Origin of the sequence: Aureimonas sp. D3 (assembly GCF_001463805.1) — a bacterium.
In the GTDB taxonomy this organism is placed as follows: Bacteria; Pseudomonadota; Alphaproteobacteria; order Rhizobiales; family Rhizobiaceae; genus Aureimonas; species Aureimonas ureilytica_A.
The window spans coordinates 1-57,671 of record NZ_BBWM01000063.1; the positions used below are offsets into that span (position 1 = coordinate 1).

At 67.1% G+C, this 57,671-nt stretch carries 47 protein-coding genes (1 of these 47 running past the window's edge); 20 read left to right on the plus strand and 27 right to left on the minus strand.

All coding sequences use genetic code 11. The features are described from left to right. Window positions 1–3,366 (plus strand): methionine synthase (gene metH, locus AUL36_RS19200; protein WP_062223337.1); only part of this gene is annotated, 3,366 nt, incomplete at its 5' end. Window positions 3,367–3,436: 70 nt separating this feature from the next. Here metH and AUL36_RS19205 read toward each other — a convergent pair. Next, window positions 3,437–4,615 carry a helix-turn-helix transcriptional regulator gene (locus tag AUL36_RS19205; RefSeq protein WP_156418484.1) on the minus strand — a complete coding sequence of 393 codons (1,179 nt, stop codon included), beginning with the start codon at window positions 4,613–4,615 and terminating at the stop codon, window positions 3,437–3,439. 382 nt (window positions 4,616–4,997) lie between these two features. Between AUL36_RS19205 and AUL36_RS19210 the strand changes: the two genes are divergently transcribed. From AUL36_RS19210 to AUL36_RS19230, 5 genes are all read left to right on the plus strand, one after another. After that, window positions 4,998–5,405, plus strand: a complete 408-nt coding sequence (locus AUL36_RS19210) for a hypothetical protein (protein WP_156418485.1) — start codon at window positions 4,998–5,000, stop codon at window positions 5,403–5,405. 72 nt (window positions 5,406–5,477) lie between these two features. Continuing rightward, entirely contained in the window at window positions 5,478–5,837 is a 360-nt protein-coding gene (locus AUL36_RS19215; RefSeq protein WP_062223343.1) for a hypothetical protein, read from the plus strand. A gap of 193 nt (window positions 5,838–6,030) precedes the next feature. Next, window positions 6,031–7,299 carry an efflux RND transporter periplasmic adaptor subunit gene (locus AUL36_RS19220; RefSeq protein WP_062223345.1) on the plus strand — a complete coding sequence of 423 codons (1,269 nt, stop codon included), beginning with the start codon at window positions 6,031–6,033 and terminating at the stop codon, window positions 7,297–7,299. After that, window positions 7,296–10,412, plus strand: coding sequence for an efflux RND transporter permease subunit (locus tag AUL36_RS19225; protein WP_062223347.1), 3,117 nt, complete (start codon window positions 7,296–7,298; stop codon window positions 10,410–10,412). The genes AUL36_RS19220 and AUL36_RS19225 overlap by 4 nt, the downstream gene beginning before the upstream one ends. Window positions 10,413–10,501: 89 nt before the next feature. After that, window positions 10,502–12,781, plus strand: a complete 2,280-nt coding sequence (locus AUL36_RS19230; protein WP_062223349.1) for an NADP-dependent malic enzyme — start codon at window positions 10,502–10,504, stop codon at window positions 12,779–12,781. Between the two features lie 211 nt (window positions 12,782–12,992). Here AUL36_RS19230 and yjfF read toward each other — a convergent pair whose 3' ends face one another. From yjfF to AUL36_RS19245, 3 genes are read right to left on the minus strand one after another with little or no spacing between them, the layout of a single operon-like run. After that, complete coding sequence (gene yjfF / locus AUL36_RS19235) at window positions 12,993–13,955, minus strand: galactofuranose ABC transporter, permease protein YjfF (RefSeq protein ID WP_062223351.1); 963 nt, start codon at window positions 13,953–13,955, stop codon at window positions 12,993–12,995. Beyond that, window positions 13,952–14,983 (minus strand): ABC transporter permease, encoded by a 1,032-nt coding sequence (locus AUL36_RS19240; protein WP_062223353.1) that lies wholly within the window; start codon window positions 14,981–14,983, stop codon window positions 13,952–13,954. Before AUL36_RS19240 ends, yjfF begins: the two co-directional genes overlap by 4 nt. Then, window positions 14,980–16,485, minus strand: coding sequence for a sugar ABC transporter ATP-binding protein (locus tag AUL36_RS19245; protein WP_062223481.1), 1,506 nt, complete (start codon window positions 16,483–16,485; stop codon window positions 14,980–14,982). The genes AUL36_RS19240 and AUL36_RS19245 overlap by 4 nt, the downstream gene beginning before the upstream one ends. On the opposite strand from AUL36_RS19245, the gene AUL36_RS23955 reads away from it, so the two are divergent. Next, entirely contained in the window at window positions 16,484–16,741 is a 258-nt protein-coding gene (locus AUL36_RS23955; protein WP_156418486.1) for a hypothetical protein, read from the plus strand. The two genes, AUL36_RS19245 and AUL36_RS23955, sit on opposite strands and share 2 nt — an antisense overlap. Here AUL36_RS23955 and ytfQ read toward each other — a convergent pair. Then, on the minus strand, window positions 16,735–17,700 hold the full coding sequence (ytfQ, locus tag AUL36_RS19250; RefSeq protein WP_058600081.1) for a galactofuranose ABC transporter, galactofuranose-binding protein YtfQ: 966 nt from the start codon (window positions 17,698–17,700) through the stop codon (window positions 16,735–16,737). The genes AUL36_RS23955 and ytfQ overlap by 7 nt on opposite strands. Window positions 17,701–17,960: 260 nt before the next feature. On the opposite strand from ytfQ, the gene AUL36_RS19255 reads away from it, so the two are divergent. Further along, a complete protein-coding gene (locus tag AUL36_RS19255; RefSeq protein ID WP_062223355.1) occupies window positions 17,961–19,604 on the plus strand; it encodes an alpha-amylase family protein in 1,644 nt (547 codons plus the stop codon). A 166-nt stretch (window positions 19,605–19,770) separates the two neighbouring features. Here the strand turns inward: AUL36_RS19255 and uvsE are convergent, their stop codons facing one another. The 10 genes from uvsE to AUL36_RS19300 form a co-directional block, all read right to left on the minus strand. Then, window positions 19,771–20,820, minus strand: a complete 1,050-nt coding sequence (gene uvsE, locus AUL36_RS19260; RefSeq protein WP_062223357.1) for a UV DNA damage repair endonuclease UvsE — start codon at window positions 20,818–20,820, stop codon at window positions 19,771–19,773. Further along, window positions 20,820–21,890, minus strand: a complete 1,071-nt coding sequence (locus AUL36_RS19265; protein ID WP_062223358.1) for a DHH family phosphoesterase — start codon at window positions 21,888–21,890, stop codon at window positions 20,820–20,822. The genes uvsE and AUL36_RS19265 overlap by 1 nt, the downstream gene beginning before the upstream one ends. A 56-nt stretch (window positions 21,891–21,946) precedes the next feature. Then, on the minus strand, window positions 21,947–22,105 hold the full coding sequence (locus tag AUL36_RS23960; protein WP_156418487.1) for a hypothetical protein: 159 nt from the start codon (window positions 22,103–22,105) through the stop codon (window positions 21,947–21,949). A 176-nt stretch (window positions 22,106–22,281) separates the two neighbouring features. Beyond that, the gene (locus AUL36_RS19270) at window positions 22,282–23,250 is read right to left on the minus strand and encodes an ROK family protein (protein ID WP_062223361.1); all 969 of its coding nucleotides are present in this window, start codon (window positions 23,248–23,250) and stop codon (window positions 22,282–22,284) included. Between the two features lie 155 nt (window positions 23,251–23,405). Further along, on the minus strand, window positions 23,406–23,732 hold the full coding sequence (locus tag AUL36_RS19275; RefSeq protein ID WP_062223363.1) for a BLUF domain-containing protein: 327 nt from the start codon (window positions 23,730–23,732) through the stop codon (window positions 23,406–23,408). 196 nt (window positions 23,733–23,928) lie between these two features. Then, window positions 23,929–25,401: a mannitol dehydrogenase family protein gene (locus AUL36_RS19280; RefSeq protein WP_062223365.1), complete on the minus strand. Its 1,473-nt coding sequence runs from the start codon at window positions 25,399–25,401 to the stop codon at window positions 23,929–23,931. Between the two features lie 111 nt (window positions 25,402–25,512). Then, window positions 25,513–25,959: a MarR family winged helix-turn-helix transcriptional regulator gene (locus AUL36_RS19285; protein ID WP_062223367.1), complete on the minus strand. Its 447-nt coding sequence runs from the start codon at window positions 25,957–25,959 to the stop codon at window positions 25,513–25,515. Between the two features lie 170 nt (window positions 25,960–26,129). After that, the gene (locus AUL36_RS19290; RefSeq protein WP_062223369.1) at window positions 26,130–27,194 is read right to left on the minus strand and encodes a response regulator; all 1,065 of its coding nucleotides are present in this window, start codon (window positions 27,192–27,194) and stop codon (window positions 26,130–26,132) included. A gap of 5 nt (window positions 27,195–27,199) precedes the next feature. Then, entirely contained in the window at window positions 27,200–27,625 is a 426-nt protein-coding gene (locus tag AUL36_RS19295; protein WP_058600011.1) for a response regulator, read from the minus strand. 26 nt (window positions 27,626–27,651) lie between these two features. Further along, complete coding sequence (locus AUL36_RS19300; protein ID WP_062223371.1) at window positions 27,652–29,121, minus strand: sensor histidine kinase; 1,470 nt, start codon at window positions 29,119–29,121, stop codon at window positions 27,652–27,654. A gap of 167 nt (window positions 29,122–29,288) precedes the next feature. On the opposite strand from AUL36_RS19300, the gene AUL36_RS19305 reads away from it, so the two are divergent. Both AUL36_RS19305 and AUL36_RS19310 read left to right on the plus strand, forming a co-directional pair. Beyond that, window positions 29,289–30,872 carry an aldehyde dehydrogenase (NADP(+)) gene (locus tag AUL36_RS19305; protein ID WP_062223373.1) on the plus strand — a complete coding sequence of 528 codons (1,584 nt, stop codon included), beginning with the start codon at window positions 29,289–29,291 and terminating at the stop codon, window positions 30,870–30,872. 4 nt (window positions 30,873–30,876) lie between these two features. Next, on the plus strand, window positions 30,877–32,043 hold the full coding sequence (locus AUL36_RS19310) for a glycosyltransferase (RefSeq protein ID WP_062223375.1): 1,167 nt from the start codon (window positions 30,877–30,879) through the stop codon (window positions 32,041–32,043). On the opposite strand, the gene AUL36_RS19315 is transcribed toward AUL36_RS19310, so the two are convergent. Together AUL36_RS19315 and AUL36_RS19320 are read right to left on the minus strand one after the other, a co-directional pair. Then, window positions 31,982–33,307 (minus strand): PIG-L family deacetylase, encoded by a 1,326-nt coding sequence (locus tag AUL36_RS19315; protein WP_062223376.1) that lies wholly within the window; start codon window positions 33,305–33,307, stop codon window positions 31,982–31,984. The two genes, AUL36_RS19310 and AUL36_RS19315, sit on opposite strands and share 62 nt — an antisense overlap. Beyond that, the gene (locus tag AUL36_RS19320; protein ID WP_210168873.1) at window positions 33,304–34,548 is read right to left on the minus strand and encodes an acyl-CoA dehydrogenase family protein; all 1,245 of its coding nucleotides are present in this window, start codon (window positions 34,546–34,548) and stop codon (window positions 33,304–33,306) included. Before AUL36_RS19320 ends, AUL36_RS19315 begins: the two co-directional genes overlap by 4 nt. Window positions 34,549–34,648: 100 nt before the next feature. On the opposite strand from AUL36_RS19320, the gene AUL36_RS19325 reads away from it, so the two are divergent. Then, window positions 34,649–35,632: a hypothetical protein gene (locus AUL36_RS19325; RefSeq protein WP_062223380.1), complete on the plus strand. Its 984-nt coding sequence runs from the start codon at window positions 34,649–34,651 to the stop codon at window positions 35,630–35,632. Here the strand turns inward: AUL36_RS19325 and AUL36_RS19330 are convergent. Further along, window positions 35,620–36,801: a glycosyltransferase family 4 protein gene (locus AUL36_RS19330; protein WP_062223483.1), complete on the minus strand. Its 1,182-nt coding sequence runs from the start codon at window positions 36,799–36,801 to the stop codon at window positions 35,620–35,622. The two genes, AUL36_RS19325 and AUL36_RS19330, sit on opposite strands and share 13 nt — an antisense overlap. Further along, a complete protein-coding gene (locus tag AUL36_RS19335) occupies window positions 36,801–37,841 on the minus strand; it encodes a glycosyltransferase family 4 protein (protein WP_062223382.1) in 1,041 nt (346 codons plus the stop codon). The genes AUL36_RS19330 and AUL36_RS19335 overlap by 1 nt, the downstream gene beginning before the upstream one ends. 69 nt (window positions 37,842–37,910) lie before the next feature. Here AUL36_RS19335 and AUL36_RS19340 point away from each other — a divergent pair, with 69 nt between their 5' ends. After that, window positions 37,911–39,989 carry an HAD-IIB family hydrolase gene (locus AUL36_RS19340; protein WP_062223384.1) on the plus strand — a complete coding sequence of 693 codons (2,079 nt, stop codon included), beginning with the start codon at window positions 37,911–37,913 and terminating at the stop codon, window positions 39,987–39,989. Next, on the plus strand, window positions 39,968–40,834 hold the full coding sequence (locus AUL36_RS19345) for a glycosyltransferase family 2 protein (protein WP_062223386.1): 867 nt from the start codon (window positions 39,968–39,970) through the stop codon (window positions 40,832–40,834). Before AUL36_RS19340 ends, AUL36_RS19345 begins: the two co-directional genes overlap by 22 nt. A gap of 100 nt (window positions 40,835–40,934) precedes the next feature. Here the strand turns inward: AUL36_RS19345 and AUL36_RS19350 are convergent, their stop codons facing one another. Beyond that, a complete protein-coding gene (locus AUL36_RS19350) occupies window positions 40,935–42,089 on the minus strand; it encodes a glycosyltransferase (protein ID WP_062223388.1) in 1,155 nt (384 codons plus the stop codon). Between the two features lie 296 nt (window positions 42,090–42,385). On the opposite strand from AUL36_RS19350, the gene AUL36_RS19355 reads away from it, so the two are divergent. Continuing rightward, window positions 42,386–43,105: a response regulator transcription factor gene (locus AUL36_RS19355; RefSeq protein ID WP_062223389.1), complete on the plus strand. Its 720-nt coding sequence runs from the start codon at window positions 42,386–42,388 to the stop codon at window positions 43,103–43,105. A gap of 3 nt (window positions 43,106–43,108) precedes the next feature. After that, entirely contained in the window at window positions 43,109–44,365 is a 1,257-nt protein-coding gene (locus tag AUL36_RS19360) for an ATP-binding protein (protein ID WP_062223391.1), read from the plus strand. Here the strand turns inward: AUL36_RS19360 and AUL36_RS19365 are convergent. The 3 genes from AUL36_RS19365 to AUL36_RS19375 form a co-directional block, all read right to left on the minus strand. Continuing rightward, window positions 44,355–45,068: a hypothetical protein gene (locus AUL36_RS19365; protein WP_062223393.1), complete on the minus strand. Its 714-nt coding sequence runs from the start codon at window positions 45,066–45,068 to the stop codon at window positions 44,355–44,357. The two genes, AUL36_RS19360 and AUL36_RS19365, sit on opposite strands and share 11 nt — an antisense overlap. A 167-nt stretch (window positions 45,069–45,235) precedes the next feature. Next, window positions 45,236–45,631, minus strand: coding sequence for a diacylglycerol kinase (locus tag AUL36_RS19370; protein ID WP_058600025.1), 396 nt, complete (start codon window positions 45,629–45,631; stop codon window positions 45,236–45,238). Further along, window positions 45,628–47,271, minus strand: coding sequence for a phosphoethanolamine transferase (locus AUL36_RS19375; RefSeq protein ID WP_062223485.1), 1,644 nt, complete (start codon window positions 47,269–47,271; stop codon window positions 45,628–45,630). The genes AUL36_RS19370 and AUL36_RS19375 overlap by 4 nt, the downstream gene beginning before the upstream one ends. Window positions 47,272–47,523: 252 nt before the next feature. Here AUL36_RS19375 and AUL36_RS19380 point away from each other — a divergent pair, with 252 nt between their 5' ends. Both AUL36_RS19380 and AUL36_RS19385 read left to right on the plus strand, forming a co-directional pair. Further along, on the plus strand, window positions 47,524–48,195 hold the full coding sequence (locus AUL36_RS19380; protein ID WP_058600026.1) for a response regulator transcription factor: 672 nt from the start codon (window positions 47,524–47,526) through the stop codon (window positions 48,193–48,195). Continuing rightward, the gene (locus tag AUL36_RS19385) at window positions 48,188–49,636 is read left to right on the plus strand and encodes a sensor histidine kinase (protein ID WP_062223395.1); all 1,449 of its coding nucleotides are present in this window, start codon (window positions 48,188–48,190) and stop codon (window positions 49,634–49,636) included. Before AUL36_RS19380 ends, AUL36_RS19385 begins: the two co-directional genes overlap by 8 nt. 57 nt (window positions 49,637–49,693) lie before the next feature. Here AUL36_RS19385 and AUL36_RS19390 read toward each other — a convergent pair whose 3' ends face one another. Further along, window positions 49,694–50,590, minus strand: a complete 897-nt coding sequence (locus AUL36_RS19390) for a hypothetical protein (RefSeq protein ID WP_062223398.1) — start codon at window positions 50,588–50,590, stop codon at window positions 49,694–49,696. A 142-nt stretch (window positions 50,591–50,732) separates the two neighbouring features. On the opposite strand from AUL36_RS19390, the gene AUL36_RS19395 reads away from it, so the two are divergent. Both AUL36_RS19395 and AUL36_RS19400 read left to right on the plus strand, forming a co-directional pair. Further along, a complete protein-coding gene (locus AUL36_RS19395) occupies window positions 50,733–51,407 on the plus strand; it encodes a response regulator transcription factor (RefSeq protein WP_062223400.1) in 675 nt (224 codons plus the stop codon). Continuing rightward, window positions 51,404–52,894, plus strand: coding sequence for a sensor histidine kinase (locus AUL36_RS19400; protein WP_062223402.1), 1,491 nt, complete (start codon window positions 51,404–51,406; stop codon window positions 52,892–52,894). The genes AUL36_RS19395 and AUL36_RS19400 overlap by 4 nt, the downstream gene beginning before the upstream one ends. 47 nt (window positions 52,895–52,941) lie before the next feature. Here AUL36_RS19400 and AUL36_RS19405 read toward each other — a convergent pair whose 3' ends face one another. Genes AUL36_RS19405 through AUL36_RS19415 form a run of 3 tightly spaced genes read right to left on the minus strand, consistent with a single transcriptional unit; the run spans window position 52,942 to window position 56,589 of the window. After that, window positions 52,942–54,174, minus strand: coding sequence for a GNAT family N-acetyltransferase (locus tag AUL36_RS19405; protein WP_062223404.1), 1,233 nt, complete (start codon window positions 54,172–54,174; stop codon window positions 52,942–52,944). After that, entirely contained in the window at window positions 54,167–55,441 is a 1,275-nt protein-coding gene (locus tag AUL36_RS19410; RefSeq protein ID WP_062223406.1) for a hypothetical protein, read from the minus strand. The genes AUL36_RS19405 and AUL36_RS19410 overlap by 8 nt, the downstream gene beginning before the upstream one ends. Further along, window positions 55,438–56,589: a glycosyltransferase family 4 protein gene (locus AUL36_RS19415; RefSeq protein WP_062223487.1), complete on the minus strand. Its 1,152-nt coding sequence runs from the start codon at window positions 56,587–56,589 to the stop codon at window positions 55,438–55,440. Before AUL36_RS19415 ends, AUL36_RS19410 begins: the two co-directional genes overlap by 4 nt. Window positions 56,590–56,756: 167 nt before the next feature. On the opposite strand from AUL36_RS19415, the gene AUL36_RS19420 reads away from it, so the two are divergent. Then, on the plus strand, window positions 56,757–57,671 hold the beginning of the coding sequence (locus AUL36_RS19420) for a GumC family protein (RefSeq protein ID WP_062223408.1). Its footprint extends 1,185 nt past the window's final position; the window shows 915 of its 2,100 coding nt (coding positions 1–915); it begins with the start codon at window positions 56,757–56,759; its stop codon lies beyond the right edge, outside the window.

Here is a 57,671-nt window from a genome sequence, read left to right on the forward strand (position 1 = left end):
GAAGCCGCCGATGGCCGCCGCCGCTTCGTGGCGGGCGCCATCGGCCCGACCAACCGCACCGCCTCGATCTCCCCGGACGTCAACAATCCCGGCTACCGCGCCGTCACCTTCGATGATCTGCGCGTGGCCTATGCGACCCAGGTGCGCGGCCTCGTGGACGGCGGCTCCGACATTATCCTGATCGAGACGATCTTCGACACGCTGAACGCCAAGGCGGCGATCTTCGCGGCCGAAGAGGTCTTCGCGGAAGCCGGCATCTCGCTGCCGGTCATGATCTCGGGCACGATCACCGATCTCTCCGGGCGCACGCTTTCGGGCCAGACACCGACGGCCTTCTGGCATTCGGTGCGCCACGCCAAGCCCTTCACGATCGGCCTCAACTGCGCGCTCGGCGCCGAGGCCATGCGCCCGCATCTGGCCGAACTCTCCGGCGTCGCGGATACGTTCCTCTGCGCCTATCCCAATGCCGGTCTGCCCAACGAGTTCGGCCAGTACGACGAGACGCCGGACGCGATGGCCGCGCAGGTGCGCGGCTTTGCCGAAGAGGGGCTGATCAACATCGTCGGCGGCTGCTGCGGCTCGACGCCGGAGCACATCCGCGCCATCGCCGAAAGCGTGGCGGGCCTCGCGCCCCGCGCGGTGCCGAAGCTCGCGCCCATGATGCGCCTGTCGGGCCTAGAACCCTTCACGCTCACCAAGGACATTCCCTTCGTCAATGTCGGCGAGCGCACCAATGTCACGGGCTCGGCCAAGTTCCGCAAGCTGATCACCGCCGGCGACTATGCCGCCGCGCTGGACGTGGCGCGCGATCAGGTGGCCAACGGCGCGCAGATCATCGACGTCAATATGGACGAGGGGCTGATCGACTCGAAAGCCGCGATGGTCGAGTTCCTCAACCTCGTCGCCTCCGAGCCCGACATCGCCCGCGTGCCGGTGATGATCGACAGCTCCAAATGGGAGGTGATCGAGGCCGGCCTGCAATGCGTGCAGGGCAAGCCCATCGTCAATTCCATCTCCATGAAGGAAGGCGAGGAAGCCTTCCTCCACCACGCCCGCCTGTGCCGTCTCTATGGCGCGGCGGTGGTGGTCATGGCCTTTGACGAGGAAGGACAGGCCGACAGTTTCGAGCGCAAGGTCGCGATCTGCTCACGCGCCTACAAGCTTCTGACCGAGAACGGCTTTCCGCCGGAGGACATCGTCTTCGACCCCAACGTCTTCGCGGTCGCGACCGGCATCGAGGAGCATGACGGGTACGGGGTCGCCTTTATCGAGGCGACACGCACGATCCGGCAAACGCTGCCCCACGCCCATATTTCGGGCGGCGTGTCGAACCTCTCCTTCTCGTTCCGCGGCAACGAGCCGGTGCGCGAGGCCATGCACGCCGTGTTCCTCTACCACGCCATTCAGGTTGGCATGGACATGGGCATCGTGAATGCCGGCCAGCTCGCCGTCTACGACACGATCGACCCGGACCTGCGCGAGGCCTGCGAAGACGTGGTGCTGAACCGGCCGGGCCGCGAGGGCAAGAGCCCGACCGAGCGCCTTCTGGAGATCGCCGAGCGCTATCGCGGCACGGCCGGCAAGGAGGCCAAGGCCAAGGATCTGACCTGGCGCGAAGGCACGGTCGAGGAGCGGCTGTCCCACGCCCTCGTCAACGGCATCACCGAATATATCGAGGCCGATACGGAAGAAGCGCGCCTCAAGGCCGAGCGCCCGCTTCATGTGATCGAAGGGCCGCTGATGGCCGGCATGAACGTCGTCGGCGATCTCTTCGGCGCGGGCAAGATGTTCCTGCCGCAGGTCGTGAAGTCCGCCCGCGTCATGAAACAGGCCGTCGCCCATCTCCTGCCCTATATGGAGGAGGAGAAGCGCCTCAACGGCGGCTCCGAGCGCTCCAGCGCCGGCAAGATCCTGATGGCGACGGTGAAGGGCGATGTCCACGACATCGGCAAGAACATCGTCGGCGTCGTTCTCGCCTGCAACAATTACGAGGTGATCGACCTCGGCGTCATGGTGCCCGCCGCCAAGATCCTCGAAACCGCCAAGGCCGAGAAGGTCGACGTGATCGGGCTCAGCGGCCTCATCACGCCCTCGCTGGACGAGATGGTGCATGTCGCCTCGGAGATGGAGCGCGAGGGCTTCGACGTGCCGCTGCTGATCGGCGGGGCGACGACGAGCCGCGTCCACACGGCGGTGAAGATCGATCCGCGCTATCGCAAGGGACAGACGGTCTATGTCATCGACGCTAGCCGCGCCGTCGGCGTCGTGTCCAACCTTCTCTCGCCCGATGGGCGGGCGAGCTATGCCGAAGGCATCCGCCGCGAATACGAGACCGTCGCCGAGAAGCACGCGCAGGCCGAGGCGGAGAAGCAGCGCCTGCCCCTGGCGCGCGCGCGGGAGAACCGCCAGCAGATCGACTGGTCGAGCGCCCGCCCGGCCAAGCCCACGTTCCTAGGGATTCGCACCTTCGAGACCTGGGATCTCGCCGATCTCGCCCGCTATATCGACTGGACGCCCTTCTTCCAGACCTGGGAGCTGAAGGGTCGCTATCCCGCGATTCTGGAGGACGAGGCGCAAGGGGCGGCCGCGCGCCAGCTTTGGGACGACGCGCAGGCCATGCTGCGCCAGATCGTGGAGGAAGGCTGGTTCCGCCCGCGCGCCGTGGTCGGCTTCTGGCCGGCCAATGCGGTGGGCGACGATGTCAGGCTCTTCACGGATGAGGCGCGGGTCACGGAACTCGCGACCTTCTTCACCCTGCGCCAGCAGCTCTCCAAGCGCGGCGACCGGCCGAACGTAGCGCTCGCCGATTTCGTCGCGCCGGTGGAAACGGGCCTCGCCGACTATCTCGGCGGCTTCGTGGTGACGGCCGGCATCGAAGAGGAAGAGATCTCGAACCGCTTCGCCAAGGCCAATGACGACTATGCCGCCATCATGGTGAAGGCGCTGGCCGATCGCTTCGCCGAGGCCTTCGCCGAGCGGATGCACGAGCATGTGCGCCGCGATCTCTGGGCCTATGCGCCGGACGAAAGCTTCGCGCCCGAAGAGCTGATCGCCGAGCCCTATGCGGGCATTCGTCCCGCGCCTGGCTATCCCGCCCAGCCCGACCACACGGAAAAGGTCACGCTCTTCAAGCTGCTGGACGCCGAAGCGCAGACCGGCGTCACGCTGACGGAAAGCTACGCCATGTGGCCGGGCTCCTCGGTTTCGGGCCTCTACTTCTCCCATCCCGAAAGCTATTATTTCGGCGTCGCCAAGGTGGAGCGCGATCAGGTCGAAGACTATGCCAACCGCAAGGGCATGGCCGTCGCCGAGGTCGAGCGCTGGCTCGGGCCGGTGCTGAACTACGTGCCGACGGCGCGGGGGTGAGGGCGCAAGCCCATGTGAAGGGGTATGGGATATCGGTGTCGAGAGCGAGGCCACGGGATTGCCGGTCTTGTCAGGTCTCGAAAGGCACGACCTTTCCCACGAGACGGACAAGATCGGCTTGGCGATCGATTCCGAGCCTCGTGTAGGCCGCTTTGAGATGACTGCGAACGGTCTCGTCGCTCACCGCCAGGTATTCCGCCGCCGTCTTCGTCGTATGTCCGGCAGCGATCAGAAGTGCGACCCTAGTCTGGGCTTGCGTTAGACCGAGTCTGACCAGGATGTTGGACAAATCCGGATAGGCTCTATTGTCCGGCTTGAGGATCATCAGCAGCGCACCGTGAACCGGGGTGAAGCTCCCCAGCCGCTCGCATGTTTGCCCCCGCAAAGGCGTTACCCGAACGATCAAAGGCAGGAGGCTGTTCGGGCGGGGAACGAATAGCGCGTCCGGCATCTGCTGAGCGGGGAGGCCGGTCGCGACGCTGCGAACGAGAAGCTCGAATTGTGTCTGAGCGGTCCCGGATGCCAGTTGGACCGAGCCGTTTCGAATGTGGACGCCGTCCTCTGATAGGGTGTCGAAGGCTTTGTTCCATGTCTTCGCTTGGCCCGTTCGATCCAGTATGGCGACGGCGCAATCGAATTCGGCGAGACGTTGGGATAGGGCAAATCCGATCGCCTGCGACGAAGCCAGTTCCAGTCGTATAGCAAGGGCGCGGGACAGATGTCGCGAGACCGTCGCGAAGGACTGCTGCTCCGCCTCGTCCGGAGGGGCGACACCCAAGCGTCGTTGCACGTTGATGGCGAACTTGGTTTTGCCGTTCAAAGCGCCGATGACTGTGGCAATGTCACCTATGTCGTGAGTTCGCAGGAAGTCTTGGAAATAAAAGCTCTTGGCCTTGATGTCGTTCGACAAGAACAGGTGGTCCCAGACGATGCCGGGGCGGACAAGGCCGAGCCTCTGAGCCGTCGATAAGACGATATCTTCCTGCCACCAATACTCATTATAGCTTTTGGCTGCGTGCTCCAGGCCAGAAGATACGTACAGAAGGGGGGAGGCTAGGCCGGGCTGCAGAATCACGGTGCCAACGCCGCTGAAAGCTTCGGCGCAGGATTGAATGGTCTCCAGCCAAAGCGATGCATCCAAAGCCCCGTCGTAGATGTCATGGCTCAGGGCTTCGATATTTTTCGGATGCATGTCGTATCCTTGAAATTCGAAATTTATCTTGTCATGCCTTAGTTCTGCTTTCAGCACTGCACGCAGTTGCCTGAAAATTTCAGAGGGATCTTAGGCAACTCTACGAAACCGCTGCAACAGAAACATCGCGCAAGAGCTTGCGACGGCGACCTATCGGATATTTTCGCCGGCCAGCGGGTGGCTGATGTCTCGCCCGTGTTCCGGCCAGCTCATCCGAGCCCCCCGGCGTTCTGGACTTCATGCCCGATGCGGCCGTGCCGGCGTCCGACATCGTGATCGGCATTCAAGCGCGGCAGCGCCGGGTGCCAAAAAATGTGGATATCGGGCAACAGTGGAATACAACCTCAAAACGATCCGGCCCGTGCTTGATTGACGCGGATGCCTTTCATGGGATCAAGTCCCAAGCGCTGAAACGCCTTCTGCGATGGGGACGGCTTCGGTGTCGGCGCTGTCACCCGCTTGTGGGCCGATACACGCCTTAAGCGAAGGGGATGCTATGGCGATGTTTCATCGGGGAGCGGGGGCGATCGTGCTTGTCGGCCTGCTGATGCTCGGCGGCTGCGTCAGCTCGACACAATATTCGGCCGTGTCGGAAGCGTTGAAGGGCAGCGCCGAGTTGCGGCGCGAGAGTGTCGAAACCTGTGTGAAAAACAATCGCTCGACGCCTGAGCAGAAGGACATGATGCGCAAGCTCATGAACCTTTCGCCGGGAAGCAACGTGGTTCGGGTCGGCTGCGAACGGGCCACGGCGGGTCTGGCGTCCGGCAAACTCAGTTACGACGATTATCGCGCCATTCAGTTCGGCCAGATCACGCCACAGATCGTCCGCGTTTTCCAGAACCGCTGACACCCGCGCGGCCCCCTAGTCTTGGTCTGATGTTCCGCATCGGCGGAGCGAAGGCTGCTCGAAGGAAAAGTGATGATGCGTTTTCGACTGGTTCTCCCGATCATGGCCACTTGCAGCCTTCTGCTTCTGGGCGGCTGCGTGACATCCACAAGCTACGACGCCACCGCGGAAGCGATGGGCCATAGCCCCGAACTGCTGGCCGATCGGATCGCCGATTGCACCAAGAGAACGGCGGCCACGCCCGGCGGGCTCAACGAGCTGCGTCAGGAAGCCAAGCTGCCGGTGGGGACGAGTGATGCGACCGTGGCCGAAACCGTGTGCCGGCGCAGCATGACCGCCATCGCGAAGGGGCGTATGACCTATGACGACCTTTCGTCGGCCTTCAACGGCACACCGAAGCCGATCGTCTACAAGGTCATCCAAGGGCGCTGACGCTCGAGGCGGAGCCGATCGCGGACGGGCCATTCACGTTGGAAGAACGCTGTCGTTCCCGCCAGTGAGGCCCCACCGCGCCCGCATTGCCGATAATTCACTTGCGAAAACCTACGTCTGCCTTCGTATGAAAATCACAGCGATCTCACGCTAGCGTGAGGCCGCGTGGGGCGATCGCGAGGGGTTTGGTCGGATGGTGCGCTGGTTGGTTCTGATCCTGCTAGTGGCGGGAGCCGTGTCCTATGTGGAGCGGGACAGGCTGGCCCCGTATGCGCCGCCGGCCATCGCGTCCCTCCTGAAGGGTTCGGGCGGCGAAGGGGGCAAGACCGAGGGCGGTGGCGGCTCCAAGCGCGGTCGCGGCAATGGCGGCGGGCCGGTGGCCGTCCAGCTGGCCGAGGCGACGGGCGGTTCGCTCCCCGTTCTGCGCGACACGATCGGCACCATCATTCCGGTCGCTTCCACGGTGATGACGAGCCAGACCACCTCCACGGTCGCCTCGATTGCGGTGGCCGATGGGGTCGATGTCAAGCGCGGCGATCTTCTCGTGTCGCTGGACGACAGTCTGGCGCTCGCGCAGATCGGTAAGGACAAGGCCGCCATCGAGCGCGATCAGGTGACGCTCGATCAGGCCAATCGCAACCTCCAGCGCACCACGGCTCTGGTGAAGTCCGGCGCCTATACCACGCAGCAGGGCGAGGACGCGCAGAGCGCCGTCAACGCGGCCGCCGCCGTTCTCAATGTCGATCGCGCCGCGCTCGCCGCCGACACCGTCGCGCTGGACAAGCTCAAGATCACCGCGCCTTTCGGCGGTCGCCTGGGCGCCTTCGCCGTGTCCACCGGCGCGCTGGTGACGCCGGGAACGCCGATCGTCACGCTCACCCAAAGCTCGCCCGTCTACGCCGCCTTCACCCTGCCGCAGGAGAATCTGGACCTTCTGCAAAGGAGCATGGCGGCCGGCACGCTGTCGGTCTCCTCACGCCCGGCCGGCGATGGCGGCACGGCGATGGAGGGCAAGGTCGCCTTTATCGACAACGCGGTGAACACCACGTCGGGCACGATCGCGCTGCGCGCCATTCTCGACAATCCGAACGGCACTCTGATCGCTGGCCAATCCATCTCGGCGACCGTCAAGGCCGGTGAAAAGGACGGGCTGACCATCGTGCCGACCGTCGCCGTGCAGCCGCGCACGGATGGCAGCGTCGTCTATGTTGCCAAGGACGACGATACGGTGACCATCCGCAAGGTGGATGTGGCGCTGCGCGTCGGCGACAAGACCGGCCTTTCCTCCGGCCTTCAGCCCGGCGAGCGGGTGGTGACGGAAGGGCAGGGGAACCTGTCCGAGGGCTCCAAGATCAAGCTCGCGGGTGAGGCGGCGTCGCAGGACGGAAAGTCCAAGACCCGTGGCACGCCCGTCGCGGACGCGGGCACGGGCACAGCCGCAGCGGCGGAGAGCGTGCGGTGAACATCTCCACACTCTTCATCCGGCGCCCGGTCGCGACGCTTCTTCTCTCGCTCGCCGTTCTTCTGGCGGGCATGGCGGCCTTCCGGCTCCTGCCCGTCGCCGCGCTGCCGCAGGCCGACTACCCGACGATCAGCGTCTCGGCTCAACTCGCCGGTGCCTCGCCCGATACGATGGCGAGCGCCGTGGCGACCCCGCTCATCAAGCAGTTCCAGACCATCGACGGCGTCGATACGATCACCGCGCGCTCCTCGCTGGGGAACACGCAGATCACCGTTCAGTTCGTGCTGTCGCGCGACATCGACGCGGCGGCCGCCGACATTCAGGCCGCCATCGCACGCAGCGCGCGGCAATTGCCCGACAACATGGCCGCGCCGCCGAGCTATCGGAAGGCCAATCCCGCCGACGCGCCGATCCTGCTCCTCGACCTCGTGTCGGATGGAACGCCGCTGACGCAAGTGGACGATCTCGCCGAAAACGTCATCTCGCCCGCGCTGTCCACCATTCAGGGCGTCGCCCAGGCGCAGGTCTATGGCGGCAAGACCTATGCCGTGCGCGTTCAGGTGCATCCCGACAAGCTCGCCTCCCGCTCGCTCTCCATGTCGCAGGTCGCCAATGCGCTCGCGGCTTCCAACAGCCAGACCCCGGTCGGCACCGTGCAGACGGCAGGTCAGGCACTGACCGTGGACACGCCGACCCAGCGCACGAATGCCGAGGAGTTCAAGACGCTGGTGATCGCGCGCGCTGGCGGCGTGCCGATCCGCCTCGCTGATGTGGGCGACGTGAAGGACAGCGTCTCCAACGTCAATCAGGGCAGCTGGCTCGACGGCAAGCCCTCGATCGTGCTCGCCGTGCAGCGCCAGCCGGGCGCCAACACGGTCGAGGTCGTGGACGCCATCAAGGCCAAGCTTCCCGAACTCGAGGCCTCGCTGCCAGCCTCCGTCCATATCGCCGTCGTGAACGACGCCTCCACGGCCATCAGCGCCGCGATCGACGACGTTCAGGAAACGCTGGCCCTCACCATCGGCCTCGTCATCCTCGTCATCTACCTGTTCCTCGGCCGCGTCTCGGCCACTATGGTGCCGGCGCTGGCCGTGCCGCTCTCGCTGGTCGCGACCTTCGGTGCCATGTATGTGCTCGGCTTCTCCATCGACAATCTGTCGCTTCTGGCGTTGACGCTCTCGGTCGGCCTCGTGGTGGACGATGCCATCGTCATGCTCGAAAACATCGTGCGCCATGTCGAGGACGGCATGGCTCCGATGGAGGCCGCGTTGAAGGGCAGCGGCGAGGTGGCGGGCACGATCATCTCCATGTCGCTCTCGCTGGTCGCGGTGTTTCTGCCGATCCTCTTGATGGGCGGCGTGGTCGGGCGCGTCCTCAACGAGTTCGGCATGGTGGTGACGCTGTCGATCCTGGCCTCGGCCGTCGTGTCGCTGACGCTGACGCCCATGCTTTCGGCGCGCCTGCCCTCGACCCATGCCCCGACGCGCGGCGTGGCGGCTGCCTTCTCGCGCGGCTTCGACAAGACCACCGTTCTGTACGGGCGGATGGTCGATTGGTGCCTCAAGCGCAACGGCTTCATCATGGCCGTGTTCGTCTTGAGCTTCGCGGCTTCGGTCTACATGTTCGCGACCCTGCCGCGCTCCTTCTTCCCGCAAGAAGACAACGGGCTTCTGACGATCTCGACGCAGGCCCGGCAGGACATTTCCTTCGAGGCCATGAGCGCGCTGCAGGCCAAGGCCGCCGCCGCCGTGAAGGCCGACCCCGCCGTATCCGCTGTCACTTCGACGCTCGGCGGCGGGCCGGGCGGCTCGACCTTCAATTCCGGCTCCATGTTCGTGCAGCTGAAGCCCAAGGATCAGCGCCCGCCCTTGGAACAGACGCTGGCCTCGCTGCGCCGGAGTCTCGGGGGCATTGCCGGCCTCAAGAGCTTCGCGACGCCCGTGCAGAGCCTGCGCTTCGGCGGGCGCTCGACGCAGAGCCAGTATCAGCTCGTGGTTCAGTCGCTCGACGCCAATGCCGCGCGCGAATGGTCGGCCAAGCTTCTCGACGCCATGCGCGCCGACAATACACACTTTGTAGATGTCGCGACCGACCTGCAGGACAATGGCCTGCAGGAGCGTGTGAAGGTGGATCAGGACCGGGCCGACGCGCTCGGCATCTCCTCCAGCAATCTGCGCACGGCGCTGGAAGCGGGCTTCGGCACGCTGACGGCGACGCAGATCCAGGCCACCGGCAACAGCTACGACGTCATTCTCGAATATGATCCGAACCTGTCCTGGACGGATGCCCGCCTCGACGCCATCCGCGTGCCCGCCTCGGACGGAACGCTGGTGCCGCTCTCGGCCTTCGCCAAGCTCAGCCGCGAGGCGGGGCCGGTGACGGTGAACCAGACGGGGCAGCTCACCGCCGTCACGCTCTCCTTCAACCTGCCGGCCGGCATGTCGCTCGGCACCTCCACGGCGGCGGTGGATGCGATCAAGGCTGACATCGGCCTGCCGACCAATGTCACGACCTCCTATGCCGGCACGGCGCAGGTCTTCCAGCAGGCGACCGGCAATCTCGGCCTGCTCATCGGAGCGGCCATTCTCGTCATCTATATCGTGCTCGGCGTTCTCTACGAGAGCTTCATCCACCCGCTGACCATTCTCTCCGGCCTTCCCTCGGCCGCCTTCGGCGCGCTGGCGGCGCTGCAATGGTACGGGCTCGATCTCTCCATCATCGCCGTGATCGGCCTTCTCATGCTGATCGGCATCGTGAAGAAGAACGCGATCATGATGATCGACGTGGCGCTCGAGATGCAGCGCGAGGAAGGGCACACGCCCCTCGTCGCCATTCGCGAGGCCTGCGTGCGCCGTTTCCGCCCGATCATGATGACGACCTTCTGCGCGCTGCTCGGCGCCCTGCCGATCGCGATGGGCACCGGCGCCTCGTCCGAGCTGCGCCAGCCGCTCGGCATCGCGGTGGTCGGCGGCCTCATGGTCAGCCAGGTTCTGACGCTCTTCATCACGCCGGTGATCTTCGTCGAGATCGAGCGGATTCGCCGGTTTGTGGGGCGTCTGTTCTCGCGGCGCACTGTCGCAACGCACCATGAAAGCCCTGCCGCGCAAGGTTGACGCCGCGCCCTTCCGTCGCGCAAGACAACACGAGCATGTGCGGATTTCCGCACAGCCTCGTGATGATCTGGTGGCGAAGGAAAGCGAAGATGGCCGAGACCCCCCGACGCAGCGGTATCCGCACCACGGACGCGGAGGCGCTGGCCTTCCACGCGGACGGGCGGCCGGGCAAGCTGGAGATCACGCCGACCAAGCCGATGGCGACCCAGCGCGATCTCTCGCTCGCCTATTCGCCCGGCGTCGCCGTGCCGGTCAAAGCCATTGCGGAAGACCCGGCCAAGGCCTTCGACTACACGACGCGCGGCAACATGGTCGCGGTCATCTCCAACGGCACGGCCATTCTGGGCCTCGGCAATCTCGGCGCGCTCGCGTCCAAGCCGGTGATGGAAGGCAAGTCCGTCCTCTTCAAGCGCTTCGCCGATGTCGACTCGATCGACCTCGAGCTTGATACGGAAGACCCCGACAAGTTCATCGAGGCCGTGCGCTATCTCGGCCCGTCCTTCGGCGGCATCAATCTGGAGGACATCAAGGCTCCGGAATGTTTCATCATCGAGCAGCGCCTGCGCGAGCTGATGGACATTCCCGTCTTCCACGACGACCAGCACGGCACCGCCATCATCGCCGCCGCCGGCATCATCAACGCGCTGCACCTCACGGGGCGCGAGATGAAGGACATCAAGCTCGTCTGCAACGGCGCGGGCGCGGCGGGCATCGCCTGCGTCGAACTGGTCAAGGCCATGGGCGTCGCCCATGACAATGTCATCCTCTGCGACACCAAGGGCGTCATCTTCCAGGGCCGCACCGAGGGCATGAACCAGTGGAAGTCGGCCCATGCCGCCGCCACGGACGCCCGCACGCTGGAAGACGCCATGCGCGGGGCCGACGTCTTCTTCGGCGTCTCGGCCAAGGGCGCGCTGACGCCCGAGATGGTCAAGTCCATGGCCCCGAACCCGATCATCTTCGCCATGGCGAACCCGGACCCGGAGATCACGCCCGAAGAGGCCCATGCCATCCGCGACGACGCCATCGTTGCCACCGGCCGCTCGGACTACCCGAACCAGGTCAACAACGTTCTGGGCTTCCCCTACATCTTCCGTGGCGCGCTCGACGTGCGCGCCACGCAGATCAACGACGCCATGAAGATCGCCGCTGCCCAGGCGCTCGCCTCGCTCGCCCGCGAGGACGTGCCCGATGCCGTCGCCTCGGCCTACAAGGGCGCGGGGCGGCCGAAATTCGGGCGCGACTACATCATCCCCGCACCCTTCGACCCGCGCCTCATCACCGTGGTGCCGGAAGCCGTCGCGCGCGCGGCGATGGAAACCGGCGTCGCGCGCCGCGACATCGCGGACTGGGAGGCCTATCGCAACCAGCTCGCCTCGCGCCGCGACCCGACCGCCGGCACGTTCCAGAACATCTTCGCTTCGCTTCGCCAGCGCCCCCGCAAGGTCGTCTTCGCGGAAGGCGAGGAAGAGCAGGTCATCCGCGCCGCCGCCTCCTATGTGAACCAGGGCCTTGGCCAGGCCGTGCTCGTCGGCCGCGAGGACCGCATCAAGGAAACCGCGCGCTTTGCCGGCGTCGAGCTGAAGAGCGGGCTGGAGATCCAGAATGCCAAGCTCTCCAACCGCACCAACGCCTATTCCGAGCATCTCTACGCCCGGCTCCAGCGCGAAGGCTATCTCCAGCGCGACTGCCACCGCCTGATCAACACCGACCGCAACCATTTCGCCGCCGCCATGGTCGCGCTGGGCGATGCCGACGCGATGGTGTCCGGTCTCACGCGCAACTATTCGGTCGTGCTCGACGACGTGCGCCACGTCATCGACCCCAAGCCTGGCCGCGCGGTGATCGGCATTTCCATCGTCATCGCCAAGGGCCGCACGACCTTCGTCGCCGACACCGCCGTTCACGACATGCCCGGCGCGGCGCAGCTCGCCCGCATCGCCACGGAAGCCGCGCGCTTTGCCCGCAAGCTCGGCCACACGCCCCGCGTCGCGTTCCTCGCGCACTCCACCTTCGGCCACCCCGCTTCGGAGCGCTCGGAGCGCGTGCGCGAGGCGGTCGGCCTTCTCAGCCAGAACAGCGTGGATTTCGAGTTCGACGGCGAGATGGGCGCCGATGTCGCACTCAATCCCGAGCTCATGGCCCTCTACCCGTTCTGCCGCCTCACCGGCCCGGCCAACGTCCTCGTCATGCCGGCCTTCCACTCGGCCTCGATCTCCACCCGCATGGTGCAGGAACTCGGCGGCACCACCGTCATCGGCCCCATCCTCGTCGGCCTCGAAAAGCCCGTGCAGATCGTGACCCTCGGCGCCAAGGACACCGACATCGTCAACATGGCCGCCTTCGCCGCCTTCTCGGCGGAGGGGTGAGGGAGGCGCGGGTAGCGGGGCTGCCGCCCCGTGCCCCGCTCGGGAAGGACTTCCCGAACCCTTCCTTTCATTTGAGGACGTTTCCAAAAGCAAAGGGGGCCGCTGGCCCCCTTTGCTTTTGGACATTCTTCAACTGAAGAGGGGTTCAGGGGAAATCATTTCCCCTGACGGGGTGCAGGGGCAGCGCCCCTGCTATGCCCCGCCCATCCCCTCACGCCGTCGCCGCGAGGCTGGTGCGTTGGGTGAGGAGTCGTTGGAGGGCGATGAAGGCGAACAGGAGGATGCCGATGGCGATCTTGGTCCACCAGGAGGAGAGAGTGCCGTCGAAGACGATATAGGTCTGGATGAGGCCCGAGATGAGCACGCCGACGAGGGTGCCGGCGACGAAGCCGACGCCGCCCGTCAGCAGCGTTCCGCCGATGACCACGGCGGCGATGGCGTCGAGTTCGACGCCGACGGTCGCGAGCGAATAGCCCGAAGACGTGTAGAGGGCGAAGACGACGCCCGCGACGCCGGCGAGCAGGCTGGAGAGCGCGTAGATGCCGATGGTCACGCGGGCAACGGGCACGCCCATGAGTTCGGCCGAGTTGCGGTCCCCGCCCAGCGCATAGACATAGGTGCCGAAGCGCGTCTTGTGGGCGACGAGAATGCCGAGCGCGAAGACGGCGAGCATGACCATGGCGACGAAGGAAAGACGCCCGCCCGTGGGAATGACCCAGTAGATGCGCTTCAGCGCGTCGAAAGCGGGATGGTCGATCGGAATGGATTCGGTGGTCAGGAGATAGCAGCCGCCGCGCGCCAGAAACATGCCAGCCAGCGTCACGATGAAGGGCGGGGTCTGGAGATAATGGATCATCGCGCCCATGGCCGCGCCGAAGAGCGCCGCGATGACGAGGATCGCGGGGATCATGAGATACGGATGCCAGCCGGCCTGAATGGTGACGGCGAGGAAGACGCCGGTGAAGGCGATCACCGAGCCGACCGAGAGATCGATGCCGCCCGAGAGGATGACGAAGGTCATGCCGACGGCGACGATGCCCAGAAACGCGTTGTCGGTCAGGAGATTGGCGGCGACGCGGGTGGACAGGATCGCCGGGAACTGCAGCGACGACAGCGCGAAGGCGGCGACGAAGACCGCCACGGTGACGAGAAGGGGCAGGAAGCGCGCGTTCATCGGCCGGGAACCTCGCGAATGGACGAAACGGAGGGCACAGATTTAGGGGGCGGCGGGCGGCGGCGAACGAAGCCCGAGAGGTGCGCCATGGCGGGTGACTGGATCACCAGGATCAGCACGATCAGCGCGGCCTTGAGGATGAGGTTCATCTCCGGCGGGAAGCCCGACAGGAGAATGCCGGTGTTCATCGCCTGGATGATCAATGCGCCGACCAGCGACAAAAGGATCGAGAAGCGCCCGCCCATGAGCGACGTGCCGCCGATGACCACGGCGAGGATGGCGTCGAGTTCGAGCCAGAGGCCGGCATTGTTGGCGTCCGCGCCGCGAATGTCGGCGGCCGCGACGATGCCGGCGACGGAGGCGCAGAGGCCCGAGGTCATGTAGGCGGCGAGGATCACGGCGCGCGCGTCGATGCCGGCCAGAGCCGAGGCGCGCCGGTTGATGCCGGTCGCCTCGATGAGAAGGCCGAGCGCGGTGCGGCGCACGATCAGAATGGCGACGAGCGCGACGACGAGCGCGATGACCACAGGCATGGGCAGGCCGAGGAAGGAGCCGCCGCCGATGAAGAAGAGCACGGGATCGTTGAAGGTGACGATGGTGCCGGAGGTGATGAGCTGGGCCACGCCGCGCCCGGCGACCATCAGGATCAGGGTGGCGATGATCGGCTGGATGTCGAGAACGGCGACGAGGAAGCCGTTCCACAAGCCGCAGACGAGGCCGACGCCGAGCGAGGCGAGCAGCACGATCGCAAGCGGATAGCCTTGCACGGTGAGCGTCGCGGCCACCGCGCCGGAAATCGCCATGACCGCGCCGACCGAAAGATCGACGCCCTTGGTGGCGATGACCAGCGTCATGCCGACCGCCAGCAGCATGACCGGCGCGCCGCGATTGAGCACGTCGATCAGGGGGCCGTAGGCGCGCCCGTTCTGGAAGGCGAGGTCGAAGAAGCTGGGAAAGGCCAGCCAGTTGGCGAAGAGAACGAGAGCGAGCGCACCGATCTGGGGCGCGGCGCGGACAAGACGGTTCACGAACGCGCCTCCTCTGGCGTGGCGGCAATGGTGCGCATGATGGCGGCGGGCGAGATGTCCGAGCCTTCGAGATCGCCGAGATGGCGGCGGTCGCGCAGCACGCGGATACGGCGCGAATAGGCGGTCAGCTCTTCCAGCTCGGAGGAGATGACCAGCATGGCCATGCCCTTGGCGCAGAGGTCTTCGATGAGGCGCACGATTTCCGCATGGGCGCCGACATCGATGCCGCGTGTGGGCTCGTCGAGGATCAGGAAGCTCGGCTCGGTCGCCAGCCAGCGGGCGAGGATCGCCTTCTGCTGGTTGCCGCCCGAGAGAAGCCGGATAGGCTTTTCGATATCGGTGGTGCGGATGTCCAACGCTTTGACAAAATGCTCGGCGATGCGCGCCTGCTCGCGGATCGACAGGGGCTTGGCCCAGCCGCGCCGGGCCTGGAGCGCGAGAATGATGTTTTCGCGCACCGAGAGATCGCCGACGATGCCCTCGACCTTTCGCTCTTCCGGGCAGTAGCCGAAGCCCAGGCGAATGGCGGCACGCGGCGAGAGAATGCGCGCGACGCGCCCGTCCACCCGCGCTTCGCCCGTGTCGGCCTTGTCCGCGCCGAAGACGAGGCGCGCGGTCTCGGTGCGGCCCGAGCCCAGAAGCCCGGCGACGCCGACCGCCTCGCCGGGGCGAATGTCCAGATCGAAGGGCTCGACCATGCGCTTGCGCCCATAGTTGCGAAAGGAAACGCGCGGCTCGCCCGTGCTGACAGGGGCGGGAGCGTGGTGCGACACGGCTTCGTCCAGATCGCGGCCGAGCATCATCGAGACGATGTCCATGCGCGATGTGTCGGCGATGGCCTTTTCGCCGACGAGCCTGCCATTGCGCAGGACGGTGGCGCGGTCGCAGACGGCGAAGACCTGATCGAGGAAATGCGTGACGAAGAGGATGGCAAGGCCTTTGTCGCGTAAGCGCCGCATGGCGACGAAGAGCGACTCCACCTCCGCTGCGTCGAGGCTGGCGGTCGGCTCGTCGAGGATCAGCACCTTGCCCGACAGGTCCACCGCGCGGATGATGGCGACGAGCTGCTGCACGGCAACCGACAGGCTGCTCAGCGTTGCGCTCGGGTTGACGGAGAGGCCATAGGCCTGGAGCAGTTCGGCCGAGCGGCGACGCATCGCGCGCCCGTCCGTCAGGCCCAGAAAGGTCGGCTCGCGACCGAGAAACAGGTTTTCGGCGACCGAGAGGTTCGGCAGGAGATTGACCTCCTGATAAACCGTGCCGATGCCCAGCCGCTGTGCTTCGCCGCTATCGGCCGGCTCGATCTCGGCCCCGTCCAGCGTGATGCGCCCGCCGTCGCGGCGATAGACGCCGGTCAGCGTCTTGATGAGCGTCGATTTGCCGGCACCGTTTTCGCCGAGAAGCGCGTGGATTTCGCCCGCGCGCAGGTGAAGGTCCACACCATCGAGCGCGGTCATGCCGGCAAAGCTCTTGGTGAGACCCTGAATCAGAAGTCTGGTCATGAAGGTGGTCCGCCGGTTCGTCGGGATCGTGTTCGGCAGCATCGGGCCGATGGGCCGGACGCAGAAGCGTTTCGCCGGTTCGTTGCCCGCGCTCGCTCGCATCGACCGCGTCATCAGCCGCAGGATCGGCGAAGCCCGCGAGCGCTCGCCTGGCGAGCACGGTATGCCGAACGGGCCTCATGGCCCGGAAAGGGCGCGGCGCCAAACAGGGCGCCGCGCGTCGAACAGGAAGCTAGAGAGGGTGCCGGCTCAGTAGCCGAGGCCCTTCTTGGATTCCATCACGGCCTTCGGATTGTCGGCCTGGGTATAGAGCTTGGATTCGGTCTGGATCCACTTCGGCGGCTCCTTGCCGTCCTTCTTGTAGGCTTCCAGCGCGTCGAAGGCGGGGCCGGCCATATTGGGTGTCAGTTCCACCGTGGCATTGGCCTCGCCATTGGCCATGGCCTGGAAGATATCCGGCACGGCATCGATCGAGACGACCATGATGTCCTTGCCGGGCTTCAGGCCGGCTTCCTTGATGGCCTGGATCGCGCCGACGGCCATGTCGTCATTATGGGCGTAGACCGCGCAGATGTCCTTGCCGCCGTTCTCGGCCTTGATGAAGCTTTCCATGACTTCCTTGCCCTTGGTGCGGGTGAAGTCACCGGTCTGCGAGCGGGCGAGCGTGATGTTGCTCTTGCCGGCGATGGCCTCCTCGAAGCCCTTCTTGCGGGAGATGGCGGGGGAGGAACCGGTCGTGCCCTGGAGTTCCACGACCTTGCAGGGCTTGGCGCCGACTTCCTTCACGAGGTAGTCGCCGGCCACCTTGCCTTCATGCACCTGATCGGAGGTAACGGCGGTGAGGTAGAGGGAGGGGTCCTTGGTGTCGATGTTGCGATCAAGCAGGACGACCGGAATCTTGGCGTCCTTGGCCTCTTCCAGCACCTCATCCCAGCCCGTCGCGACAACCGGGGCGAGAAGGATCGCGTCCACGCCCTGCGCCACGAAGGAGCGGATGGCCTTGATCTGGTTTTCCTGCTTCTGCTGCGCGTCGGCGAATTTCAGGTCGATGCCGCGCTTCTGGGCTTCCTGCTTGGTCACGGCGGTCTCAGCCGCGCGCCAGCCCGACTCCGAGCCGACCTGCGAGAAGCCGACCACCATGTCCTTGGCGAGCACCGGGCTCGCCAGCACGGTTGCCATGGCAAAAGCGGCGGCAAGGCTACGTCTGATCGTCATGTCGAATTCCTCCCATAGGGCGGCCGTGCCGCCAAAACCGAACCGGGCTCCCATCCGGCCGAATGCAACGGACCCCCGCGGCCCGCGCCTTCGTCCCACAACCTGACGGCTGCGAATAACTCATACAAAAGCATCATCAAGCTTTCGTCAATCCGATTCTTGAAACCGCGCGTTGTGCGCTGCAGCAGGGCCGGTACGGCGGGTCGAGATAGGCCGATGGGATGCGCGCCCTAGCTCCATCGCCAGCGACGGGAGGCGGAATGCTCAATCTTTGGTACAAGAACGCGGTGATCTACTGCGTCGATGTCGAGACGTTTCAGGATTCGGATGGCGATGGGATCGGCGACTTCAAGGGGCTGACCGGCCGGCTCGACCATATCGAGGCGCTGGGCGCGACCTGCATCTGGCTTCTGCCCTTCTATCCCAGCCCCAATCGCGACAATGGCTACGACGTCGCGGATTATTACAATGTCGATCCGCGCTACGGCACGCTGGGCGATTTCGTGGAGTTCACCCATGCCGCACACGAGCGGGGCCTGCGCGTTCTGGTCGATCTCGTGGTCAATCATTCCTCGATCGACCATCCGTGGTTTCAGGCCAGCCGGGCGGGCGATCCGAAATATCGCGACTGGTATGTCTGGCGGAAGGACAAACCCGAGGATGCCGAGAAGGGCGTGATCTTTCCCGGCGTCCAGAAGACGACCTGGACGCACGACACCAAGCGGAAGGAATATTACTTCCACCGCTTCTACGAACATCAGGCCGATCTCAACATCGCCAACCCGGAGGTACGCGAGGAGATCGAGCGCATCATGGGCTTTTGGCTGGCGCTCGGCGTCTCGGGCTTCCGGATGGATGCCGTGCCCTTCATGCTGGAGGACCTGTCATCGGCCCATTCGGGCTGGGAGCCGCATCGCTACCTGTCGCAGCTTCAGACCTTCCTGTCCTGGCGGCGGGCGGAGGCGATCCTTCTGGCCGAAGCCAATATCCCGATGGACGAAGCCGGCGATTATTTCGGAACCGGGGACCGGCTGCATGTGATCTTCAACTTTCCGCTGAACCAGCAGATGTTTCTCGCCTTCGCACGCGGGGAAGCGGGGCCGGTCTCGGACTTCCTCAAGGCGCTGCCGGAGATCCCCGCCATCGCGCAATGGGCGACCTTCCTGCGCAATCACGACGAGATCGATCTCGGCCGGCTGGAGGATGACGAGAGAGAGGAGGTCTTCGCCGCCTTCGGGCCGGACGAGGACATGCAGCTTTACGACCGGGGCCTGCGCCGCCGGCTCGCCCCGATGCTCGGCGGCGACGAGCGCCGGCTCGCCATGGCCTTCTCTGTCATGCTGGCCCTGCCGGGGACGCCCGTCATCTGGTATGGCGACGAGATCGGCATGGGCGAGGATTTGAGCCTGCCCGAGCGCCATGCCGTGCGCACGCCCATGCAATGGAGCGCGGCCGAGAACGGCGCCTTCTCGTCGGCCAGGGCGAAGGATTGCGTGCGGCCGGTCGTGGCAAAAGGGCCCTTCGCCTTCCCCCATGTGAATGTCGCCCGGCAGAAGCTCGACCCGCTCTCGCTTCTGTCGCAGGTGCGCCGCCTGATCCGCGCCCGGCGCGAAGCGCGCGAGATCGGCTGGGCTCGGCCAGAGGTGCTGAAGGCCGGCGACGGTTCGGTGCTCGCGCTCGTGTCGCGCTGGCGCGGCGGCGGGGTTCTGACGCTGCACAATCTTGCCGACCGGCCGGCGCTGGCTCATCTTCCCGAAGGCCTGCCCCTTGCGGCGATGAGCCCGCTCCTGCGCCAGGGCGTGCATATCGACGCCAAGGAGCGGACGCTGCGTCTCGACGCCTATGGTTTCGAGTGGTTCCGCTTCGAGGATGGTTCAGGGGCGCAGGACGAGGACGAGGGGTAAGGGCCTAGAACCGGGGACAGAACCCTGCGGCGGAGGACCCGCGAGAAATTTTCGTCGCTGGCGAGGCGCCGAGCGGAGTCGATGCAGCGCATCGGCGAGCATCGGCAACGACGTCCGGCGGCGGAAAGGGCTGACGGGCCGACCCGCAGCGTTCTGTCCTCGGATCTCAGGCCCCGCCGGCGACTTCGACCTCTTCCAGCACCTCGTCTTCCTGCGCCTCCAGTTCGGGCGCTTCGGAAGGCTCCAGGCCGAAGCGCGCGGCGACGTCGGGGGCGTAGCGAAGGAGGTCCGGGCGCAGGCGCAGAAGGGCGAGGTCCTTGGCCTTGGCCTCCAGCATGATGTCGAAGTCCAGTCCGTCCAGCGTGCGCATCAGCGTCGCGAATTCGAACGGATTGACGAAGTCGGCATGGCCCGTGAAGACCGGGGCGACGTGGACGGTGGTCTTTTTCCTGGTCTTCTTGTCGACGCGCACCTGCTCGCGAAGCTCGGTGCGCGGGCAGGAGAAATGCATCTTGGGCTGCTGTCCCTCGGGCCAGGATGCGAGGATGCGCTCCACCGTCTGGCGCAGATCGGCGCGCTCGGGGTTGAGGCACCAGAAATGCTGGTAGTCGAAGATCAGCCGCACGCCCGTGTGCTCGTGAATCCAGAGAACGTCCCCGGCCGAGAAGCGCAGGTCGTCGTGCTCCAGCACCAGCCGCCGCTGCACGGGCTCGGGCAGCGTCTTCCAGGTTTCGACCCAGCGCTGGCGCGAGGCGGGAATGTCGCCATAGGTGCCGCCGACATGAATCACGAGAACCGCCTCGGGCGGCAGGCCCATCAGATCCAGCATCTCGGCCTGGGACACGAGATCGGCGATGCTCTTCTTCACCAGCGCCGGGTCGGGGCTGTTGAGGACGATATATTGCGAAGGGTGGAAGGACAGGCGAATGCCGAGGTCCATCGCCTTTTTTCCAATCGCCTCCAACTCGCTGCGGCTTTCCGAAACCATGGCGTGGAACTGCGGCATATCCGGATGTGTCGCATAGGGCGCGAGATCCGACGACATGCGGTACATCCGGATATCGTGCTTCACCAGATGGTCGAGGATCGCGTCGATATAGGTGAGCGAGACTTTCAGATGCGGATTGCTGGCGGCGCGGCGGGCGTCGTTGCTTTTCAGATCGTCGCGCGCCATGACCTTGACGGGGAAGCCGAGCTTGGAAATTCGCGTCTGCATCAGGCGGCCTTCTCAGGGGAAATCTGCGCATCCCGCCCGAAGCCGAGCGAGGCGATGAACTGGTTCCAGTCGGGGATGGTGAGCGCTCCGCCGGACGCCAAGCGGTGGCCATTGCCATATTGCTCGGTCGCGCCGGGCGGCCGGTGCTCGGCCAGAAAGGCGAGCAGATCGCGATCCGCCGCCGTGCGCGCGGCGAAGTGGACATAGCCGTCGCGATAACCGGCATTCGCCGCAATCACGATTCGATCCTTGATCCGCCCGCGCCAGGCTTGCGCGACCAGCGGGTGGATTTGCGTGGGCGAAGAAAACAGGACCAGCGCGACCTCGCCCACCACTTTCGGCCCGATCTTGCGCGCTTCGTCCAACTCGCGCTTCACCTCGTCCTTGGCGGCCAGAAGCTGCGCCGTCTCCTCATGCTCGCCCGAGAGAACCGCTTTCGGTCCATCGGCTTTCAGGAGAAGGTCGAGCGCCGGGCTTGCATCGCCCGAGGCTGTGCGGCGCGGGGCGTTGACCAGCGAGGCGGCCTTGCGCAGCGCGGTGATGCCGAGCTTGCGCGCCTCGTCCATTTCGGGAAAACCGTCGTTTTCGGCCAGATCGCCGATCAGGCCGATCGCGGCCAGCCAGAGAAGCCCGTCCGCCAGCCCCGCCGCCCGCGCGCAGCGATAGGCGAGAAGCGAGGAGGTCGGTATCGGATCGTCCTTGATGCCGCTGACGATCAGCGCGCCCTCCGGCAGCCCGGTCGGCACGTGATGGTCGATCAGGATCGTGGGCAGGTCGGGCCGTGGCAGGGCGGGCCCGACGCCGAGATCGGCGATGATCATCCCCTCGGCCTTGCTCCCTGCCATCTCCTGCGCGAACTCTCTCGAATAGGCGTTCTCGCCCTTGCCGATGATCCTCACATCCGGCTCGCGCCCGCTGCGGCGCAGGGCATGAAGCAGGATCGCCCCCGCGCTGAGCCCGTCGGCGTCATTGTGACAGACGACGAGCGGCCGACGCCCGAGGGCTTCGAGAGCCGAAGGAAACGCGTCCGGCTGACGAAGGCCGGTCGGGAAGGAGGCGGGCAGGGGCAAGGGAGCGTCCGGGGCAGGAAGAGGGCGGCGCAGGCGCGCCGCCGAGGCAGTGTGGCTCAGCGAGGCTCGGGCGCTTTGTCCTGTGGAGGGATTTTGGCGAGCGCTTCGTTCAACTCGTCCTGCTGAGACTGCTGCGCGGCCTGATCGGCGTCGCGATCCTGAACGTCGGGCTGGTCCTGCTGGTTGTCGAAACGGTCCTTCGGAATGTGGCTCATGGCGCTGTCCTTTCTGTTGAAAGGGCAACGCGGCAAGGCTCCATCGGTTCGATCGGTGCGGCTGTGTCGGGACGGCGCAGGCGCGCACCAGAGCCTCGCGCGGCGGATAACGGGCGCTTAGGTACCTCTCCCCGCGGACGCGTTCGCCAACAACAAAGGCGTTGGGAGGATCGGCGTCAGTTCGCGCCCGCACCGAGCCCCAGGAGAGCCGCGCCGACGAGCCCGGCCTCCGGGCCGAGTTCGGCGGGCTTCACGATCGGCGCGTCGCTGCGGCGCAGAATGCTCGCGCGAAGGCGTGCGTCGAGCGCGGCGAGGAGATCGACAGCGTTGGACAGGCCGCCGCCGACCGGCACGACGCCGGCCCCCGTCGTGTTCAGAACGAGCGCCAGCGGCCCGGCCAGCGTGTCGAGCCAGGTGCCGACGGTGAGGCTCGCCTCCGCCTCGCCCGCGCGCCAGGCGTCCACGATGGCGCGGCTGTCGCGCGCGGCGTGTTCGGGGTGAAGGGCGAGATCGATGCGCTCCAGCCCGCGCGCGCTGCCGCTGGCATCGACACAGCCGGTCTGGCCGCAGCCGCAGGCAAAGGCGGGGACGATGCGCCCCGCGACCATCCGGTCCTTCAGGACAGGCCCGTGGCCCCATTCGCCCGATACGCCGCCCGCGCCCTCCAGAATATGGCCGTTCCAGATGAGCCCGCCGCCGACGCCCGTGCCCAGAATCACGCCGAACACGGTGCGATGGCCGCGCCCGGCCCCGCGCAGCGCCTCGGCAAGGGCGAAGCAGTCGGCATCATTGGCCGCTTCCACGGGGCGGCCGAGCGCCTCGGTCAGTTCGCGCTTCAGCGAGCGGCCCGTGATGCAGGAAATATTGGCCGCGAGCGATGCGCCCGTGTCCGGGTCGATCGTGCCGGCCACCGACAGGGCCAGGGTCAGCGCGCGGTCGGGGTCGGCGGCGTCGGCGAGGCTGCGCAGGGTTTCCACGAAATCGGGCCAGGAACCCGAGGGATTGGGCAGGGACGCGCGTGCCAATGGTAGCCCGCTCGCATCCGCGCCGGCGAGCTTGATGAAGCTGCCGCCGATATCGGCGGCCAGAACATGGGCGCCCCCGGTCCGGGCAAGGTCGCGAAGCGGCAGAAGCGGGTCGGTCATCTCGGCTCAGGTCCAGAGGGGCGGGCGATCCATCGAGACGGCCGAACGAAGGGAAAGAGCGAGGTTCGTCCCATCGTCGATCCACCCTCGGCCGCGCGCGAACAGGTGAAAGCGCTCTTACGGCCTGCGGTGCGGCTTGGCCAGCATGGGGTGCGTCAGGTGAGCTGGCTTAGAAAGATCACGTCCGCGATGGGCCGGCGCACCATGCCCCAATGGCCGAAGCTGACCCGCTCGATCGGCTTGCGCTCGATCTGGATGACGTCGCAATGGCGCGGGTCCCGGGCGATGATCTCGAACAGACGCTCGACGTTCTCGACCGGCCCTTCCAGCACCTGCATGACGCGACGGTTCTCGAAGGCGATGCAGCCGGTGATCCCGAGCGACAGATTGCGCTCCCGGAACCTTCCGAGGTCATGCACGAGATCGGCCAGCGACTGACCTTCGGCAAGAGTGCTGATGTAGCTGAGATGCAGAAGGGCCATCGTGGACTGTAGCTGTTCCGGCCTGAGCCTCGAATGCCGGGGCAACAGTGTGTCTCTGGGCTGAGATCGATCCGCCTCTTCGTTGAGGCGAACCGATCCTTCGTTGCACTATTATGGAGAGCGCTCGCTTCTCGACCAGTCCATAACATGGCGGTCGATTAGCTGGCTACGGATCGTGCTACGCGAGCGTCCGATATCAGCGCCGAGCGCCGGACAGATAGTCCTCCATCGCCTGCCGCGTGCCCTTCTCCCAGATCGCACGCAAGTGTCGCGAGAAAATCTCGGCATAGGCTTCGCTATCGGCCACATCGCCGAAGATGCCGCGCTGCTGGAGGAACCGGCGCGGCTCGTCCTTGGCGGCGCGGGCGGCCTCGCGCAGGGCGTCCCAGTTCGGGTCGTTGGGCTCGATCTGCGTTCCGTCCTCCAACTCGCCATAGCAATAGCGGCACCAGAGCGCCTGAAGCATTGCGAGGCCCGAGACGTCGCGCCCCTCGGCCAGGAACTCGCGCAGGGCGGGAATGACGAATTTCGGCTGGCGGTTCGAGCCGTCGAGGCAGAGACGCCGGATCGTGTCGGCGATGGCGGGATTGGCGAAGCGCTCGGTGACCTTGGCGAGATAGCTTTCGCGGCTGACGCCCTCGATTTCCGGAGAGGCGGGCAGGAGGTAGTTGCGCTCGACATCGTCGAAGAAGCGCAGGACGAGATCGTCGCGCATGGCCTCGTGCGCATAGGTGAGGCCGAGCAGCGCCGATGGGTAGGCGATCGTCGCGTGGCCGGCATTCAGGATGCGCAGCTTCATCAGCTCATAGGGCGTGACATCCTCCACGAAGGTGACGCCGACATGCTCCAGAGCGGGCCGACCGGCCGAGAAACGATCCTCGATCACCCATTGAATGAAGGGCTCGCAGAAAACGGGACGCTTGTCCTCGACGCCTTTTTCGCGGGCGAGCGTGTCGATCTGCGTCTGGTTGGTGGCCGGCGTGATGCGGTCCACCATCGAGTTCGGGAAGGCGGTCTCGCGCCGCACGAAATCGGCGAGCTCTCCGTCCACGCGCTCGGCGAGACCCGTCACGATGCCGCGCGTCAGATCGCCATTGTGGGGGAGATTATCGCAGGAGAGGACCGTGAAAGGCGGCGCGCCGGCTTCGCGCCGGATGCGGATGGCCGACAGGATCAAACCGAACACGGTGCGCGCGGAGGAAAGATTTTCCGTGTCGGCCACGAGATCGGGGTGCTGGAGGTCGGGCTTGTCGCCCGCGATGTAATAGCCACCTTCCGTGACGGTGAGCGTGACGATGCGGATTTCGGGCGCGGTCAGCGTGGCGAGGATGGCCTCGCGGTCACCCGGCTCCACCAGTCGAACGATCGAGCCGACCGCGCGGGAGCGGAACAACCCGTCATCGACCTCGGTAACGGTGAAAAGCCCGTCCTGTGCGCGCATATCGGCAAAGGCCGGCTTGTCTTCCGTGCGGACGCTGAGGCCGACCACGGCAAAGTCCTGGTCCCGCCCCGTCGCGAAGAGATCGTCGAGATAGACGCACTGATGGGCGCGATGGAAATTGCCGACGCCGAAATGGGCGATGCCGGGCGAGAGTTTCGCGCGGTCATAGCCGGGCACGGCGATACGCTCGCCGATCTCCGGCAGGTTCTGATTGGTCAGGCTGGTCATGTGGCTGGGCCTCCTCCCCAGGGGCGAAGCACCGCGAAAGGCGCTCTCACCCTTGTCGGAGGCGGGGTCTAGCGCATCTGCGGCGCGCACGCACGGGTTTTGATCGTGGGATCAGGGCAGGTTCGACGCCTGAAGCGCGTCGCGCACGCGCAGGATCGAGCGACGCAGACGCTCCAGCTCGGCATCCGTCTCGCCGGTGGCGGCGCGAATTTCCGGGGGAACGCTGCGCGCTTCCTCCGCCAGGGCGCGGCCTCTCGAGGTGAGGGCGATGTCCACCACGCGTTCGTCGCGCGTCGAGCGGGTGCGCGTCACGAAGCCGCTCGCCTCCAGACGCTTGAGAAGCGGCGTCAGGGTGGAGGAATCGAGAAGCAACCGCTCCCCCAGGCTACCCACCGTCTGCGGCTCGTCTTGCCAGAGCACCATCATGACGAGATATTGCGGATATGTGATGCCGAGCGCGTCCAGCCGTGGCTTATAAAGCCGGTTGAAGGCATGGGCGGTGGAGTAGACGGCGAAGCAAAGCTGTTCGTCGAGCTGAAGATAGGTGTCCACGGTCATGAGGCCGCTCCCGTCGCAATCGGTCGGCCGCCTTGACGCGGGCCAGCTGCAGGCGTCGCATTCGTCATCCTTGGGATGTTTCGCACGATTCCTGAATTCATGTCTAACATATGTCGCTGCGGTGAAAAGAAGCTGAGTTTGGGGGACATGTTTTAGTGCGGATCGCGCGCTTATGGCGAGGCGCAGGCCGGAAGGCTGGCCCCGCGCCCGCACCCTTCGGCCGCCCGAATACGCACGCGATAGCCCGAAGCGTCGTTCTCGTGCTGGATGTCGGCGCCCAGGCTGCTGGCCATGGCGCGCACGAGCTTGGTGCCCGTACCCGTGCCCTTGGGCGGCGCGCCGGGGGTGAAGCCCTGTCCCTCGTCCTCGACGCGCAGGACGAAGCCGAGCCCGTCCGCGCGCAGATCGACCCGGATTTCACCCGCAACGCCCGGCGGATAAGCATATTTGAAACTGTTGCTCACCAGCTCCGCCACGAGCACGCCCATGGACACAGCCTTGTCGGTAGCGAGGCGGATCGGCTCGGCCGACAAGCGCAGGCGATGCGGCGCGAGCGGCGTCGACCATGTGGCCTCCACCTCGGCGAGAAGCGTTGCCAGATAGTCGGACATTTCCACGAGGTCGAGATCGTCGGAATTGTAGAGGCGGCGATGAACCTGCGCGATGGCCGTGATGCGCTGCTGCGTATCGCGCAGGGCCGAGCGTGCTTCCTCGCTGGTCACGGCCGAGGCCTGAAGCCGCACGAAAGCCGAGACGATCTGGAGCGAATTGGCGACGCGGTGGTTCGCTTCCTTCAGAAGCGCCTCGACCCGCTCGTAGGAGGCGCGCAGCTTGGCCTCGGCTTCGGCCTTTTCCGCTTCGAGCCGGCGACGGTCGAGAACCTGCGTGAAGGTGGATTGGAGAAGGTCGAAGAAGTCGTCGCCGATCGTCTTGACGATGTAGTCGGCCGCCCCCGCTTTGAGGGCGGCGACCGCCACGCGCCCTTCTTCGGAGCCGGTAACATAGACGACGGGAGGCGGATGGGGCAGTCGGGCCATGGCGGCCAGCGTTTCCAGCCCGTCCATGCCCGGCATGTAATGATCCACGGCGACGAGATCGAAACGACCCTCGCGGAGCCGTTCTAGGCCTTCCGTCCCGCCCGAGGCCGTTTCGATCGTATGGCCACGCCGTTCCATGGCGCGCCGGACCAGACGGCACAGGCCCTCGTCGTCGTCGATATAAAGAACCCGTGCCATGCTGGTCAGATGCTTTCGCTGGTCGCTTCCGGGATCTGGATCACGGACAGGAAAAGGCCGAGCTGCCGGATGGCCTGGGCGAAGCTTTCGTAATTCACGGGCTTCGTGATGTAGACATTGGCGCCCAGATCGTAGCAACGCTGAATCTCGACCTTGTCGTCCGTCGTGGTCAGCACCACCACCGGCGTGCGGCGCAGCGGGCCGGCGGCATTCTCCTTCATGCGCACCAGAATGTCGGTGCCGCTCATGTCGGGCAGGTTGAGGTCCAGAAGCACGAGCGCGGGATGGCCTCCCGAAGGCCCGTCGGCATCTCCCAGCAGGAAGTTCAGGGCGCTGGTTCCATCGGTGAAATGGCGAATTGGATTGTGGACGCCCGCCCGGCGGATGTTCTTTTCGATGAGGCGCGCATGGCCTTCATCGTCCTCGACCATGACGATCGTAACGCTACGCGGCGAGTTCAAGACGCTCTAGCTCCTTCGTCCGAAAGGTCGGCCCGCATGGAAAGGCAAAATGTCGCACCGGCGTCAAGAGTTGATTCGCAAGATATTATGCCTCCCAAACGATAAACCATCGCGCGCACATGAGCCAGCCCGATGCCTTCACCCGGCTGATCCTGCGTGCCGGAGCGGCGAAACAGGTCGAAGACCCGGTCATGGTCCTTCGGGTCGATGCCGCGCCCATTGTCGGCCACCTCGAACAGGGCGCGCTCGCCTTCGCGCCGGCCGCGAATCTCGATCACCGGCGGGCGCCCGGGCTTGCGATATTTGATGGCGTTCTCGATGAGATTGGAGAAAATCTGCTCCAGACCCACCCGGTCGCTCACGAGGCTGGGCAGGGGGGACACGCGCACTTCGCCGCCCACATCCTGCAACTTGTGCTGGGAACTGCCCACGATTCCGGCGACCAGGGCGTTCATGTCGATCGGCTCGGGCGCGAGGTTGCGCCGCCCTTCGCGCGACAGGCGCAGGATGGCGTTGATAAGGCGGTCCATCTTCTCGGTGGAGGCGCGGATGAAGCGGATCGACTCCGGCAGGTCCTCGCGCACGGCGAGCTTGGCGTCCTCCGATACGGGGAAGCCTTCGGCCTCCGCTCGCTCCACAAGCTCGCTCAGGGGTCGGATCGTGGCCTCCATCTCGCTCGTGAAGCCCATCACGTTTACGAGAGGTGAGCGCAAATCGTGGCTGACGATATAGGCGAAGCGCTGGATTTCGTCGTTGGCACGCTGAAGATCGACCGTGCGCGCCTGCACGGCTCCTTCCAGATCGTCGTTCAGCCGGGCCAACTCGCCGCTGGTGCGATGGAGCGCGCGAAGGGTGCTGCGCGTCACCCAGATCGTGCCCGCTGCCACCAGCATGAGAAGAACGGCCGCGAGAGCGATGACGGCATAAGCGATGCGCTGGCTGGCCTGCTGACGCTCAATGCGCTCGTCCAGGAGCTGACGTTCTTCCTCGGTCAGGGTACCGGCGAGTTCGCGAACCTGCTGGATCAACTGGGTCGAGCGGTCCCAGGAGAAGTCGAGACCGCTGGGCGAGATTTCCGTGCGGCGCTGCGCCATGGATCTGCGGATCAGAATGAGATGCTCGCGACTCGCGGCCGCGAGGCGATCCAACAGATGGCTTTGGTCGGCATTGTCCCGCACCATGGCGCGCAGATCTTCCAACGCGGGGCCCATGTTGCCTGCGATGCCCTCGACCGCGCGTGCGAAGCGGGCGTCAGGATCGAGAAGGAAGCCGCGCCGCGCCGTTTCGGCCTGTTCCGACAAGGTGCGAAACTGCGACAGACCCAGCTCGACCCGCAGCGAATGCGAGACGAGCGCCGTGTTGTCGGCCACGCGCGCAATCAGCCATGTCGTCGCGCCCCCGGCGATCACGAGAAGGGCGAAACCTGTCGCCACGGCGCCAACGGTGACGCGCGACAGGCGCCTCACAAGCTTTCTCCCGGACGAGCGGAAGGGCGAGTTCGAGAGACGCGGAACGAATTCTCAGACATTTAGACCCTGTAAACGAAAACAGCGGTTCCAACCGAGATGGAAGGTCTATAGGAAAGCGCCAGTCTTTCGGAAGCGCCTGCTTCCAGCCATGGCGGAGAAATACCATGACCATCCAGGGCGAACTCATCATCGGCCACACGCTGGCCAAGGGAACGGCCGGCGAGATCTTCGGCGTCGAAGCGGCCAGCGGCCAGCGCATCGAGCCGGGTTTCGGCGGCGCCACCAAGGACGATCTGGAAAAGGCCTGCCGCCTCGCCGACGAGGCCTTCGACACCTATCGCGAAACCAGCCTCGAGGATCGCGCCCGCTTCCTTGAAGCCATCGCGGACGAGATCCTGGCGCTGGGCGACGAACTGGTGGAACGCTGCTGCCAGGAAAGCGGCCTGCCGCGCCCCCGCGTCGAAGGCGAGCGCGGCCGCACGATGGGCCAGCTTCGCATGTTCGCGGGCGTCCTGCGCGATGGCGGCTTCCTCGACGCGCGCGTCGATCCCGCCATGCCCGAGCGCCAGCCCCTGCCGCGCCCGGACCTGCGCCTGCGCAACGTGCCGCTTGGGCCCGTCGCCGTGTTCGGCGCGTCCAACTTCCCGCTCGCCTTCTCGGTCGCCGGCGGTGACACGGCCTCGGCGCTCGCGGCCGGCTGCCCCGTCGTGGTGAAGGCGCATTCGGCCCATCCCGGCACGTCGGAACTCGTCGGCCGCGCCGTTCTGACTGCGGCCCAGCGCTGCAACATGCCCGAGGGCGTGTTCTCGCTTCTGTTCGACGCCAGCCGCCAGATCGGCCAGGGCCTCGTCGCCGACCACCGCATCAAGGCCGTTGGTTTCACCGGCTCGCGCGGCGGCGGCACGGCGCTGATGCAGATCGCAGCCGCCCGCCCCGAGCCGATCCCGGTCTATGCCGAGATGAGCTCGATCAACCCGGTGATCCTCTTCCCCGGCGCGCTGGCCGCACGGGCCGAGGCGATCGCCAAGGGCTTCGTCGCGTCGCTGACGCTCGGCGCCGGCCAGTTCTGCACCAATCCGGGCCTCATTCTCGCCGTGGAAGGCGACGGGCTGAAGACCTTCGAGGCCGCCGCCGCCAAGGCGCTGGCCGAGACTTCGGCCGCCGTCATGCTGACGCCCGGCATCTGCAAGTCCTATGCGGGCGGCGTCGCCAAGCTCGCAGGCCATGCCAAGGTCGAGACGCTCGGCCGGGGCCAGGAAGGCGGCGAGTTGCGCGGCCAGTCGGCGCTCTTCGCCGTGTCGGCTTCGGACTTCCTGTCCGACGCGCATCTGCAGGAAGAGGTGTTCGGCTCCTCCTCGCTCGTCGTGCGCTGCCGCGACGAGGCGGAACTCGCCAAGGTGATCCAGGGTCTGGAAGGCCAGCTCACCGCCGCGATCCACATCGCCGACTCCGACCACGAGGCGGCGCGCAAGCTCCTGCCGCTTCTGGAAAAGCGGGCGGGCCGTATCCTCGTCAACGGCTTCGGCACGGGCGTCGAGGTTTCTCACGCCATGGTCCATGGCGGGCCTTATCCGTCCACGGCCGATGGCCGCTCGACCTCGGTCGGCTCCAAGGCGATCGAGCGCTTCCTGCGCCCGGTCTCCTATCAGGACCTGCCGGACGCGCTCCTGCCCGATGCGCTCAAGGACGCCAACCCGCTGAAGCTCTGGCGTCGCCAGGACGGCAAGCTCGTCGCGCCGAACAGCTAAAAGCATGATCGATCCCCAGCCGGTGCAGCCGTTCCGGCTGGAAACGCTTGGGAGCCATGAGGCTCTCGCTCGCGTCGCCCTTCATCGGGGCGGCGCGTTCGATGCGGCGGGGGCCGTCGCCATTCTTCCCGCACGGGACGAGGCGGAGCGGATCGACGCCACCTTGCGCGCCTTGCTGGCCGAACTTGCGCCGGGCGAAGGCGTCGTGCTCGTGGTCAACGGCTCGACCGACGACACGCTGGTGCGCGCGCTCGCTTTGTTCGAAACCGGCGACGCGCCGTTTCTCCTTCTCGACGTGGACTGGCAGCCCGGCCGGGGCTCGGCCCCGCTCGCTCGTCGCCTTGCGCTCGACCTCGCCTTCGAACTGTCGCCACACGCCCATCTCTTCTCGATCGACGCCGATACCGTGGTTCAGCCCGGTTGGCGCGCGGCCTACGAAGCGGAATTCATCGGCGGCGCGGCGCTCGTCTGCGGTGCCATCGGCTTCGACCCGGCCGAAGCCGCGCTCCTGCCACCGACCGACGAGGCGGCGGAAACGGTGCTGCGCGAATACCGCGCCGCCTCGCGCGAGATCGACGCCCGGCTCGACCCCGATCCGCTCAACCCCTGGCCGCATCACGGCAATATCGGCGGGGCCAATTTCGGGCTGCGCGCGGGTGTCTATGGCGCGGTCGGCGGCTTGCCCGTCACCAGCTTCGGCGAGGACCGCGCGCTGCTCCGCCGCGTGCGCGCGCTCGGGCTGCCCGTGCGGTTCAGCGAGGGACCGCTGGTCTGGACCTCCTGCCGGCTCGACGGCCGGGCGCGGGGCGGCCTGTCGGACGAGTTGAAGCGCTCGCGCGACGAGGCCGACCCACTGGTGGACGAAGCGCTGGAGCCGGCGGAGGCGCTGGAGCGCCGCATTCGCGCGCGGCTGGCTTTTGCGCGAGCCGGCTCTGCGCAAGCGCGCGGAGACATTCTGTCAGCTTTGGGACTGACCGCCGCCGAGATCGGCTCTGTCGAAGCCGCCGCTACGCCCGGCGAAGCCTGGACCCTCGTGGAAGAACTCAGCCCCCTGCTGAAGCGCGAGCGCCTGCGCCGCTCGCAACTGGCCTCTGAGCTGCCCGCTCTCCTCAACCTTCTCCAGGCGGTGCGCGAAAGCGCAGCAAGTCCAGCCGGTAGCGATCCCGCCTGATCGAGCGCTCCAGCGTCAGCTTTTCGGCCGCGACCATACGCAGGAAGTCCGCCGCGTCGTCGCCCGACAGCGGCGTGTCGGTGGGGCCGAGATAGTTGACCAGAAGCAGTCCCGCGCCCGGCCGCGACTTGCGGCAGGCGCGAGAGAGCAGCGTCTCGATCTCCGGCTCGGTCAGGAAATAGAGCATTTCCGAAAGAACGAGCAGGTCGAAGGGCCGATCGGGGAAGTCGTCCGGCATTCGCCCGACATGGAACTCCACGCGCCCCGGCGCGCCATGGCGCGCGTTCGCGCGCGCGACGATGTTCGGGTCGAGGTCGAAGCCGGTGACCGCAGAAAAGCGGGTGGCGAGCGCGGCCGAGAGATGACCCTCGCCGCAGCCGATCTCGATGGCTTGGCCCCGCCAGTCGTCGCCGAGGAAATGGATCACGTCCTCGCGCTTCTCGATCTCATAGGCGCTGTCTCGCGCCCCCCAGGGATCGTTGTCTCCGCGATAGAGTGTCTCGAAATGCTCCGCACCCGGCGGCGTACCCGGCCTCATGTGCCAGAACACACATTCGAACGGGCCTTGATGATGGCGCAGGAACCAGTCCGGCAGGGCGAAGCCTTCCGGATCGTCGGTCACGATGCCGCCCATCTGGGTTTCATGCCGGGCGATGGCGCGCGCCTTTTCCACGATCGGCGTCTCGACGCGGAACGGGTGCAAGCCTTCGACATCCACCTCCTTGTCCTCGGGGTGGCGCAGCGACCAGACGGGATAGGACAGAAGCCGGATATGGGGGCGCAGCCGATGCACGGCCTCCGCCAGGAGCGCGGCGGCTTCATGGTCCGGGTGCGGGTCGAAAAGCACGGTGGAGGCGAGCGCCGTCGCTCCTGTTCGGTCGCAGAGCGCCGCGACCTTTTCGGCCGCGCCCGCGAAATCGTCGTGCCAGCGGGATGCGCCGTCGGGGAGGGCGAGGCGCAGCATCTCGGCGGTTTCGCAGCCCAATTCCGCCATGGCGAGCGCCTGTTCCTCGCGCCTACGCGCGGCCAGGCGTTCGGGCGGCCATTCGGCCGAGCCGCGATGCGAGCCCTCGCCATCGGTCAGCGCGACGAGGCCGACCGCGCGCCCGGCTTGCGCTGCGGCCAGAAGCAGGCCGGACGCGCCGAGCGCCTCGTCGTCCGGATGCGGCGCGATGACCACCAGCCCGCCCGCGCCGATCAGGAGCAGCGGGTCCACGACGGGGGCCACATCGTGGCGGGCGCACCAGTCGCCGTAGCGGCTCATCTGAAAATCTCCGGCAGGCGCGCCGCCAGCCGGCGCGCATGATCCAACAGCGCGGCATCCGGGTTGGCCTGCCGCAGATAGGTTGATAGGTCGCGGATCGAACGCGCCAAGGGATGGTCTTCCGCAAAGGCCGAAAGTCCGAGGCCGCGTTCGGCCAGCGGGATCACGGCCAGCCCCGCCGATTCCACCCGCAGCCGGGCGAAAACCGCGAGCGAGGCGGCAAGCTCGGCCTCCTCGCCGCCTTCCACCGCGCGCGCCGCCGCCTCGACCTGAAGCCGCGCGTCCCGCGCCGCCAGAATGGCTTCGCCGACCCGCGCGCTCTGGAGCGGGTGATCGAGCCGCCCCGTCTCGCGCAGACCATCCGCCAGCCCGCGCACGATCCGCTCGACGGCGCCGAGCTGAACCGCCGCGCAGCGCCAGATGCCGCCCATGAAGAAGGGCTCGCGGCGATAGTCGTCCGGCCCGCCGAGACGCGCCGAGACGGAAATCTCCATCCCGTCGAACCGGAACGTGCCCGAGCGCGAGGCGCGCATTCCGCGCATATTCCAGCTGGAGAAGTCCAGGCGGGAGGGCTCGTCCACATCGATCAGAAGAAGCTGAAGCCGCCCGTCGGCCTCCGTCACCGGAACCAGCGCCAGCGAAACCCAGCCGAGGCCGGAGGCGTAGCGCTTGGCCCCGGTCAGCCGCAGGCGGTCGCCCTCGATAGGCTCGACCGCAAAGGGCGGACTGCCATCCGCACCCCAGACGCCAAGCAGCGCGCCATGCTCGACCCGCGCGCGCACCATCGCCTTCTGATCCGCCCGGCCGAACAGCGAGACGAGTTGCAGCGCGTTGGCATGGCCTTCGAACAGGCGGCCGAGGCTGAGATCGGCGCTGCCGAGCGCCACGAAGAAGGGCAGCGAGCGCGCGGCCGGGTAGGCATAGGCAAAGCCTGACCCTTCGGGGCGCATGGGCGCGGCGAGGCAGCCATGCCGGCGCAGGGCCTCCAACTCGGCCGTGAGATCGGCCTCGTGCCCGTCCGCCCGCGCGGCGGCGAGAGGCGTGATCTCCGCGAGCGCGCGGACGGACCCGTCGATGATCTCGCTCGAAAGCTCTTCCATGGCGGTGAACTCATCTGGTTGGCGCTGACGTCGGATGTCGCGCGTCTCGTGATGGACGGGCGAGGTGCCGTCACTGTCTCCGTTTCCCGGAGCCGTGTGCCGGCGCTCGGCGCCCGCGCGGTCGGAGGCGCTGGTCGACACGGAGTTTGGATCGCTCAAGAAACCTTCGGACAGCCACCGCGATGGACAGCGCCTCACCATGAGCTAGATGCCGCACGGCAATCGCATAGGACTCATTTGGATGGCCGGGAAACGACATTCGGAGCACCGGGCGGGCGTTCCTCGCTGTTTCCTGTGCAGCGCACGGCTTTGGGACGGGGAAGGGCGCGATCTGTCCTGGGGCGAGCGGGTGCGTCCTTTCGCGTTCGCCTGCGGGTCCTGCGGGCTCCTGGTGGATGATCCGGCGGCCGACGCACCAAGCCGCGCGCAACTCGGCCGGGCGCTGAAGCCGGGGCCGGTCGTGTGCGAGCCCGATGCGCCTTACGGGTTCGACGCCTATACGCTGCGCTCGGCTGCCACGCTGCACGGGCTCTGGGCCGAGCCGATGGGCGAAGCACAGGCCGAGGCGCTGCGCCAACCCCATTCGCCGCTCCCCGGCGCGGCGCATCTGCGCCCGCTCACCGACGGGCCGTCCGCGCCGATCAGCCTCGCCATCCTCTGCCGCGCGGCCGAGCGCGAGGCCGCGCTGGGCTTGGCGGAGGCCGCGCGCGTCTGGTGCGACGATGTGCTGATCCTGCTCGACGGGGAAGGCGCGGGCGAGGACGGCCCCGGCTTGCGCCTGCGCTACCGCCCGCTCGCCGGCCATTTCGCCGCCCAGCGCAACGCCGCGCAGGACTTGACGCGCCATGATTGGGTGCTGCAACTCGACGCCGACGAGACGCTGGAGGAGGGCGTCGCCGAGGCGCTGCCCTATCTCGTGGGCGCGGTCGGGCCGGATGTCATCTCGATTGGCTTGCGGCGTGCTAATCGGGTGGATGGCGTCCTGTCCGATCTCTTTCCCGACACGCAATATCGGCTGAACCGCCGCTCCGTGCGCTACGAGAACCCCGTGCACGAGCGCCCGGCGCGCCCTTGGCAGCAGAGTCTTTTGTTTCTCGGCGGCGGCATCCGGCACCATCTCGGGCGCGCCCATGTGGAAGCGCGCTCCCGCCGCTACGAGGCGATGAACCCCGGCGGCGGGCGCTTGTTCGAAGAAAGCGAGCTGCTGCGCCCCTACGAGGCCTGACGGGCCTTGCCGTAGAGCGCCAGCGTTTCCCGGCCCAGCGTGTATCGGTTGAAGCGACCGGCGGCTTTCCGCGCCGCCGCGCGCAGCGACTGGCGGGTCTCGTCGCTGGTCAGGATCGGGCGGATGGCGTCGGCCAGAGCCGCGCCCGTGTCGCTCGCCGCCATCAGGCCCGCGCCCGTATCGCCCACGAACTCGCGCCCGCTCGCGTCCAGCGCGTTGGCGACCATCGGCCGGCCATAGGCGATGCCCTCCTGATAGACGAGGCCGAAGCTCTCGTAGCGCGAAGGGGCGAGAACCGCGTGCGCCCCGGCATATTCCACCGCCAGCGCCTCTTCCTGCATCCGCCCCAGCGCCTTGACGCGCCGGCGCGCCGGCTCGGGCAGATCGGCCGGGACATCGCCCTCCGGCACGCCGACGAGGCGCACTTCGAAGTCCGGGATCGCGCCGCGGTCGGCCTCCGCGCCGAGGATCGCGGCCGCTTCCATGATCATGTCGAAGCCCTTGCGATGCTCCGCCCGGCCGACGAAAAGAAGCCGCAGCGGCTCGCCCGGCCTGGCCTCGGGATAGGCGGCGGCCTTCGCCCGCGCCAGCGTGCCGGGCGGCAGGCTGAGGCCGACCACCGCGTGGGGCTGATGCCCGGAGAGGCCATACTCGGCCGTGATGCGGCGGGCATGTTCGCCCGTGTTCGAGATGAGCCCGGCGCTCCCCTTGGCCTGCCGGATTTCCAGCCGGTCGGCCGCCCAGCCGTCGATCCGGTCCCGCGCACTGATAGCCGGATCGCGCGAGAAGGCGGCGGGCGTCGAGTTGCGCGTCACCAGCGCGAAGCCGTGCCGTCCGGTCAAAAGCGCGGCCGGGGCATACCAGTTGGTCGCCTCCACCACGTCGAAGGGCCGGGCGGCATGTTCGGCGAGAACCGCGCGGCGAAAGGCGAGCGGGGCGGCCAGATGCCCCGCGCCGCCATAGAGCCTCAGTCGGCCGAGGCCGCTCGCCTTGTCGATGGCGCAGCCGACGATGGACACGCCGCCCGCCGTCTCGCGCCCCGTGCGGTCGAGCGTGAAGACGGTGACGTCGCAGCCGGCCAGAACGAGGCTTTCCGCGATCTCGCGGGCCGCCGTGGACAGGCCGCTCGGCGAAGGCGGATAGTCCCAGGCGATCAGGGCGGTTCGCATCATTGGGCGAGAAGCCTTTCATAGAGTTCGACATAGCGCTGGGCCATGTGGCGGCTGGTGAACCGCTCCTCGAAGCGGCGGCGCACGCCCGCCCTGTCGATTGTGCCGATCCGCTTGAGCGCGTCCACCGCTTCCGCTTCGCTCTCCACCACGAATCCGGTGACGCCGTCTTCCACGATCTCGGCGACGCTGCCGCGCTTCCAGGCGATGACGGGCGTGCCGCAGGCCATGGCCTCGATCATCACCAGGCCGAAAGGCTCCGGCCAGTCGATCGGAAACAGAAGCGCCTCCGCCCCGCCGAGAAGCGTGTTCTTGGCCGCGTCGTCCACCGGGCCGACATATTCGGCGCTCTGCGACAGGAGCGGGCGCACCTCGCGCTCGAAGTAAAGCGGGTTCCCAACATCCACCGTGCCCGCCAGTCGGATGGAGCGCCCAGCAGCCTTCGCGACGCGGATGGCCGTGTCGGGGCGTTTCTGGTCCGTCATGCGGCCGATAAAGGCGAGATAGCGCCCCGGCGCGGTCTGGGGCGCGTAGCGCGATCCGTCGATCCCGTGATGCACGACGCCGGCGCGGTTCGCCTCCGGGATGCCGCTTTCCTGCGCGGCCGAGATGGCGGCGACCGGCAGATCGGGAAAGGCGGCGAAGAAGAGTTGCCGATCCAGCTCGTCCACCCGCCAGTGGATGGTGGTCAGGCTGTGCTTGCGCCGCTCGCCCAGAAGCGCGGCGTGGAAGAATTCGCCGTGACAATGGACGATGTCGAAGGACCCGAGATGCCGGCGCAGATGCTCCATCTGCACCGCCTCCAGAACCGCCGGAATAGAGGGAGGAACTTGGCCATATTGAGTCTCCAGCGCCTGAAGACTCGGTAGGGAACCGATGATCGGGCCATTCGTCGCACTGTCGGTCGGCGCGAACAGCGTTACCTCGTGACCAAGACTTCGCAACGCGGCGCTTAATTCTTGGACAATTCTTTCGGTGCCGCCGTGATTGATCGGCGGAACCGGGAAAATGTTAGGCGCGACTTGAGCGATGCGGAGCATTTGGGGACCTGAACAAAACTCTTCCTCGGTCATTATGGGCGAGATGAGGGGTTGGAAAGGGAGACGGTCATGTTCTTGCTTCATGTCGCCCTGCAGGGCTGCCTGCGCGCCGAGAATGTCGCTTATGGTCTGACGGCCGATACGGGGGGCCATATCCGCTATCTGCTCGATCTGGTTCGCGCGTCCTCCACGGCAGGTCCCGTGCGCCGCACGGTGATCGCGACGCGGGGGTTCGTGAGCGAACTGGGGGACGAATACGCGCCAGCGCCTGTGCGCGAGGAATCCGGCATCGAAATTCTGCGCTTGGCGAGCGCGCGGCCGGATTATCTGCCCAAGGAGGATTTGTGGGCCGAGACGGAAAGCTTCGCTGAAGGTTTGATCGCCTGGATCGAGGCGCAGGACGAGCGCCCTGACTTGATCCATGCCCATTATGCCGATGCCGCCAGCGTCGCCGCCATCGTGGAAGATCGGCTCGGCATTCCGTTCGTCTTTACCGCCCATTCGCTCGGCCGGGTGAAGGCCGAGGTGATGGGCGCGCGCGCCGCCGACGTGCCGCATCTGGACAAGCGCATCGAGATCGAGGAAGCGGCCATCGCGCGCGCCTCGCTGGTCATCGCCTCCTCGCGCGACGAGGCGGAGGTGCAATATGCCGGCTACCGCGAATACGACCCCGGCCGCATCCGCATCCTGCCACCCGGCAGCGATCTCGAGCGCTTCGGCGCGGCGACCGCTTGCTCCGAAGTGGAGGCTTCGATCAACCGGTTTCTGAACGAGCCGGACAAGCCGGTGCTTCTGGCGCTGGCGCGGCCCGTCGCCAAGAAGAACCTCTGCGCCCTGGTGCGTGCCTATGGCGAAAGCGCCGAACTGCGCCAGCGCGCCAATCTCGTGATCATGGCCGGCAACCGGCAGGACCTCTCGGCGCTCGACGGCGAAATGTCCGGCGAAATCCGCGAGATCCTATGCCTCATCGATCGCTACGATCTCTACGGCCACGTCGCCTATCCCAAGACGCACCGGCCCGACGATGTGGCCGCGATCTACGCCTATGCGCGGGATCGGCGCGGCCTCTTCGTCAATCCCGCCCTCAACGAGCCCTTCGGCCTGACGCTGCTGGAAGCCTCGGCGGTCGGCTTGCCGCTGGTGGCCACCGACAGCGGCGGCCCGAACGACATCATCGAGATGTGCGGCAATGGCGAGTTGGTGGACCCGCAGTCCACGCAGGCCATCGCCGAAGGGGCGCTGCGCATTCTGCGCGACTCCGCCTTGTGGGATCGCTATGCGGCGGCCGGCGCCAAGGCCGTCGCGGCCTATGACTGGAGCCGGCACGCCGCGCGCTATCATGAGCTGGTGCAGTCTCTGCTGGCCCGCCGGCAGGCGACAGGCGCCAAGGTCGAGCAGCTTCTGATCTGCGATATCGACAACACGCTGGTCGGCTGCGACATCGGCGTTCAGCGCTTCACGCAATGGCGCAGCGAGCAGGACGGCCTGGTTTTCGGCGTCGCCACCGGCCGCTCGTTCCACAGCGCCATGTCGATTCTGGAGCAGCGCAACGCGCCGCGCCCGCAGGTGATGATCACCTCGGTCGGTTCGGAAATCTATCATCTCGACAGCAACGGAACGACTTATACCGCCGATCCGGACTGGCGTGATACCGTGCGCCGGGGCTGGAACCGGGAGGCCGTCCACCGCGCCCTGCGCTGGCTGCCGGGCCTCGTGCCGCAGGCCGCGCTGGAACAGCGCGCCTTCAAGCTCTCCTATTTCAGCGATGGCGACCGCGAGATCACGTCTCGCGTGCGCGAGCGACTGGAACTGGCGGGCCTGCGCTGCTCGGTGATCCACAGCCACGGGCGCTATCTCGATATCCTGCCCGTGCGCGCTTCCAAGGGCACGGCGGTGGATTTCGTACGGCGGCGCTATGGCCTGCCCGAAAACGCGGTCTTCGTCGCCGGGGATTCCGGCAACGACATCGAGATGCTGCGCACGATTCCGCAGGCCATTATCGTCGCCAATTTCTCCGACGATCTGGCGAGTCTGCCTTCGCTCAAGCATTCCTATGTCGCGCGCGCCACCCATGCGCGCGGGGTCATCGAAGGCGTTCTTCACTTCCGCAACAAGGCGCGCGCGACATGGCCATCATCAGTGCTCTGACGCTGGTTCGCGGCCGCGAGCGCCATCTCGCCAACCTTATGAAGAGCCTCGCGCTTCAAACGCAAAGGCCCGACGAACTCGTCATCGCCTGGATGCAGGCGGAGCCGCACGGCAACCTGCCCGAGATCGGGCTGCCCGTGCGCCATGTCTTCGTGCCGGGCGATCCGATGCCGCTCGCGGCCGCGCGCAATCGCGCGGCCGAGGCGGCTCGGGGCGAGGTGCTGGTGTTTCTCGACGTGGACTGCATCGCAGGCCCGGACCTCGTGGCCGCCTATGGCGCGGCGGCCGGGGAGCGAGACGGATTGTTTCTCGGCGAGGTTCTATATTTGCCGGATGGTGCGGTGGGCGAGGCGATCGACTACGCCGCGCTCGACCGGATCGGGCAGGCGCACCCGTCCAAGCCCGCCATGCCCGACACAGGCGTACGCGAGGAGCCCGATTCTGGCGAGCTATGGGGCCTGTCCTTCGCGCTGCGTCGCGAGCGCTATCTGGCGCTCGGCGGCATGGACGAGAGCTTCCATGGCTATGGCGGCGAGGAAACCGATTTCGCCGCGCGCGCCGGCGCATCCGGCCTTCGCTTCTATTGGACGGCGGGCGCGCGGGCCTATCACCAGCACCATCCCGTGCACGTCCCGCCGCTCCACCAGTTCGACCATATCCTGCGCAACGCCGCGCGCTTTCGCGACAAGCACGGGCGCTGGTGCATGGATTACTGGCTCGGCCAGTTCCGGGATCAGGGCCTGATCGGCTGGAGCGAGAGCGCCGAGCGGATCAAGCTGCACCGCCGCCCCGAGCCGCAGGAAATTGCCTCAGCGCTTCAGCCGGGCGAGCGTTTGTTCAGCTGAAAAGGCTCTCAGGTCACAACGTCCCGGCCCTGGCGGGCATCTCGCGGCGGACTCTCTATCGTTCCGCCGCGAGAATTCGCGTATCTGACAATGCGCGGGATCAGCTGGCGACGACGCTCAGCGCCGGTGCGGCGCTTGTCTTGGCATCTGCCTCCGTAGCCCCGGCCCAAAGCTCGTCGCAGAGCCCTTCCAGCCAGCCGGCGGCCTTGCGGGCGGCCTCCGCGTCGTAGAGCGAGGCAATGGCTTGCGTCTCCAACCCGCGCGCGCGTTCCAGAAGCGCCTGCCAGCCGGCGAGGTCGCCCGGCCAGGCCGGGGCGGTGACCGCCGCGCCGAGCCGCACCAGCGCTTCGGCCTTGCGGGTCTGCTCGCCGAAATAGCGCCATTCCGGCATCACCACCAAAGGCCGGCCGACCCGCGCGATCTCATGCACCGTGTTGTCGCCCGCCGAGGCGATCACGATATCGGCGGCGGCGAGATAGTCGGTGACGCCGCGCACCCAGCCGAGCTCCTGGCAATTGCTGAAATCCGTCTCATGCCCTTCGCGGTGCGTCGGGCCGAGCACCAGCCAGAGCGCGTCCGGCGCGGCGCGGGCAGCGACCGTGAGCGGGGCATAGGGTGTGCCGCTGCCCCCGCCGCCCGTCAGCACCACGACGATCTCGCGGGTCGGATCGAGGCCGAGCTTGGCGCGCGCCTCGGCCTTGCCGGGCACGGCATCCAGCGTCGTGCACAGGCCGCCGGAATAGAAGGTCTTGGCGCGCAGGCGAGCGGGATAGTCGTCCTGTTCCATGCGCTCGTCGAAGGGCGCGAGCATCCCGACGGCCGCCTCGTAGGCGCCGACATGGCCGATATCGCCCCGGTCGCCATGCATCCTGATCTGGATCGAGGGCACGCTCGCCGCGCGCGCCAGGAGGCCGATCTCGCAGGAGACATCCACCACGAAGAGGCCGGTGTCGCGATCGTCCAGATGGTCGAGGATGGTGCGCATGGTCCGGCGCATTTCCGACACGCCGAGCGGCACGCAATGCATCACGCTCGGCGTCGGCTCGGCGTAGAGGCGGGGCGTCGGCACGCCTGCGCCGATCATGTTGGGCAGGGGCACGATCTCGATGTCGCGCTCGAACCCGTCGAACAGATGCGGCCCCGCCGTCAGCACCGAGACCGGGCGATCCTTCGCAAATTCCGACACGAGCGCCATGGTGCGGTTGGCGTGTCCACGCCCCTGATGATGCACGAAGAAGGAGATGGGTTTCTTCAAGGGGGTGCCGAGCTCCAGGGAGGGGTGCGGATGGCCGCAGAGACGGGGGCATATCGGCCGCATCCGCAAAATGACGAGTCCGGGGATCGGTAGGCGGGACGTGACCGCGCGCGTGCCATCGTCGCGGCGAGGCGCAAAGGCGTCGTTTGGCGGGCTGCGACGCGGGGGAGCGTTGCGCGGGCGGATTGTCGCGCGTCACGCCGCCCGCAAGGTTTCGCAACAAAATGATCCGTTCCGCCACGGCCAAACCGCGCTAACGAGAACGCGGGACGGCCTCCAAAGCGAAGGCAAGGCGGATGAGCTTGGGCATCAAACTTCTGGTGGTGGACGACGACGCCGACATCCGGCACCTGCTCGGGCGCTATCTGGAAGATCAGGGCTTCGACATCCGGCTGGCGGCGGACCGGCGCGACTGCGAAAGCCGGTTGGCCGCCGAGACGTTCGATCTCGTGGTGCTCGACGTCATGCTGCCGGATGGCTCGGGGCTCGATCTCTGCCGCGAGGTGAAGGACCGCACACCGGACCTTGCCATCATTCTCCTGACCGCCCTCAAGGAAGACATCGACCGCATCATCGGACTAGAGCTGGGCGCCGACGATTATCTCGTGAAGCCCTTCAATCCGCGCGAACTGGTGGCCCGCATTCGCGCCGTGCTCCGGCGCGGCGGCCGGGGGAGCGAGGCGGTGGCTCCCGCGCCGCGCTACCGTTTCGAGAGCTTCCATCTGGACACCGCGACACGCCGCGTGCGCGACGAGGGTTCGGGGCAGGACGTCGATCTGACGGGCGCGGAGTTCGATCTCCTGGTGATCTTTCTGGAGCGACCTGGCCGCGTCCTGTCGCGCGACATGCTGATGGACCTCCTGCATGGGCGCAGTTCCACCGATCCGTTCGATCGCACGATCGACGTCACCATGAGCCGGCTTCGCAAGAAGATCGGCGACAACGGGGTGTTTCGCCTGTTCAAGACGGTGCGCAACGGCGGATACCAGTTCGCGGCTCCGGTCGAGAAGGTCTGAGCCATGGTGTCGCTGCGCAACCGGCTGGCGCTGCTTCTCGTCGGGGCGATCGTCGGCGTCGTGGTTCTGGCGGCGGTTGTGACCTTCCAGATTCTGGACCACGACGACTCCGCCGATTTCGAAGGCATGTTCGCCGAAAGCGTGTCGCTGGCTCTGCGCGTCGCCGAAGGCTCAGGCGCGAAGGCGCGGGCAGCGGGCATCGAGACCGGCCCGGAGCCACGTGCCCGCGATGTTCACGAAGAACCGAGCGCCAAACTTATCCGGCGGCTTCGGGCCGAAGGGACGGATATGGACGTGCGTGTCGTCTCCAGCGAGGACGGCCGGCACTTTCGCATCGCCGTGCCGCTCCGCGACGGGACATGGATGTTCCTGCACTATCCCGGCCTGCCGCCGTCGCCCATCGGCCCGCTCGTCTCCTATCTCTCGCTGGTGACGCTCGGCGCGATCGCGGTGGCACTGATGGCCGCGCGGCGGATCACCGGACCCTTGCGCGTTCTGGAACAGGCCGCCGCCTCGGTGCGCCCGGACGGAACGTTGGCCCCGCTCACGCCCAAAGGGCCGGCGGAACTGCGCGCGACGGCCGAGGCGCTGAACCGCCTGTCGGAGCGGGTGCGCTCGGCGACCGAGAGCCGAATGCGCCTCGTGGCGGCGGCCGGCCATGATCTGCGCACGCCGATGACGCGCCTGCGCCTGCGCGCCGAGTTTCTGCCCGAGGCGGAGCGCGAAGCCTGGTTGAGGGATCTGGGCGAACTCGACGCCATCGCCGACAGCGCCATCCGCCTCGTGCGCGAGGAAGTGGCTGCCGACCCGCCCGAGCCCGTCGAGCTGCCGGCGCTGCTCGGCGAGATCGCGGGGGAACTCGGCGCGATCGGGCGCCTGGTGCGGTTCGAGGGCGGCGCGGCGAGCGGGTTCGTGAGGGGGCAGCGCCTCGCGCTCAAACGCGCCTTCAGCAATCTCATCGACAATGCCGCGACGCATGGCGGGGGCGCGGTGCTGCGCTTGGAGGGCTCGGGCGAGGCTTGGCGCGTCGTGGTCGAGGATCGCGGGCCGGGCATCCCGGCCGAGCTTCTGGCGCGCGTGTTCGAGCCCTTCTTCCGGGTCGATGCGGGACGGCGCAAGACCCATGGCGGAGCAGGGCTCGGCCTTGCCATTGCGCATGAAATCCTCGAGCGGCACGGCGGCACGATCCGCATCGAGAACCGCGAGGGCGGCGGCCTGCGGCAGGTGGTGGACCTCCTCCGCTTCGAGCCTACCAGTTGACGAGGCGGGCCAAGCTTCCGGCAGCAGCGTGGCCCGTATCCCACGCGGCAGAGAGTGAACGGGTGAGAAGGCCGGGCGCGGCTTCGGCCGGCTGCCATGCGGGACGAGCGGGGCCTTGCGTCTCGGCATCGGCCACGATCTCGCGGGCTGGCGTTTCGAGATCAGCGAGGCGCGTGCGGGCCGGCGTCGCCGGGCGACGCGCGGCCTTCGCGATGCTGCGATGCAGCAGCGGATCGCGGGACTCGCAGGCCGGCGCGCATTGGTCGAACAGAAGCACACCGTCCTTCCGCGCTGCGTCGAAGCTTGCCAGCCGAACCGGCGGGGAAGGGCGCGCGGCGGCGGGCTTGGCTTCGGCCTGCGACTGCATCTCTGCGACCGGCCCGAACACACGGGCGGGAACCGGCAGCCGCGCCTCGCGCACCGGCCTCGGCGCGGCCGCGATCATGAGGGTCGGCACCGCGTCGGTGCCGCCAACCTTCCCGAAGCCGCTGTCGAGCCCCGGCAGCACCATGGCTTCTCGCTGGGGCTCGCTCTGCGCGGCTTCCTCGGCAAAGCCCGGCCATGGCGCATCGCCCAGTCCGAGATCGATATGGGACGCGGCATTCAGCGCGATCATGACCGAGCCCGACAGAAGCGCCTGACCGGCAAAGCGCCGGGCAAGACGGGTCAGAGGGTGAAAGCTGCGGGTCGTCGCTGAAGCCATGTCCGATCGTCCTTGTGGGTCGAACGGAATCTGCGCTCTTTGGGAGACACCAGTGGGGCCGCTTCGTTACGTTATGTGACCGAGATTTCCGAAATGTTGCGGAGCGTGTCGGGCGCGTGTGCGCGCCCGGAACCCGGCAAGCGCTTGTTCGGGCGCGGCTTTCGACGTCAGAAGGCGCGCAGCAGCACCACGGCGCCATAGCCGCAATTGGCGAGAATGAGGCAGAAGACGGCAAACGAGCCGAGATCCTTGGCCTGCTTGGCGAAGTCGGAAATCTCCGGCGACACGCGGTCCACGATCACCTCGATCGCCGTGTTCAGCGCCTCGCCGGCCATGAGCACCAGCATCAGGACGATCTGCACGAGGAAGTCGAGCGGGCTCGCCCCGATCAGCGCGAAGACGCCGAGCAGCGCGCCGCCCGCCATCAGCTCGTGCCGGAAGGCGGTTTCGCCGAGAATGCGGCGGAAGCCTCCGAAGGAATAGCGCGCGGCCGCGAAGAGATGGCCCGCGCCGCGCTTCTTTTGAGGCGCCGCCGTCCGGTCGAGCGAAAGATCGAGGCTCATGGGCGAGTTCCGATGGAGGCGAGGGTCTTTCCCGTGCCACGGCACGGGGCGAAGGCATCGAGCTCACGGCTGTAAACCGAGGTCGAAACGTCCATCAAGCCCAAAATCGTGTGGAACACATTGTCGTGCGAGAGATCTGCGCTAGCGCGAGCCTTCAGGCAGGACGTGTCGATCCCGAACGCGGTCTGATAGCTCTGCGAGAACCAGGCGACCTGAGGCACATGGGTCTGCGTCGAGGGCGCGATGAAATAGGGCGCGGCGTGAAGATAGAGCCCGTTTTCGCCCAGCGACTCGCCATGGTCGGACACGAAGAACAGCGCGGTCGAAAGCCTGTCCTCGCCCTTCAGCGTATCGATGATTTCGGACAGGACATGGTCGGTATAGAGGATCGTGTTGTCATAGGCGTTGACGATCTCGGCGCGCTCGCAATCGGCGAACTGCGCCGTCTGACAGGCTGGCTGGAAGCGCTCGAAGTCCTTGGGGTAGCGCTCGAAATAGGCCGGGCCGTGGCTGCCCAGCTGATGCAGCACGATCACCGTGTCGGACTGGACGCTCGGCAGGGCGCGCTTCAGCCGATCCACCAGGATCTCGTCATGGCACTCGCCGCCCGAGCAGAAGCGCGGGTCGTTCGTGGCAGGCAGGAACTCGTAAGGGATGCGCTCGGCCACGCGCATGGAGCCCGTGTCGTTGTCGTACCATTCGACCTTCACACCGGCATGGGTGAGCACGTCCGTCAGGTTTTCCGTCGAATGCGCCTTGCGCTCGGAATAGTCGCGGCGCGGATAGTTCGAGAACATGCAGGGCACGGACACGGCCGTCGACGTGCCGCAGCTCGACACGTTGGAGAAGTTGAAAACGCCTCGCGCGGCCAATTCCGGCGTGGTGTTCTTCTCGTAGCCGTTCAGCCCGAAATTCTGCGCGCGCGCCGTTTCGCCGACGACGAAGACGGTCAGCACCGGCTTGCCCGCCTTGACGATGAGCGGCCCCTTGGCGGCGTCCGTGCCCAGCGGGGCGGGCGTCAGGTTGCGGTCCTCCATCTCGCGCGAGGCGAACTGGAACGCGGCGACCACGGGGGCGCTCGGGTTGAGGCTCGCGATCAGATCGCGATGCTGGCGGAAGGTCGAGGCGAAGGCCGAGTAGTTGAGGAATGTCGCGAGCGCCGCGCCGCCCAGAAGGGCGAAGACGGTCAGCGTGTTGTAGAGGAGCTTGGCGGGAAACCGGCGATGGCGCACCCGCACGAAGGCGATGGCGAGCGAAGGCAGGAGACCGAACAGAACGAGATGCAGGATGAGATTGGGCGTGAAGAGATGCTTGGCCTCGCTCGTTGTTGTCAGCGCGACATTCTGAATCATCTCCCGATCGATCAGGACGCCGAACGTGTTCACATAGTAGGAGGCGGAAGCGGCCACGAGAACGAGCGCGATCAGGACCGGCTTGATGACATATTTCACCGAGACGATGACGAGGATCGCCGACAAGAGGCAGAACAGCCCGAGCCCGAGCCAGACCAGCTTGTCGAGATGCCCGGAAAAATATTCGAGCCCCTTGCGCCAGAAGGTTTGGTTCGGCCCTACAAGAAGAAAGGCGGCCGTGAGAAGTGACAGCGAGACGCTGCCGATGACGGGGCGATGAAGGCGCATGGACATCCGGCACAGGGGTAGGATCGGTCTCGCGGCGAGCGGCGGCGAACCATGCTCGCAAGTCCGCTTCCATATCAGTTTTGTGACGTTGCGCCTTCGCGGCTTCTATACAGTTTCGTATAGAAGCTATGAGCGCCGTCCTTTGTCTTGCCGGTGCGACACGCGCTGCCGCAAAGCCGGGCGGGGAGGTCGATGGGTGGCACTGCGTCGGGAGGCGACCCGTTTTCGCCTCATGGCGCATCGGAGTCCGGCATGAAGGTTCTTCTGATCGAGGACGATCGCTCTACCGCCGATTATGTCGGCGCGGGCCTGCGCGAGGAAGGGCATGAGATCGACCATGCGCCCGACGGCATGACCGGGTTCGAACTCGCCTGCACGCGCAGCTACGACGCGCTGGTGGTGGACCGGATGCTGCCGCGCCTCGACGGATTGTCGCTGGTGCGCGCGCTGCGCTCGGCCGGGCGCAACGCGCCCGTCCTCTTCCTCACCTCCGTCGGCGGGGTGGACGACCGGGTGGAGGGGCTGGAAGCGGGGGCGGACGATTATCTCCTGAAGCCTTTTGCCTTTTCGGAACTGATGGCGCGGCTCAACGCCCTGATGCGCCGCGCGCCGGGGCGACGGGAAGAGACCACGCTGGAAGTCGGAGACCTCAAGGTCAATCTCCTGTCGCGCTCCGTCTCGCGCGCAGGGACCTCGATCGAGCTTCAGCCGCGAGAATTCCGGCTCCTGGAATATATGATGCGCAATCGCGGCCGGGTGCTGACGCGCACCATGCTTCTGGAGCGGGTCTGGGATTTCCATTTCGACCCCAAGACCAATGTCGTGGAAACCCATGTCAGCCGGCTGCGCGCCAAGGTGGACCGGCCCTTCGCCAGCGAGATGATTCGCACCGTGCGCGGCTCGGGCTATCTTCTGGATGCGTGAGCGCGCGGGGGAGCGCGGCTCCGGCTTCTCGGTTCTGCGCACCACGACCTATCGGCTGGCGCTGGCCTATACGCTCATCTTCATTCTGGCGGTCGCGGCCATCATGGGACTCACCTACGCGGTCGCGACCCACGAAGTCCGCGGCATTTCGGTGCGCGAGATCGACCATGACATGGCCGTCTTCGAATCCGCCTTTCGCGAGGGCGGCGAGGCGGAACTGCGTCACAGCGTGCATGAGCGCTCGGAAGGCGCGCCGGGAGACAGTTTCTTTCTGCTTCTGGCCCCGGACGGCAGTTTCCTGGAGGGCAATATCCCGCCCGTGCTCTGGCGCGAGGGCTGGTACCAGCAATTCGTCGATGAGGAGGTGCTGCATCTCAGCCAGGATCTGATGGACGCCGCCGCGACCAATAGCGACGACGAGGTGAGGCTCTTCTCGTTCGGGCGCGAGATCGGGCCCTATCGGCTCATGGCCGGGCGCAACTCGCATGTGCTGCATGAAATCCAGGAGATCATGCTGGCCTGCCTGCTTCTGGGCTGCGTGGCGATCTCGCTGGTGGCCATGGTCAGCGCCTATGTGTTCAGCCGCGAGCCGGCGCGGCGGCTGAACGAGATCGCCGAGGTCACGCACAAGGTGGTCGCCGGGCGCTTCGAGCTTCGCCTGCCCGTGACGAAGCGGGGCGACGAGATCGACCGCCTGTCGGGCGACGTGAACCGGATGCTGTCGCGCATCGAGACGCTGATGGAGAGCCTGCGACAGGTCTCCACCGACATCGCGCACGATCTGCGCACGCCGCTCGCCCGGCTGCGCCAGCGGCTGGACACGATGGCCCGCCAGAGACCCGAGCCCGCTCGCTTCGAGCGCGCCATGGAAGAGGCGATCGAGGAAAGCGACACGATCATCGAGACCTTCAACGCGCTCCTGCGCATCGCGCAGGTCGAGGCCGGTGCACGCCGCGCGCGGTTTCGCCCGCTCGACCTTTCGAAGCTCGTGGACAATGTCTGCGACACCTATGGCGAGGTCGCGCTGGACGAGGGGCACAGGCTGGACCCGCGCATCGAGCCCGGTCTCACCATCCAGGGCGACGGCGAACTCCTGACGCAGCTTCTCGCCAATCTGATCGAAAACGCCATCCGCCATGTTCCAGCTCCGGCAAAGATCGAGGTCCGGCTCGGCGCGCAGGGCGGGGCCGTGATCCTGAGCGTGCGCGACGACGGGCCGGGCGTCCCGGCTGAGGAGCGGGAGGCGATCTTCCGCCGCCTTTATCGGCTCGACCGCAGCCGCACGACGCCCGGCACGGGGCTGGGCCTTGCCATGGTCAGCGCCATCGCGGACCTGCACGAGGCGAGGATCGATGTGTCGGACGGCGAACCCGGCCTTTGCGTGGCGCTTCTTTTCCCGCCGCTGACGGAACTCGGGGCGCTGCCTCGCGACGGGGCATGAAAAAAGACCGGCCCCCGAGGGAGCCGGCCTTTCGTCGGATCGAACGGAGAGAGCCGATCAGCCCTCGAAACGCTCCTTGCGCAGCGTGCCGTCGAAGTTCAGCTCCACCGTCACGTCGCGCCCGGTCTTGTCCTTGGCTTCCGCCGCGACATGGCGCGGGCCGGTCTCGTAGTCGCCGACATAGGTGTAGCCGAGCTTCTCGATCGCCGCCTTGGTGGCCGCTTCGTCCAGCGGGGCCACATAGGGCTCGCGCTCGGCGATGGCGTTGTTCTCGTCCACTTTCAGATCCCAGCGCTGGCCGGCGGCGTCCGTGGCGGTGAACTCGGCATGATGGCGCTTGGCGTCCACCAGCGTCACGTCCTTGTAGCCGGCATCCGCGAGGGACTTGGCGGCGGCGTCCTTGTCCACCGAGCCGAAGTCGAACCAGCGGCCGTCGCGCTCGGCACGCTCGCCCGGAGGCGGGGGCGGCGGGCCGTCATGGCCGGGGCCATGGCGACCGGGACCTCCCGGTCCCTCGCGGCCCGGCCCACCGCGCTCGGGGCCGTCCCGTCCCGGTCCATCCCGGCCGGGGCCGCGATCGGGGCGCGGGCGCTCCAGCGCCACGCGCTCGCCGCCGCCGACGCTGATCGCATCGGCGCGAACCTCGCCGCCCCGGAAGGCACCGTCGACGACGACCGTGTCGCCGATCTTTACCAGTGCGCCATTCTCGCCGCGCGGCCCGAGTTCCACCAGCGTGCGGCCGGTCGCGTCTTCCAGAACGAAGCGGTTGCCGAAGACATCAGTGACGCGCCCGTCGAGGCGGATCGTGTTCATGTCGCGCAATTCGTTCACCTTCACCGGGGTGGCTTGCGGCGCGGCCGGGGCCTGCGCATAGGCCAGCCCTGAGCCGGCCAGAACGGGCGCGGCGAGGGCTGCGAGAGCGAGGCGACGCTTGAGGGACAGCTTGTGGGGCATTTCGAAAGTCCTTTCCGTGTGGCGGATGGAGGCTTTTTACGAGACGCCACGAAACCCCTCCTGAACCACGCGGTTCAGGTTCCGTTCAGCCGCCGGGACTAGCGCGGAGGCTGGTGTGCAGCCGTAGAAAAGGGACGATCCGATGCGCGTGCTTCTTGTCGAGGACGATGCCGCTCTCGCCGGCGAGATCGCGGCGGCGCTGAGGGCCGAGAACTTCGCGGTGGATCACGCCGCCAATGGCGAGGACGGGCTGCATCTCGGCGACACCGAGCTTTACGACGCGGCGGTTCTCGATCTCGGCCTGCCCGATATGAGCGGCATCGAGGTGCTGCGCGGCTGGCGCGACGCCGCGCGCTCGCTGCCCGTTCTGATCCTGACAGCGCGGGACGGCTGGAGCGACAAGGTGCAGGGCTTCAAGGCCGGCGCCGACGATTATCTGGTGAAACCCTTTCGCGTCGAGGAACTGGTGATGCGCCTGCGCGCGCTGGTGCGCCGCTCGCGTGGCCATGCCGACGCGCGCATCACCTGCGGGCCGATCAGCTATGACGCACAGGTCGGCACGTTCGAGAAGGATGGCTTGCCGCTGAAGCTCACGGCGCTGGAATGGCGCGTTCTCTCCTGCCTCATGCTGCGCAAGGAGGTGGTGGTGCCACGCGCCGACCTGATTGAGCGCGTCTACGAGGGCGATGCGGAGGTGGATTCCAACTCGGTCGAGGTCATCATCGCGCGGCTTCGACGCAAGATCGGCCATGGCATGATCGAGACCTCGCGGGGCCTCGGCTACCGGCTGACGGCCGAAGGGGCGGGCGTGGCATGACGGCTCCGCACCCGCATCCCGAGGCGCATCCTCCCGGTGGCCCGCCGCCCGCGCATCGCGTGACCCACCGGCCTTTCTCTCGTCGGTTCGCCCGTCTGTTCGGCGGCTCGCTGCGCGCGCGCCTTGTTGCCTCGGCGGTACTCTTCGTGCTCGTCGCCATTCCGCTCACCGGGCTGGTGCTCGCGCATGTGCTCGAGGGCATCGTGCGGGCGGAGGTGGCGACGCGGCTCGACCTGCAACTTTCGACCCTGCGCACCGCGCTGACCGAGGGCGAGCGGCCACCGCCCCGCCCCGGCCGGCCGCGTGGCGACGCGCGGCCGGAGGGCGATCTCAACTTCGATCGGTTCGGCCCCGAACCCCCGCCGTTCAACGGGCCCGGCTCGGGCTGGTATTGGCGCATCCTCGTGGACGGACAGGAAATGGCCTCGTCGCGCTCGCTCGGACCCCGCAGTCTCGACATGGTCGATCCCGAGGAGGAGGACGGGCCGCCTCATCGCCTGCGCCCGGCTCAGGACGAGGACGGCCAAGCGCTTCTGGTGCGCTCGCTGCGGTTCGAGCGGGGCGGCAAGGACATCCGCATCGACGTGACGGCCCCGCGCGCTGCCTTGAACGCGCCCCTGCGCGATGCGATCCTCGCCGTGGCGTTGACGCTCGCAGGTCTCGGCCTCCTCTTGATCGGGGCGATCGTGTTTCAGGTGCGCTTCGGCCTTCTGCCGCTGGAGCATCTGCGCGGCGCGCTGAAGGCCGTGCGCGAGGGGCGGCGCGAGCGGATCGAGGGGCCGCAACCGGCCGAACTGAAGCCGCTGGTGGACGAGCTGAACGCGCTGATCGCGCAGGATGCCGCGCATCTACGTCAGGCGCGGCTGCATGTCGCCAATCTCGCCCATGGCCTGAAGACGCCGCTCGCCACCTTGAGCGCGGCCGCCGAGCGCCTCGACGCGGGCGAGCGGCAGGCCGAAATGCTGGGCCTCCTCGACCTCATGGACCGGCGCATTCGCCATCACCTGCGCCGTGCCCGCACGGCGGCGCTGGGCGGCACGCGCCGGCAGGCCGATGTAGCGCGCCACGGGCGCGATCTCGCCGCCATGCTCGATAAGTTCCGCGAAAACCAAGCCGTGCGCATCGAGGCGCGCCTGCCCGAGACGCTGCCGGCCGGCGTAGACGGGGAGGATCTCGACGAGATGCTCGGCAATCTTCTCGACAATGCCCGCCGCCATGCGCGCAGCCTCGTCACGTTCGACGCCGCAAGCCAGGGGCGCGAGGTGCTTATCCGCATCGGGGATGACGGGCCGGGCCTGTCGGAGGCCGAGATCGCGACCGTACGCCAGCCCGGCCGCCGGCTGGACGAAAGCCAGCCCGGCCACGGCTTCGGCATTCCGATCACGGCTGAGATCGCCGAGCTTTACGGTGGCCGGCTGGAGTTCGGCCGAGCAGGCGTGGGCGGGCTGGAAGCGCGGCTCGTGCTGCCGGCCGCGACCGTGGAGTGAGGCTGGCAGAATGACACCGGCGGATGCCGAGACGGCAAGCGCGCGCCTCAGTCGCTGTCGGGGGCGCGGGGCTTGTCCGGTGCCGTGTTCGCCGCAGGACGATGGCTCAGACGGCGGAGCTTGCCGCGCCAGGAGCGCAGGCGGCCATAAAGCGCCTCGTTGCTTTTCAGTCGCGCGCGCAGTTCTTCGGCGCCCTTGTCGGCCAGGGCCATGGCGTGGCCGCGCAAGGAATAAACCTCTTCCAGACGGAAGAAGGGCCGACTCAAAGCCCCCACGCTTTGCTTGTAGCTCTGGCCACCGACCGAGAAGTCGAAATAGGTGACACCCTCGCGGCAGGCCTGTTCGATGGCCAGGCTGATCATGAAGAGGCCGGGCGCGGTGTTGCGTGCGCGCTCGTCATCCATGGCGATCAGAATGCCATGGGCCACGTCCCGATGGACCAGGTTCAGCATCAGCGCCAGGCAATCGCCATCCAGTTTGAGGCCGATAACCTGCGCCGAGCCGCCGGAAAGCCCCTCGTGAGCCGCCTGCCGGTAGAACTGGCCGTAGGCCGGGCTCGACAGAATGTCGAAGCGCCCGAGTTTACGAAACCGTGCGAGCCGCAGATGCAGCAGCTCGTCCATCATAGCGTCCACCTCGGCCGGCGTTCGAGCCACTTCGAAGCTCAGCGTGCCCAACGCCTCCAGCCGTCGCCGCGTCTTGCCCACCTGCTTGACGAAGGACGGGCGGAAGACCCTGGCCGCCAGCGTGTCGGCGGGGCCGGGTGTTGCCATGCCGGATACCGATAGCGCCGAATCCTGAATTCCATCGACGAGCGCCAGCGGGTTGGGAATGCCGGGCACGATCTCGTGCGGGATCGAATCGAGCCGCAGCCGGTCCGCCTTCGGCAATGCGGCACGGATCGCCAGCCAGAAGCGCCGGGCCTCCTCGGCCGTGTAGGCGACGGGCTGGGCAAGGACCGGCGCGGTATAGTCGCACACGCCCGCGCTGAGAGGCACGATCTCCGTCAGGCCCGCCTTGCGCCTGATCGCCAGCGGCAGGAGCAGGATCGGCGCGCCGCTCACCGCGTCGCGCAGTTCCACGATGAGAGGTTCGGACTTGTCCAGCGCCAGAAGATGTTCCACCACCAGCGCCATCCAGCCATAGCGCTGATGGGCGTTGCAGACGCCCTGCGCTTCGCAGGCGAGCCAGAGATCGCGGACAGGCGCGAGGTCGCGGTGAAGCCGTGCGACGGGCGCGAGGGCGACCGGCGCGCTTGGGGGAAGGGAGCGCTCATCCATGCGATCGGCCCGAGAGGAAGCGGAGGGAGAAGGGGCGGCCGGCCTCGCGCGAGGCGAGGCGACGGCTGACGGCCGCCCAGGAGAGAACGGCCACCAGAATCTCGGACGCGGCCGCGCCCGCCAGCACCCAGTCCGGCGGAGCCAGCAGAAGCAGCGCCACGATCAAGGCCATGCCGAAAGCGGCCGCGATGCCGGTCGTCAGCGCGACCGTGCCGAAATCGCCCAGCGATTCCAGCGTGATGCGCGGCATGACGTAGAGCATGGTGGTGAAGTAGATCGCCCAGGAAAACAGCCCGATCAGCCAGCCGTCGGCATGGGCGAGAACGTCGGATTTCACGAAGGGCAGAACCGCCAGAACCAGCCCGCCATAGGCAAGGCCGACCAGCCCGAGCCCCAGCGTCCACAAGCCCATCAGCCGCCAGACAGCGGCATCGTCGCGCCGGACGAGACGCGCGATTTCAGGCTGCACCATATTGGCGATCGCACCCGCCACGATGCGCAGCGGCGTGAAGAAGACGAGCACGGCCGCGATCGGCGCATAGGCGGCGGGGCCGGCGAAGCTTGCCACCAGGAGCGCCATGGCTTGGCCTTGAAGCGTCACCGTGGTCGCGCTCAGCGCCGACCAGCGCACGGAGCGCCAGAGGCCGAGCCAGCGCCGGCGCATACTGGCGCGCAGCGTGAAGCGGATCGGCCGGCGCATTCCCAAGAGCATGATGGCGACGCCGAGCGCGTTGGTCACGGCGAGCGCCAGAAAGGTCTCGTGCAGAAGGTCGCCCCCGCGCCAGACCACGAAACCCGTGGCGAGAACGCTGAAAGCCGTGAAGCCGAGATCGCTCAGCGCCACGAGGCCCGGCCGGCCCAGCGCGAAATTGCTGACGCGCAGATGGCTGCGGAACGACCAGAACAGCACGAAGATGCCGACCGAGCCGATTTCCGTCGCGTCCCAGGCGAGCATCAGGAGGATGGTCAGGACGCTGATCGCCACCGACAGGACGAAAGCCCCCGACGCGAAGCTGACGTCATAGGCATGGGCGCGGTGACGCCCGCTTTCCCGCCCGATCCAAATCGAGGCGGGAACGGCGGTGAGCGAACGGACATAGGTGATCGCGACGCCGCCCATGACCATGGCGAGCGCGAACAGCCCGTAGCTTTCGGCCGACAGCCGATGCAGGAGCAGGATGTTCAGCGCGAAATGAAAGGCGCTTTGCATCGCCTCGCCGCCGATCATCATCACGAGGCGCCGCGCCAGCGGGAGGAGGCGTCTCATGCCGCGCTCCGCCTGGAAGGGGCCGACGCCTGCCGGCGTGCTAGATTGGCCCTGAGAACGCCTGTCAACGCCTCGGCCGCCGTCGCTTGGGAGAAGAGCCGCTCGAACCGCGTGCGGCCGGCCTCAGCGAAGGCGGGGAGAGGGGAGGGGTCGGCGAGGATCGCCTCGATCCGCGCGGCGAGCGCGGCCGGATCGCCCGGCGGCACGACCCAGCCGGTGCGCCCGTCCTCCACCGTTTCGCCGAGGCCGCCGATATCGGAGACGATGGGCGGGCGGCCATAGGCCTGCGCCTCGATCGCCACGCGCCCGAGCGACTCGGGCAAACGCGAAGGAACCACAACGATGTCGGCCCAGCGGTAATGCTCGGCCGGGTCCGGCACGAAGGGAAGCAGGCGAACGACGGAGTCCAGCCCCGCTGCCGCGATGCGCCGCTCCAGCTCGATCTCGGGCGCGCGCGTCTCGAAGGCGCTGCCGACGATGCGCACCGACAGGCGCGCGCGAGAAGGGGGCGGCAGGAGGGCGAGCGCGTCGAGCAGGACTTCCTGCCCCTTGATGCGGTTGATGCGCCCCAGCATCAGGAGATGCAGCTGGCCTTCGGCGGCGGCCTTGACCGGCTGCGTGTCGGCCTCCAGCGCCACGCCGTTATAGATCACGTGGCTCCGTTGGCCGGCGAGGCCGGGATAGGTGCGCTTGGTCGCCTGCGAGTTGAAGATGATCTCCGCCCCGCTCCAGCGCAGGAGGGCGCGGAGCACCTTCAACGCCCCGCCTTCGGGGATTTCGTGCACATGGATGATCGTCTTGGCCTTGAACAGGCGAGCGACCAGCGTGTGGTCGAAGACCACGGCGGTGTTGATATAGACGAGGTCGGCCGCGCGCAGCCGCTTCAGGGCGCGCCAGAGCGCGCGGGGCAGGTCGATCGCGGCGGTCGCGATCAGCTGTGGCAGCGAATGCCGGCGCAGGACCCAGAGCGGCTCGATCACCAGGGCGAAGCCTTCCTTGCGCAGCGCCTCGGCGAGCGGCCCTTCGCGCGGGAGCACGATTTCGATCTCGGCATGGGGAAAGGCGGAACGGATCGCGCGCAGGCTCTCGATGAAGCTGCGGTCCGACCCGTAAAGCTCGTAGCCTTGATGAATGCAGGAAATGCGCATGGCCCATCGCCCCTGCGCCCGGCGGTCGCCCACCTTGGCGCTGGTCCCTCGCCACATGCCCGAAAGGAAGGTCGGAACATGCAGCCGCAGGACAATCATAATCAGAATTTAGCCATTCCGATCTAATCCAAGAGCGGTGCAGATTGTGTGAACGACGTGGGTGGGCAATGGGCGGCTGGGCTCAACTTTCGAATGATGGCGTCGAAGGCCCGTCCCATGCCGAGGATTCGTCGGTTGAACTCGGCGAACTCAAGGGAATTCTGGTCCATCGGCGCGGCCTGATCCTCGGAACAGCGGTGCTTCTGGCCGTGTTGGCGCTCGTCTACGGTCTCGTGACGCCGCCGCTCTACAGCGCCACCGCCGAAATCCTGATCGACCCGCGCGACCGGCAGATCGTCAGCAACGCCATCAACCCGAGCACGCTGTCGCCCGATGGCGGCATCACGCAGGTCGAGAGCCAGGTCGCGGTGGTGCAGTCGAATTCCGTGCTCCTGCGCGCCATCGAAACGGCGAATCTCACCGCCGACCCTCATTTCAACCGGGTGAGTTTCCTGTCCCGCTTGAAGGCCCGGTTGATGGGGCAGCCTCTGGACACGGAGCGCACGCAGGACGAGGCCAAAGCTCGCACGCTCGACCAGCTGCGCCGCAATCTGTCGGTCAAACGCGCCGACAAGGTTCTGGTGATCGACGTGACGGTGACGGCGCAAGAGCCGGCAGAGGCCGCACGCCTCGCCAATATCATCGCCGATTCCTATCTCGCCGATCAGAGCGACGCCCGCGCCGACGCCTCCCGCGAGGCGGCCGGAGCGCTGACGGCGCGCCTTGCCGAGCAGCGGGCCGCCGTGCAGGCGGCCGAGGACGCGGTGGAAAAATACCGCAACGACAACAATCTGATCAGCGCCGGCGGCGTGCTCGTGTCCGATCAGGCGCTGGCCGATATCAATACGCAGCTGGCCAATGCGCGCAACGTGACCGCCTATCAGAAGGCGCGGGTGGACCAGATCCAGTCGATCATCGCCTCGGGCCGCACGCCCGACGCCACGGGCGAGGTGATGCGTTCCACGGTGATCTCCAGCCTGCGC

Excerpts from the sequence above, each read along its gene's own strand:
- AUL36_RS19335 (WP_062223382.1), bottom strand. The coding sequence starts at position 37,841 with ATGCTCCGCATCGCTCAAGTCGCGCCTAACATTTTCCCGGTTCCGCCG.
- AUL36_RS19405 (WP_062223404.1), bottom strand. The coding sequence starts at position 54,174 with ATGGATGAGCGCTCCCTTCCCCCAAGCGCGCCGGTCGCCCTCGCGCCC.
- uvsE (WP_062223357.1), bottom strand. The coding sequence starts at position 20,820 with ATGCAGACGCGAATTTCCAAGCTCGGCTTCCCCGTCAAGGTCATGGCG.
- yjfF (WP_062223351.1), bottom strand. The coding sequence starts at position 13,955 with ATGAACGCGCGCTTCCTGCCCCTTCTCGTCACCGTGGCGGTCTTCGTC.
- AUL36_RS19255 (WP_062223355.1), top strand. The coding sequence starts at position 17,961 with ATGCTCAATCTTTGGTACAAGAACGCGGTGATCTACTGCGTCGATGTC.
- AUL36_RS19285 (WP_062223367.1), bottom strand. The coding sequence starts at position 25,959 with ATGACCGTGGACACCTATCTTCAGCTCGACGAACAGCTTTGCTTCGCC.
- AUL36_RS19220 (WP_062223345.1), top strand. The coding sequence starts at position 6,031 with ATGGTGCGCTGGTTGGTTCTGATCCTGCTAGTGGCGGGAGCCGTGTCC.
- AUL36_RS19330 (WP_062223483.1), bottom strand. The coding sequence starts at position 36,801 with ATGCGAACCGCCCTGATCGCCTGGGACTATCCGCCTTCGCCGAGCGGC.
- AUL36_RS19390 (WP_062223398.1), bottom strand. The coding sequence starts at position 50,590 with ATGCCCCACAAGCTGTCCCTCAAGCGTCGCCTCGCTCTCGCAGCCCTC.
- AUL36_RS19275 (WP_062223363.1), bottom strand. The coding sequence starts at position 23,732 with ATGGCCCTTCTGCATCTCAGCTACATCAGCACTCTTGCCGAAGGTCAG.
- AUL36_RS19290 (WP_062223369.1), bottom strand. The coding sequence starts at position 27,194 with ATGGCACGGGTTCTTTATATCGACGACGACGAGGGCCTGTGCCGTCTG.
- AUL36_RS19280 (WP_062223365.1), bottom strand. The coding sequence starts at position 25,401 with ATGACCAGCCTGACCAATCAGAACCTGCCGGAGATCGGCGAGCGTATC.
- AUL36_RS19400 (WP_062223402.1), top strand. The coding sequence starts at position 51,404 with ATGACGGCTCCGCACCCGCATCCCGAGGCGCATCCTCCCGGTGGCCCG.
- AUL36_RS19315 (WP_062223376.1), bottom strand. The coding sequence starts at position 33,307 with ATGAGCCGCTACGGCGACTGGTGCGCCCGCCACGATGTGGCCCCCGTC.
- ytfQ (WP_058600081.1), bottom strand. The coding sequence starts at position 17,700 with ATGACGATCAGACGTAGCCTTGCCGCCGCTTTTGCCATGGCAACCGTG.
- AUL36_RS19395 (WP_062223400.1), top strand. The coding sequence starts at position 50,733 with ATGCGCGTGCTTCTTGTCGAGGACGATGCCGCTCTCGCCGGCGAGATC.
- AUL36_RS19325 (WP_062223380.1), top strand. The coding sequence starts at position 34,649 with ATGGCCGGGAAACGACATTCGGAGCACCGGGCGGGCGTTCCTCGCTGT.
- AUL36_RS19345 (WP_062223386.1), top strand. The coding sequence starts at position 39,968 with ATGGCCATCATCAGTGCTCTGACGCTGGTTCGCGGCCGCGAGCGCCAT.
- AUL36_RS19360 (WP_062223391.1), top strand. The coding sequence starts at position 43,109 with ATGGTGTCGCTGCGCAACCGGCTGGCGCTGCTTCTCGTCGGGGCGATC.
- AUL36_RS19270 (WP_062223361.1), bottom strand. The coding sequence starts at position 23,250 with ATGACCGACCCGCTTCTGCCGCTTCGCGACCTTGCCCGGACCGGGGGC.
- AUL36_RS19385 (WP_062223395.1), top strand. The coding sequence starts at position 48,188 with ATGCGTGAGCGCGCGGGGGAGCGCGGCTCCGGCTTCTCGGTTCTGCGC.
- AUL36_RS23955 (WP_156418486.1), top strand. The coding sequence starts at position 16,484 with ATGAAGGTGGTCCGCCGGTTCGTCGGGATCGTGTTCGGCAGCATCGGG.
- AUL36_RS19295 (WP_058600011.1), bottom strand. The coding sequence starts at position 27,625 with ATGGTCGAGGACGATGAAGGCCATGCGCGCCTCATCGAAAAGAACATC.
- AUL36_RS19365 (WP_062223393.1), bottom strand. The coding sequence starts at position 45,068 with ATGGCTTCAGCGACGACCCGCAGCTTTCACCCTCTGACCCGTCTTGCC.
- AUL36_RS19215 (WP_062223343.1), top strand. The coding sequence starts at position 5,478 with ATGATGCGTTTTCGACTGGTTCTCCCGATCATGGCCACTTGCAGCCTT.
- AUL36_RS19410 (WP_062223406.1), bottom strand. The coding sequence starts at position 55,441 with ATGAGACGCCTCCTCCCGCTGGCGCGGCGCCTCGTGATGATGATCGGC.
- AUL36_RS19370 (WP_058600025.1), bottom strand. The coding sequence starts at position 45,631 with ATGAGCCTCGATCTTTCGCTCGACCGGACGGCGGCGCCTCAAAAGAAG.
- AUL36_RS19230 (WP_062223349.1), top strand. The coding sequence starts at position 10,502 with ATGGCCGAGACCCCCCGACGCAGCGGTATCCGCACCACGGACGCGGAG.
- AUL36_RS19375 (WP_062223485.1), bottom strand. The coding sequence starts at position 47,271 with ATGCGCCTTCATCGCCCCGTCATCGGCAGCGTCTCGCTGTCACTTCTC.
- AUL36_RS23960 (WP_156418487.1), bottom strand. The coding sequence starts at position 22,105 with ATGAGCCACATTCCGAAGGACCGTTTCGACAACCAGCAGGACCAGCCC.
- AUL36_RS19415 (WP_062223487.1), bottom strand. The coding sequence starts at position 56,589 with ATGCGCATTTCCTGCATTCATCAAGGCTACGAGCTTTACGGGTCGGAC.
- AUL36_RS19305 (WP_062223373.1), top strand. The coding sequence starts at position 29,289 with ATGACCATCCAGGGCGAACTCATCATCGGCCACACGCTGGCCAAGGGA.
- AUL36_RS19245 (WP_062223481.1), bottom strand. The coding sequence starts at position 16,485 with ATGACCAGACTTCTGATTCAGGGTCTCACCAAGAGCTTTGCCGGCATG.
- AUL36_RS19340 (WP_062223384.1), top strand. The coding sequence starts at position 37,911 with ATGTTCTTGCTTCATGTCGCCCTGCAGGGCTGCCTGCGCGCCGAGAAT.
- AUL36_RS19310 (WP_062223375.1), top strand. The coding sequence starts at position 30,877 with ATGATCGATCCCCAGCCGGTGCAGCCGTTCCGGCTGGAAACGCTTGGG.
- AUL36_RS19380 (WP_058600026.1), top strand. The coding sequence starts at position 47,524 with ATGAAGGTTCTTCTGATCGAGGACGATCGCTCTACCGCCGATTATGTC.
- AUL36_RS19355 (WP_062223389.1), top strand. The coding sequence starts at position 42,386 with ATGAGCTTGGGCATCAAACTTCTGGTGGTGGACGACGACGCCGACATC.